Annotated in this window: 44 protein-coding genes and 2 tRNA genes (1 of these 46 running past the window's edge); 28 read left to right on the forward strand and 18 right to left on the reverse strand. The window is 53.7% G+C overall.

Features of this window, described 5'->3' with window-relative positions:
- Nucleotides 1-36: 36 nt before the first annotated feature.
- The 5 genes from ACN0UH_RS11275 to ACN0UH_RS11295 all read right to left on the reverse strand — a co-directional run bounded on the left by ACN0UH_RS11275 (nt 37) and on the right by ACN0UH_RS11295 (nt 3482).
- Nucleotides 37-112 (reverse strand) — tRNA-Gly (locus ACN0UH_RS11275).
- Between the two features lie 67 nt (nt 113-179).
- Entirely contained in the window at nt 180-740 is a 561-nt protein-coding gene (pgsA, locus tag ACN0UH_RS11280) for a CDP-diacylglycerol--glycerol-3-phosphate 3-phosphatidyltransferase (RefSeq protein WP_417662135.1), read from the reverse strand.
- Between the two features lie 30 nt (nt 741-770).
- Nucleotides 771-2609: an excinuclease ABC subunit UvrC gene (gene uvrC / locus ACN0UH_RS11285; protein ID WP_417662136.1), complete on the reverse strand. Its 1839-nt coding sequence runs from the start codon at nt 2607-2609 to the stop codon at nt 771-773.
- Nucleotides 2596-3240 carry a UvrY/SirA/GacA family response regulator transcription factor gene (gene uvrY / locus ACN0UH_RS11290; RefSeq protein WP_417662137.1) on the reverse strand — a complete coding sequence of 215 codons (645 nt, stop codon included), beginning with the start codon at nt 3238-3240 and terminating at the stop codon, nt 2596-2598. The genes uvrC and uvrY overlap by 14 nt, the downstream gene beginning before the upstream one ends.
- Before the next feature lie 154 nt (nt 3241-3394).
- Nucleotides 3395-3482 (reverse strand) — tRNA-Ser (locus ACN0UH_RS11295).
- A 194-nt stretch (nt 3483-3676) separates the two neighbouring features.
- On the opposite strand from ACN0UH_RS11295, the gene ACN0UH_RS11300 reads away from it, so the two are divergent.
- The 7 genes from ACN0UH_RS11300 (at nt 3677) to ACN0UH_RS11330 (ending at nt 7930) form a co-directional block, all read left to right on the forward strand.
- On the forward strand, nt 3677-4345 hold the full coding sequence (locus ACN0UH_RS11300) for a Bax inhibitor-1/YccA family protein (RefSeq protein WP_417662138.1): 669 nt from the start codon (nt 3677-3679) through the stop codon (nt 4343-4345).
- A 113-nt stretch (nt 4346-4458) separates the two neighbouring features.
- On the forward strand, nt 4459-4851 hold the full coding sequence (gene tusD, locus ACN0UH_RS11305; protein WP_417662139.1) for a sulfurtransferase complex subunit TusD: 393 nt from the start codon (nt 4459-4461) through the stop codon (nt 4849-4851).
- A gap of 1 nt (nt 4852) precedes the next feature.
- Nucleotides 4853-5209: a sulfurtransferase complex subunit TusC gene (gene tusC, locus ACN0UH_RS11310; RefSeq protein ID WP_417662140.1), complete on the forward strand. Its 357-nt coding sequence runs from the start codon at nt 4853-4855 to the stop codon at nt 5207-5209.
- Nucleotides 5209-5508, forward strand: coding sequence for a sulfurtransferase complex subunit TusB (tusB, locus tag ACN0UH_RS11315; RefSeq protein ID WP_417662141.1), 300 nt, complete (start codon nt 5209-5211; stop codon nt 5506-5508). Before tusC ends, tusB begins: the two co-directional genes overlap by 1 nt.
- Entirely contained in the window at nt 5505-5840 is a 336-nt protein-coding gene (locus ACN0UH_RS11320; protein WP_417662142.1) for a TusE/DsrC/DsvC family sulfur relay protein, read from the forward strand. The genes tusB and ACN0UH_RS11320 overlap by 4 nt, the downstream gene beginning before the upstream one ends.
- On the forward strand, nt 5837-6835 hold the full coding sequence (locus ACN0UH_RS11325) for a glycosyl transferase family protein (RefSeq protein WP_417662143.1): 999 nt from the start codon (nt 5837-5839) through the stop codon (nt 6833-6835). The genes ACN0UH_RS11320 and ACN0UH_RS11325 overlap by 4 nt, the downstream gene beginning before the upstream one ends.
- Nucleotides 6836-6946: 111 nt before the next feature.
- Nucleotides 6947-7930, forward strand: a complete 984-nt coding sequence (locus ACN0UH_RS11330; protein WP_417662144.1) for a glutathione S-transferase family protein — start codon at nt 6947-6949, stop codon at nt 7928-7930.
- 22 nt (nt 7931-7952) lie between these two features.
- On the opposite strand, the gene cysG is transcribed toward ACN0UH_RS11330, so the two are convergent.
- The 6 genes from cysG to ftsK all read right to left on the reverse strand — a co-directional run bounded on the left by cysG (nt 7953) and on the right by ftsK (nt 15703).
- Complete coding sequence (gene cysG / locus ACN0UH_RS11335) at nt 7953-9362, reverse strand: siroheme synthase CysG (protein ID WP_417662145.1); 1410 nt, start codon at nt 9360-9362, stop codon at nt 7953-7955.
- A gap of 94 nt (nt 9363-9456) precedes the next feature.
- Nucleotides 9457-10737, reverse strand: coding sequence for a serine--tRNA ligase (serS, locus tag ACN0UH_RS11340; RefSeq protein ID WP_087516813.1), 1281 nt, complete (start codon nt 10735-10737; stop codon nt 9457-9459).
- Between the two features lie 166 nt (nt 10738-10903).
- The gene (gene crcB, locus ACN0UH_RS11345) at nt 10904-11278 is read right to left on the reverse strand and encodes a fluoride efflux transporter CrcB (protein ID WP_417662146.1); all 375 of its coding nucleotides are present in this window, start codon (nt 11276-11278) and stop codon (nt 10904-10906) included.
- On the reverse strand, nt 11278-12600 hold the full coding sequence (locus ACN0UH_RS11350) for a replication-associated recombination protein A (protein ID WP_087516811.1): 1323 nt from the start codon (nt 12598-12600) through the stop codon (nt 11278-11280). The genes crcB and ACN0UH_RS11350 overlap by 1 nt, the downstream gene beginning before the upstream one ends.
- Before the next feature lie 18 nt (nt 12601-12618).
- Nucleotides 12619-13245, reverse strand: a complete 627-nt coding sequence (lolA, locus tag ACN0UH_RS11355; RefSeq protein WP_417662147.1) for an outer membrane lipoprotein chaperone LolA — start codon at nt 13243-13245, stop codon at nt 12619-12621.
- Nucleotides 13246-13330: 85 nt separating this feature from the next.
- Nucleotides 13331-15703 carry a DNA translocase FtsK gene (gene ftsK, locus ACN0UH_RS11360; protein ID WP_417662292.1) on the reverse strand — a complete coding sequence of 791 codons (2373 nt, stop codon included), beginning with the start codon at nt 15701-15703 and terminating at the stop codon, nt 13331-13333.
- A 275-nt stretch (nt 15704-15978) separates the two neighbouring features.
- Between ftsK and trxB the strand changes: the two genes are divergently transcribed.
- From trxB to infA, 4 genes are all read left to right on the forward strand, one after another.
- Complete coding sequence (gene trxB, locus ACN0UH_RS11365) at nt 15979-16929, forward strand: thioredoxin-disulfide reductase (RefSeq protein ID WP_087516809.1); 951 nt, start codon at nt 15979-15981, stop codon at nt 16927-16929.
- 93 nt (nt 16930-17022) lie between these two features.
- Nucleotides 17023-17712 carry a leucyl/phenylalanyl-tRNA--protein transferase gene (gene aat, locus ACN0UH_RS11370; RefSeq protein WP_417662148.1) on the forward strand — a complete coding sequence of 230 codons (690 nt, stop codon included), beginning with the start codon at nt 17023-17025 and terminating at the stop codon, nt 17710-17712.
- Between the two features lie 54 nt (nt 17713-17766).
- Nucleotides 17767-18474, forward strand: coding sequence for an arginyltransferase (locus ACN0UH_RS11375; RefSeq protein ID WP_417662149.1), 708 nt, complete (start codon nt 17767-17769; stop codon nt 18472-18474).
- Nucleotides 18475-18796: 322 nt separating this feature from the next.
- Complete coding sequence (infA, locus tag ACN0UH_RS11380; RefSeq protein ID WP_002553999.1) at nt 18797-19015, forward strand: translation initiation factor IF-1; 219 nt, start codon at nt 18797-18799, stop codon at nt 19013-19015.
- 249 nt (nt 19016-19264) lie between these two features.
- Here the strand turns inward: infA and clpA are convergent, their stop codons facing one another.
- Together clpA and clpS are read right to left on the reverse strand one after the other, a co-directional pair.
- Nucleotides 19265-21535 (reverse strand): ATP-dependent Clp protease ATP-binding subunit ClpA, encoded by a 2271-nt coding sequence (gene clpA / locus ACN0UH_RS11385; protein WP_417662150.1) that lies wholly within the window; start codon nt 21533-21535, stop codon nt 19265-19267.
- A 29-nt stretch (nt 21536-21564) separates the two neighbouring features.
- Nucleotides 21565-21927 carry an ATP-dependent Clp protease adapter ClpS gene (gene clpS, locus ACN0UH_RS11390; RefSeq protein ID WP_417662151.1) on the reverse strand — a complete coding sequence of 121 codons (363 nt, stop codon included), beginning with the start codon at nt 21925-21927 and terminating at the stop codon, nt 21565-21567.
- 243 nt (nt 21928-22170) lie between these two features.
- Between clpS and cspD the strand changes: the two genes are divergently transcribed.
- Entirely contained in the window at nt 22171-22434 is a 264-nt protein-coding gene (gene cspD / locus ACN0UH_RS11395; RefSeq protein WP_417662152.1) for a cold shock domain-containing protein CspD, read from the forward strand.
- A 61-nt stretch (nt 22435-22495) separates the two neighbouring features.
- Here the strand turns inward: cspD and icd are convergent, their stop codons facing one another.
- The 5 genes from icd to ACN0UH_RS11420 form a co-directional block, all read right to left on the reverse strand.
- Entirely contained in the window at nt 22496-23752 is a 1257-nt protein-coding gene (gene icd, locus ACN0UH_RS11400; protein WP_417662293.1) for an NADP-dependent isocitrate dehydrogenase, read from the reverse strand.
- A 241-nt stretch (nt 23753-23993) separates the two neighbouring features.
- Nucleotides 23994-25145: an HlyD family type I secretion periplasmic adaptor subunit gene (locus ACN0UH_RS11405; RefSeq protein ID WP_417662294.1), complete on the reverse strand. Its 1152-nt coding sequence runs from the start codon at nt 25143-25145 to the stop codon at nt 23994-23996.
- A 58-nt stretch (nt 25146-25203) separates the two neighbouring features.
- Complete coding sequence (locus tag ACN0UH_RS11410; RefSeq protein WP_417662153.1) at nt 25204-27318, reverse strand: type I secretion system permease/ATPase; 2115 nt, start codon at nt 27316-27318, stop codon at nt 25204-25206.
- Between the two features lie 224 nt (nt 27319-27542).
- Entirely contained in the window at nt 27543-36311 is an 8769-nt protein-coding gene (locus ACN0UH_RS11415) for an Ig-like domain-containing protein (protein ID WP_417662154.1), read from the reverse strand.
- A gap of 49 nt (nt 36312-36360) precedes the next feature.
- A complete protein-coding gene (locus tag ACN0UH_RS11420) occupies nt 36361-37683 on the reverse strand; it encodes a TolC family outer membrane protein (protein WP_417662155.1) in 1323 nt (440 codons plus the stop codon).
- Between the two features lie 1219 nt (nt 37684-38902).
- Here ACN0UH_RS11420 and ACN0UH_RS11425 point away from each other — a divergent pair.
- From ACN0UH_RS11425 to nuoG, 16 genes are all read left to right on the forward strand, one after another.
- Nucleotides 38903-41128, forward strand: coding sequence for an NADP-dependent isocitrate dehydrogenase (locus ACN0UH_RS11425; RefSeq protein WP_417662156.1), 2226 nt, complete (start codon nt 38903-38905; stop codon nt 41126-41128).
- 88 nt (nt 41129-41216) lie between these two features.
- Nucleotides 41217-41657, forward strand: a complete 441-nt coding sequence (locus ACN0UH_RS11430) for an NUDIX hydrolase (protein WP_417662157.1) — start codon at nt 41217-41219, stop codon at nt 41655-41657.
- A gap of 90 nt (nt 41658-41747) precedes the next feature.
- Nucleotides 41748-42881 carry a tRNA 2-thiouridine(34) synthase MnmA gene (gene mnmA, locus ACN0UH_RS11435; protein WP_417662158.1) on the forward strand — a complete coding sequence of 378 codons (1134 nt, stop codon included), beginning with the start codon at nt 41748-41750 and terminating at the stop codon, nt 42879-42881.
- A complete protein-coding gene (gene hflD / locus ACN0UH_RS11440; protein ID WP_417662159.1) occupies nt 42878-43498 on the forward strand; it encodes a high frequency lysogenization protein HflD in 621 nt (206 codons plus the stop codon). The genes mnmA and hflD overlap by 4 nt, the downstream gene beginning before the upstream one ends.
- Nucleotides 43499-43682: 184 nt before the next feature.
- Complete coding sequence (gene purB, locus ACN0UH_RS11445) at nt 43683-45053, forward strand: adenylosuccinate lyase (protein WP_417662160.1); 1371 nt, start codon at nt 43683-43685, stop codon at nt 45051-45053.
- A gap of 77 nt (nt 45054-45130) precedes the next feature.
- Entirely contained in the window at nt 45131-46297 is a 1167-nt protein-coding gene (locus ACN0UH_RS11450) for a JmjC domain-containing protein (protein ID WP_417662161.1), read from the forward strand.
- Complete coding sequence (locus tag ACN0UH_RS11455; RefSeq protein ID WP_087516794.1) at nt 46290-46715, forward strand: GNAT family N-acetyltransferase; 426 nt, start codon at nt 46290-46292, stop codon at nt 46713-46715. The genes ACN0UH_RS11450 and ACN0UH_RS11455 overlap by 8 nt, the downstream gene beginning before the upstream one ends.
- A 74-nt stretch (nt 46716-46789) precedes the next feature.
- Nucleotides 46790-47428, forward strand: coding sequence for a histone acetyltransferase HPA2 (locus tag ACN0UH_RS11460; RefSeq protein WP_417662162.1), 639 nt, complete (start codon nt 46790-46792; stop codon nt 47426-47428).
- Complete coding sequence (locus ACN0UH_RS11465; RefSeq protein WP_417662163.1) at nt 47425-48237, forward strand: secretin N-terminal domain-containing protein; 813 nt, start codon at nt 47425-47427, stop codon at nt 48235-48237. Before ACN0UH_RS11460 ends, ACN0UH_RS11465 begins: the two co-directional genes overlap by 4 nt.
- A 496-nt stretch (nt 48238-48733) precedes the next feature.
- Nucleotides 48734-50329 carry an isocitrate lyase gene (locus ACN0UH_RS11470; RefSeq protein ID WP_417662164.1) on the forward strand — a complete coding sequence of 532 codons (1596 nt, stop codon included), beginning with the start codon at nt 48734-48736 and terminating at the stop codon, nt 50327-50329.
- 302 nt (nt 50330-50631) lie between these two features.
- A complete protein-coding gene (locus ACN0UH_RS11475; protein ID WP_417662165.1) occupies nt 50632-51045 on the forward strand; it encodes an NADH-quinone oxidoreductase subunit A in 414 nt (137 codons plus the stop codon).
- A gap of 10 nt (nt 51046-51055) precedes the next feature.
- The gene (locus tag ACN0UH_RS11480; protein ID WP_339512036.1) at nt 51056-51733 is read left to right on the forward strand and encodes an NADH-quinone oxidoreductase subunit B; all 678 of its coding nucleotides are present in this window, start codon (nt 51056-51058) and stop codon (nt 51731-51733) included.
- 59 nt (nt 51734-51792) lie between these two features.
- Nucleotides 51793-53574: an NADH-quinone oxidoreductase subunit C/D gene (gene nuoC, locus ACN0UH_RS11485; RefSeq protein ID WP_417662166.1), complete on the forward strand. Its 1782-nt coding sequence runs from the start codon at nt 51793-51795 to the stop codon at nt 53572-53574.
- 2 nt (nt 53575-53576) lie between these two features.
- Nucleotides 53577-54071 carry an NADH-quinone oxidoreductase subunit NuoE gene (nuoE, locus tag ACN0UH_RS11490; RefSeq protein ID WP_417662167.1) on the forward strand — a complete coding sequence of 165 codons (495 nt, stop codon included), beginning with the start codon at nt 53577-53579 and terminating at the stop codon, nt 54069-54071.
- On the forward strand, nt 54068-55441 hold the full coding sequence (gene nuoF / locus ACN0UH_RS11495; RefSeq protein WP_417662168.1) for an NADH-quinone oxidoreductase subunit NuoF: 1374 nt from the start codon (nt 54068-54070) through the stop codon (nt 55439-55441). The genes nuoE and nuoF overlap by 4 nt, the downstream gene beginning before the upstream one ends.
- 94 nt (nt 55442-55535) lie before the next feature.
- A protein-coding gene (nuoG, locus tag ACN0UH_RS11500; protein WP_417662169.1) for an NADH-quinone oxidoreductase subunit NuoG crosses the window boundary here: on the forward strand, nt 55536-57671 show its 5' portion. Its footprint extends 594 nt past the window's final position; 2136 of the gene's 2730 nt are visible here — the first part of the coding sequence; the start codon lies at nt 55536-55538; its stop codon lies off the right edge, out of view.

The following is a 57671-nucleotide window of genomic DNA, read 5'->3' on the forward strand; positions in this document are numbered from 1 at the left end:
AACTAAACGGGCCGCTATAAACGGCCCGTTAAAAACTGGAGCGGGAAACGAGACTCGAACTCGCGACCCCGACCTTGGCAAGGTCGTGCTCTACCAACTGAGCTATTCCCGCTTGTCGTGTTGACGGGCGCCATTCTATATGTTCCGCGCCCAACGTCAACCCCTTGATTCAAAAAAGTTTATTTCTTTTCGGTCGAGGGGCTGAGATGCGGCCATGCGGCCATTAAGTAGTGCACCATCGACCATAATGTGAGAATCGCCGCAACGATTAACAAGCCATAACCAAAAGCCACCCAAGCAGTCATCAGCGGTGGATTGGCCAGTAAAATCACCAATGCAACCATTTGCGCAGCCGTTTTCCATTTGCCCAAATTTGACACTGCCACATGGGCCCTTGCGCCGATCTCGGCCATCCACTCGCGCAACGCGGAGACGACAATCTCACGACAGATAATCACTGCCGCGGCCAAAGTCAGCCACAAATTGTGGTGCTCAGCGACCAGCAGCACCAATGCCACCGCGACTATTAGCTTATCGGCAACCGGGTCAAGAAAAGCTCCGAACGGAGTGCTCTGCTGCCACAGGCGCGCCAGGTAGCCGTCCAGCCAATCAGTTACCGCCGCCACAGTGAAAACCAGGCTTGCAGCCCAATAACTCCATGAGAACGGCAGATAGAACAACAACACAAAAACAGGGATTAGCAGTACACGAAGTACCGTAAGCAGATTGGGGATATTCATCAGCACGACTGTTCAAAGTGAGCCAGCATTCTACTCGCTGTGCAACGCCGCATAAATGAGCTCTGCAAGCTTTTTGCTAATGCCGGGGGATTTAGCGATTTCTTCAATACTCGCACGCGACAACTCTTGCAGGCCACCGAAATGATTCAACAGTTCGCGCCGGCGCTTTGGCCCAACTCCGGCAACCCCCTCCAATGTTGAGGTACGTCGGGTTTTGCCGCGACGCGCACGGTGACCCGTGATTGCAAAACGGTGAGATTCGTCACGGACTTGCTGAATCAGGTGCAGCGCTGGCGAGTTACCCGGCAAGGTAAATTCATGTGTAGCATCATTGAGATACAGGGTTTCCAAGCCAGGCTTACGCGTTGTGCCTTTGGCCACACCAAGGAGGATCAACTCCGGTACTGCCAGTTCCTCTAGCACTTCGCGAGCCATTGCCAACTGACCTTTACCGCCATCGACCAACAGAACGTCAGGCAACTTGCCCTCACCCTCTTTGATCTTGCTGAAACGCCGTGTCAGCGCCTGATGCATTGCTGCATAGTCATCACCACCGGTAATGCCTTCAATGTTGTAGCGCCGGTAATCCGACTTGAGCGGACCCTCGGGACCAAACACCACGCACGAGGCAACTGTCGCCTCCCCGCTCGAGTGGCTGATGTCAAAGCACTCAAGCCGTTGTGGAATCTCATCTAGCTTGAGCGCTTCAGCCAAGGCTTCAAAGCGCGCCGCGACATGCTGACGATTTGCCAGTCGCGCACTCAACGCTTGCTCGGCATTGGTCACAGCCAGCTGTTGCCAGCGCGCACGGGTCGCACGCACGCGATAGCTGATTGCAAGTTCGCGCCCGCGAGACGCTTCGATCGCAGCAATTAACGTCGGATAGTCTTCATTGTTGACGTTGACAATCAACTCGGTCGGCAGGTCGCGCTCGTGACTGCCCAGGTAATACTGCGACAGAAACGCCAACATCACTGCCGTGCTGTCTTCTTCAATGGCGACCTGCGGGAAGAAGTTCTTGCTGCCCAACACCCGCCCACCGCGCACCGTAATCAGATGAACACAGGCTCCGCCGGGCGTAACAATGCTAGCGACCACATCGACATCACCTGTACCGCCTTCCATGCTTTGCTGGTCTTGCACGCGGCGTAGCAACGATATTTGATCGCGCACCTCTGCTGCACGCTCAAAATTCAGCTCACTTGACGCCTTTTGCATCGCCAATGACAACTCATCTGTCAGGGCATTGCTGCGCCCTTCAAGAAACATTACCGAGTGGCGTACATCTTCAGCGTACTCGTCAGGCTCAACCAGGCCGACACAAGGTCCTTTGCAACGTTTGATTTGATACTGCAAGCATGGCCGCGTACGGTTTTTGAAGTAACTATCCTCGCACTGGCGCACCAAAAAGGTTTTCTGCAACAACCCCAGACTTTCACGAATTGCACCCGCGCTTGGGTACGGGCCAAAGTAACGCCCTTTAAGCTTCTTGGCGCCGCGATGAATGCTTAAGCGCGGAAACTGGCCGTCCGAGAGAAAGACATAAGGATAGGATTTATCGTCACGTAGGAGAATGTTGTAAGGCGGCCGCCACTCCTTGATAAGCGTCTGCTCGAGCAACAATGCTTCGGTTTCGTTGGCGGTGATCGTGGTTTCGACTTGCGCAATTTTTGACACCAGCGCAGCCGTTTTAGGTGCTAAACCAGTTTTGCGGAAGTAGCTTGACAGCCGTTTTTTGAGGTTCTTGGCCTTACCGACATAAAGCAGCTTGCCATCGGCATCGGACATCCGGTAAACCCCGGGACGCCCGCTGCACGTGGCTAGAAAAGCGCTGGAATCAAACGCTTTGGAATTGCTACTGGGATGCATCGACCATGCCGTGGCGAACAGCCAGCAAAGCCAGTTCAACGTCGCTGGTAATCGCTAACTTTTCAAAAATGCGATATCGATAGGTGTTGACCGTCTTCGGCGACAAGCACAGCTTGTCCGAGATGATCTGCACTTTCTGGCAGCCGGCAATCATTAACGCAACCTGGATTTCGCGCTCTGAAAGCAAATCGAACGGCGAATTGCTGCTTTGTGGCTGAAACGACTTCAACGCAAGCTGCTGAGCAATTTGTGGGCTGATATAGCGTTGTCCGGCAAATACCATGCGAATGGCCTGAACCATTTCATCCAGCGCAGCGCCCTTAGTCAGGTAGCCAGAAGCCCCTGCTTGCAGTAAACGAGTTGGAAATGGGTCTTCTTCACAGGCGGTAACGGCAACCACCTTGACGTCAGGATTACTGCGAATCAGCTTGCGCGTCGCTTCCAGACCGCCAATACCCGGCATCTTGACGTCCATAAGAATGACGTCAGGTTTGAGTTCGCGGGTTTTGATAATTGACTCTTCACCACTTTCAGCTTGACCGACTACTGTAAGACCGTCGATATCAGCCAACATTCTGCTGATTCCGGTACGAACCAAGTCATGATCATCAACCACTAGCACTCGAATCAATGGAACACCTCGCTAAACTTGCCGCATGATACAGCGGTCCATTTGATTGTTTTAAGCGGCTGCCCTGCCTATTAAGCGTGTGCGCTATCACTAGCGTGGTGAATCGCTGTCAAAGAGCAAGCGCCATGTTGGCGCTTGCTCTCTCACAAAAAGATGGCGGAAGCGTAGAGATTCGAACTCTAGGACAGTTTCCCATCGACGGTTTTCAAGACCGTTGCCTTAAACCACTCGGCCACGCTTCCAGTATTGCATATGCAGTTCTGTTTAAGATCAACACATTAACTCATGTTAATGCACTTCTCCCTGACTGCGGGCGGCAATCTTACCCGAACGAAACACGCTGTCAAACTCTCTGAAGCGTTTTTTTTCAACACAGTGCTAATATCGGTGTCAGTATCGCTTATAGAACCAATGGTTTTTTATTAGGAGTGAGGCCATGCAACAGCAAAATTACGCAATCGACGGCTCGCAGGTCGAGCAACAGGAAGTAAGCCGTGTATTACGCAATACCTACGGTTTGCTGGCAATCACCCTGGCTTTCAGTGGTCTGGTTGCTTTTCTGGCTCAGCGCGCTAACGTCGCTTATCCAAACATTTTTGTTGTACTGATAGGCTTCTACGGCCTGTTTTTCCTTACGGCAAAACTGCGTAACTCGCCTTGGGGTTTGGTTTCGACCTTGGCCCTGACCGGTTTCATGGGTTACACCCTGGGTCCAATCCTCAACCGCTATATGGGCATGGCCAACGGCGCAGAAGTTGTCAGCTCGGCATTTGCCATGACTGCCTTGGTGTTTTTTGGCTTATCCGCCTATGTACTGACAACGCGCAAAGACATGAGCTTCCTTAGTGGCTTCATCACTGCTGGTTTCTTTGTCCTGCTCGGCGCGATGGTTGCTAGCTTCTTCTTCCAGATTAGTGGGCTGCAACTGGCAATCAGCGCCGGTTTCGTGCTGTTCTCATCTGTTTGCATCCTGTTCCAAACCAGCGCCATCATTCATGGAGGTGAGCGCAACTACATCATGGCAACCATCAGCCTGTATGTATCGATCTACAACCTATTCATCAGCTTGTTGCAGATCTTCGGTATCATGGGCAGCGACGACTAATTCGTTCGCCTTTGCAAAAAGCCCGCTTTTATGCGGGCTTTTTCGTTTCTATGGCGAGCATCTTGACGCGCCACGCTTTATCATTCGTGCAGATTTAACTGACTGGCCCTGCTATGAAATTCGCCATCGCATTATTTTCAGCGCCGCATCAACCCTCCTCTCGTCGCGCCTTACGCTTTGCCCAAGCGGTAATTGCAGAAGGCCATGAGATAGTTCGGCTGTTTTTCTACCAGGACGGTGTATACAACGCATCTAGTGCAGTAATCAGCGGCCAGGATGAAGTTGATATAGCGCGAGAGTGGCGTGAATTCGTGACACAACAGCAACTCGATGCTGTGGTGTGCATTGCAGCTGCTTTGCGCCGTGGCGCGCTGAATGACGAGGAAGCGCAGCGTTACTCACGCTCAGCGGCGCTGATTCAAGCACCATGGCAACTGTCCGGACTGGGCCAGCTCCATGAAGCCGCGCAAGTGGCAGACCGCTTAATCTGCTTTGGGGGCGACTGAAGTGAAGTCATTATTGATCATCAATCGTCAGGCGCCCTGGTCTGGGCCTGGTGCCCGTGAGGTACTGGATATTGCCTTGGCTGGCGGCGCCTTCGACCTGCCTATTGCTATGCTGTTTCTTGATGACGGCGCATTGCAACTCAAACCGCAACAGCAACCCACGATCCTGCAACAGAAAGACCTGAGCGCTAACTTGCAGGCACTGCCGATGTTTGGTGTCGAGTCGCTCTACGTATCGGCGCGCAGCTTGACTGAGCGCGGCATGTCGCCAGACTCAATCGCAATGCCAGCCGTGGTTTTGACTGACTCTGAACTTCGCGCACTTATTCAGCGCTACGATCAAGTGGTTACAATCTGATGTCGACCTTACACGTACTCTCAGACTCACCTTTCACTGATGCCAGCCTCAGCAGCTGTTTGCGCCTGCTAGGTGAAACCGATGGTCTGCTGCTCTGTGGCGATGCTGTATACGCCCTGCTTGCCGATACCGCACAACTGCAAGCACTTGAATTGATACCTGACACAATCAAGCTGTATGCGATTGAAGAAGATGTCGTGGCGCGCTCGATCAGTGCTCCTGCACGGGCCCAAGTTATTGACTACCCGGAATTTGTTCGCCTCAGCATGAAGTTCGCCAAGGTCAATAGCTGGGTATGACGGAGTTGACGGTTGAAGGCCGCAGCATTGCCTTGGATAAGGACGGTTACCTATGCGAGCTGAGCGATTGGTCTGAGGAGGTTGCGAGCGCCTTGGCGCAACGTGAAGCCTTAACCCTGACTGATGAGCACTGGCAGATACTCAAATTGCTACGTGAGTTCTACGCCGAGTTTCAGCTGTCGCCGGCCAATCGCCCACTGATCAAATACGTGGCACTCAAACTCGGCCCTGAAAAAGGCAACAGCCTGCACCTCAATCGATTATTTAATGGCACCCCAGCCAAACTTGCCGCCAAGCTGGCGGGCTTGCCTAAGCCGACGAATTGTTTATGAATTTACAAACTCCTGCAGAACACCCTTTCGCCCAATTCGTGCGCATTCTAGGCAAAGGCAAACGCGGCGCCCGCAACCTTACCCGCAGCGAAGCCTATGACGCGATGGGCATGCTGCTTGACGACAAGGTTGAAGACACTCAGCTTGGCGCCTTTTTAATGCTGCTCAGGCACAAAGAAGAAAGCGCTGAAGAGATGGCAGGCTTTGCCCAGGCCGTCCGTGAACGCCTCAATGCACCACAAATAGCCGTAGATATCGACTGGCCCAGCTACGCCGGGAAAAAACGTCATCTGCCTTGGTACTTGCTAGCCGCTAAAGCACTTGCAGCCAATGGTGTGCGCATCATCATGCACGGTGGTGGCGCTCACACCGCGGGCCGCTTGTACAGCGAACAACTGTTGGCCCAGCTCGACATTCCACTGTGCCGCTCATGGGCTGAAGTTGATCATGCACTCGAGCAGCGTTCACTAGGCTTTATTCCCCTTGGCGATTGGTCGCCACAACTGCAAAAGATGATCGACCTGCGCAACACCCTTGGCTTGCGCTCGCCCATCCACTCGCTCACGCGGATTATTAATCCCTTGAATGCACGCTGCTGCCTGCAGAGTATTTTTCACCCGGGTTATCAAGCCGTGCACCGCGAGGCTAGCCAGTTACTGGGCGACTGCGCCATCGTGATCAAGGGTGAAGGCGGTGAAATCGAAATCAATCCAGATGCCACCAGCCATCTTTATGGCACCGTCGACGGGCAGAACTGGGATGAGGACTGGCCCGCCCTATCGGCTCAACGCCATGTCAAACCAGAAAGCCTTGAACCTGAACATCTAGTGAACTTTTGGCGCGGTGAAGTCGCCGACAGTTACGCGCAGATGGCGGTTATCAGCACCATGGCCCTGGTCTTGCGCGGGCTTGGCGCAACTCGCGAGCAAGCCTTTGAGCGTGCCGAAACCTATTGGGAAGCCCGAAACACATCGAACCAACCGATCGTAACCTAAGATTTTTTGCGGCTTTTAATCGATTTACTCACGCTAGACTGTGACCATCAATCACAAAGGCAAGTAAGGCACACATGTGCTCTGTCTTGCTTGCAGCGAAGGACACAGATCATGGGTTTATTAGTCGATGGCAAGTGGCAAGACCAATGGTATGACACCAAAGGTGATGGTCACTTCAAACGCGAAAGCGCACAGCGACGCAATTGGATTACCGCCAGCGGCGACAGCGGCTTCAAGGCTGAAGCGGGACGTTATCACCTGTATGTCTGTTTAGCCTGCCCTTGGGCGCATAGAACCTTGATATTCCGCCAACTCAAAGGCCTTGAGTCGTTGATTGACGTGTCCGTGGTCAGTTGGTTGATGCGTGAAAACGGCTGGACCTTTGATAAAGCCACCGGTTCGAGCGGCGATAAGCTCGACGGCCTTGAGTTCCTGCATCAGCGATATACCCGTGACGACCCGCAATACAGCGGCCGAGTGACAGTGCCGGTACTTTGGGACAAGCAAACGCAACGAATTGTCAGTAACGAATCTGCGGAAATCATTCGCATGTTCAACAGCGCATTCAACCACCTGACCGACAACAAGCTCGACCTCTACCCGCAAGCTTTGCGAGGCGAAATCGACGTGCTTAATGAGCGCATCTATCCAGCGGTGAACAACGGTGTCTATCGCGCGGGCTTTGCCACCACTCAAGACGCTTACGAAGAAGCCTTCGATCAGCTGTTTGCTGAGCTTGGCGCACTCGACACGCTGCTTGAGAACCAGCGCTATCTGACGGGCGAATACTTGACCGAAGCCGACTGGTGTTTATTCACCACGATTATTCGTTTCGACTCGGTGTACCACGGGCACTTTAAGTGCAACTTCAAGCGCATAGAGGATTATCCGAACCTATCGAACTGGCTGCGCGAGCTGTATCAATGGCAAAACGTTGCGCAAACGGTCGATTTCGAGCATATCAAGCATCATTACTACGCCAGCCACAGCACCATCAACCCAACCGGCATAGTCCCCAAAGGTCCGGCGCTTGACCTGCAACGCCCGCATGACCGAGCGCGCCTCAGGGGCAACGGTATCTACGGCGGAGATTAAAACCAGTCGATTGAAGTACTGCTCAGACTTTCTTCTGAGCAGTTTTAACTTCAGCACCCTCAAACCAGGCCAGCTTCTCGCGCAGTTGCACCACTTCACCGACGATAACCAGCGTTGGGGCGCGGACCGCATGCTCGGCAACCAACTGCGGCAAGTCAGCTAAAGTGCCGGTATAGACCCGCTGATTCTGCGTTGTGCCCTGCTCGATCAGCGCTGCTGGCGTGCTTGCTGCACGACCATGGGCGATTAGTTGCTGGCAAATCACCGGCAGACCGACCAAACCCATGTAAAACACTAGCGTCTGGCTCGAAGCGGTTAACTCAGTCCAGGGCAGATCGCTACTACCATCTTTCAAATGACCGGTGACGAAGCGCACGGATTGAGCATGGTCACGATGGGTCAATGGAATCCCGGCATAGGCCGCGCAGCCACTCGCCGCAGTGATACCCGGTACAACTTGAAAAGGAATGCCATTGGCCGCGAGCTGCTCGATCTCCTCGCCACCGCGGCCAAAGATAAACGGATCACCACCTTTCAGGCGCAATACTCGTTTGCCCTGTTTGGCTAAATCGACCAAGCGCTGGTTTATCTGCTCTTGGGGAACCGCGTGGTCAGAGCGCTGCTTGCCAACATAGATACGCTCAGCATCGCGCCGACACAGCTCGATAATGGCTGGTGCGACCAAGCGATCATAGAGCACTACGTCAGCTTGCTGCATCAAGCGCAAGGCGCGGAAAGTGAGCAAGTCCGGATCACCTGGCCCGGCACCGACCAAATACACTTCACCGAGCATTTGCGGCGCTGCTCCAGCGACCTTCTCGGCAAGCAGGCGCTCGCCTTCATGCAGCTTGCCTGCAAATACGCTCTCGGCAACCTGCCCCTGAAACACGTCTTCCCAAAACACTCGACGCTGTTGGACATTGGGGAACAGGCTTTTTACCTGAGCGCGAAATTTTTTCGCCAAACCGGCCAGTTGGCCGTAAGTCGATGGAATCCAGGTTTCGATCTTTGCACGAATCAGGCGCGCTAACACTGGAGCATCGCCGCCACTGGTGATTGCCACGATCAAGGGCGAGCGGTCAACAATGGCCGGAAATATCACACTGCACAATGCCGGCGCGTCCACCACATTTACCGGAATGCCAAGTGCTTGAGCTTGGGCCGATATTTGCGCGTTGAGCGGTTCATCATCCGTTGCGGCAATGATCAGGGTTATGCCTTCAAGATCTTCTGCCTGATAACCGCGCAGCAACAACTCGCCACCGCCCGCCTCGACCATTTCGCTAAGCTCGGCGCGAATATCTGGAGCGACTACTCGCAACCGTGCACCGGCATCAGCCAACAAACGCGCTTTACGCACAGCGACTTCACCACCGCCAACGACCAAAACCAAGCGGTCCTTGAGTTTGTGGAACAAAGGCAGAAAATCCATGGTGGCCTCTACAGACAACAAATCTAAAGCGGATGCCAGAGCAGCATCCGCAATCGGTGTAGCCAGCTAGCGGTTAACCGCTAGCCGGTACGAATCAGCCGATGACGTCGATACCGCCCATGTAAGGCTTGAGCACTTCTGGCACTTTGATGCTGCCGTCGGCTTGTTGGTAGTTCTCAAGCACTGCAACCAATGTACGACCGACCGCCAGACCAGAGCCATTGAGCGTGTGAACCAGCTCAGGCTTGCCTGTTTCCGGATTGCGGTAACGGGCCTGCATGCGCCGCGCCTGGAAGTCGCCACAGTTGGAGCAAGAAGATATCTCACGGTATTTATCCTGGCTCGGCACCCAGACTTCCAGGTCATAGGTTTTGATCGCGCTAAAGCCCATATCGCCGGTGCACAGCGACAGCACGCGGTATGGAAGCTCAAGCAACTGCAACACTTTTTCCGCGTTTGCAGTAAGGCCTTCGAGCGCTTGCTCAGAGGTGCTCGGCTCAACCACTTGAACCATTTCAACTTTATCGAACTGGTGTTGACGGATCATACCGCGTGTATCGCGACCTGAGGCGCCCGCTTCGCTGCGGAAACATGGTGTATGCGCGACAAATTTGATCGGCAGCAATTTAGCGTCAAGGATTTCACCGGCAACAATGTTGGTCAGGGACACTTCAGCCGTCGGGATCAGGTAGAAGTCAGCTTCGCCTTCGCGGCTGATCTTAAATAGATCTTCTTCGAACTTGGGCAGTTGGCCGGTGCCCTGCAACGCGGGAGCTTGAACCAGATAAGGCGTGTAGGCCTCTTCGTAGCCGTGCTCGGCGGTATGCAGATTGATCATGAACTGCGCCAGAGCACGGTGCAGGCGCGCGATGGGGCCGCGTAGCAAGGCAAAACGGGCGCCGGATAACTTTGCCGCCGTTTCGAAATCCAGCCAGCCATGTTGCTCACCTAAAGCAACGTGATCCTGAACAGTGAAATCGAACGCTTTAGGTGTGCCCCAACGGCGCACTTCAACGTTGTCATCTTCGTCTGCACCAACAGGCACGGACTCATGCGGCAGGTTGGGCAGGTTGAGTAAAATGCTGTCCAGTTCTACTTGGATGGCATCCAGCTCGCGCTTGCCTTGCTCCAATTCGCTGCCCATACGATCAACTTCAGCCAGTAAAGGCACAATGTCTTCGCCGCGCTGCTTAGCCTGACCAATCGACTTTGAGCGAGCATTGCGCTCAGCTTGCAGTTGTTCGGTACGGGTTTGCAGGGTCTTGCGCTGCGCTTCAAGTTCTTCAAAGCGCGCTACATCTAGCTGAAAACCACGGGTAGCAAGGCGCTGAGCGACTTCTTGAAGTTCGGTGCGCACCAATTTGGCGTCGAGCATGCTGATATCTCAATACAAAAGTGTGAATTGCATGGCCTAAGCCATGAGACAGAATGGGTGAAGTTTAAGGGTTCAGGACGCCGAGTGCGAAGTATCTGCTGCAAAAAGTGGTCATCTGCATGACAGCGCTAACAAAAAAACCAGAGAATCGCTTAAATAAGCCCGCTTACATGCGCGCCAATGACAATCCGCCCCAAGCAGCCAGTAAGCCACCAATCAGGCTTGCCGCCAGATAACCCATAGCAACCGCCGCCTGACCACCTTCAATCAAGCGAATGGTTTCCAGGCTAAACGAGGAGAAGGTCGTCAGGCCTCCGAGCACACCCACGGTAATGCCGGTTCGCAATTCAAGCGGAATATCGGTGCGCAGTAGAAACAGCCCGCTCAGCAGACCAATCAAAAAGCAGCCGACAATATTGACGCTGAACGTGCCCATGTAAAAGTGTTGCGGCCAATGGCGCTGCACCCAATAGCTGGTCAAGAAGCGCAATGTACTGCCTAGCGCACCACCGGCTGCAACAGCTGCGACTATCTTGATCATCATTCTCTCCGCTTACGTGAGCTGGCCGCATCCTGCGCCGCTAAATGTTTGAGTTTGTCGCCGATTTTCAGCTCAAGGCCTCGCGGCACCGGCTGGTAATACTGGCGCGGCTCAAGTTGCTCAGGGAAGTAATCTTCGCCAGCCGCATAGGCATCGGGCTCATCATGGGCATAACGGTATTCATCGCCATAACCCAGTTGCTTCATCAATTTTGTTGGCGCATTACGCAAATGCAAAGGCACTTCCATCGAGCCGTTTTCGGCCACGTCACGCATGGCAGCTTTGAAGGCGCTGTATACCGCGTTGCTTTTTGGCGCGCAGGCCAAATAGACGATCGCTTGGGCGACCGCCAGCTCGCCTTCCGGGCTCCCCAATCGCTCCTGAACATCCCATGCAGACAAACACAGACTGAGTGCACGCGGATCAGCATTGCCAATGTCTTCGCTGGCCATGCGCACCACGCGCCGGGCGATGTACAGAGGATCACAACCGCCATCGATCATGCGTGCATACCAGTACAGCGCACCATCTGGGCTGGAGCCGCGCACTGACTTATGCAGTGCGGAAATCTGGTCATAAAACGCCTCGCCACCCTTGTCGAAGCGCCGACGGCTATCGCCCAGCAGGTCCTGCAACAACTCAGGGGTGATCACCCCGCCGTCATCAGCCAAGTCTGCGGCGTTTTCAAGAAAATTAAGCAGGCGTCGACCATCGCCATCAGCCGCAGCCATCAGGATTGCGAAGCTGTCGTCGGGTAAGCTCAGTTGCCGGTCAGCCAAGCCTTTGGGGTCATGCAATGCGCGATCAACCAACTTGCGCAATGCAGTTTCATCCAGGCTTTTGAGCACGTACACCCGCGCCCGCGAGAGCAATGCGTTGTTCAGCTCAAACGATGGGTTTTCAGTGGTTGCACCAATGAAAATCAGGGTGCCGTCTTCAACGTAAGGCAGAAACGCATCTTGCTGCGATTTGTTGAAGCGATGGACTTCGTCGACAAAAAGAATGGTTTGTCGACCATATTGCGCGGCGTGTTGCTGGGCGACTTCGACCGCCTGACGAATCTCTTTGACCCCTGAAAGCACCGCCGAGATGGTTTCAAAGTGCGCATCAGAAACCTGAGCCAGCAAGCGGGCCAAGGTGGTTTTGCCCACCCCGGGCGGCCCCCAGAAAATCATCGAGTGCAGTGCGCCCTGCTCCAGCGCCTCGCGCAGTGGCTTGCCACGGGCGAGCAAGTGTTCCTGACCGACATACTCATCCAGCGTCGCTGCACGCAGGCGAGCGGCCAGAGGTTGGGCAACAGGAGCCTTGCGAAACAAATCCATGGGCCGCGTTACAACCTCTTACTCTTGAATGACGTCTGCACCTTCAGGTACTTCAAAGGTGAATTCGCTTTCGTTGATTGGCTGATTCATCTTCACATTGAGGAACAAGATGTTGGTGCGCTGGCCAATGCTGTCAATCAACTGCATATCATTGAGCACGCCGCTACGAAACGACAGGCGCAGGTTATCAAACAGCGTGTCTTTGGATTTTGGCTTTAATGTGAAATCAACTACGTTGCCCGCCTCTTTGTAACTGATGGCGAAGCTTTCGCTGATTTTTGATACATCACCGGAAAGCAAAAGCGCTGGTGTGTGGGTCAAGCGCTGATCCATTTCCTGGATCGTCACTTGTTCGAGATCTGGATCGTACAACCAGACCTTTTTACCGTTTGAGACCAGCAACTGCTCCTGCGGTGCATCGGTGTGCCAGCGGAACAAACCAGGGCGCTTGAGGGCTAATTCACCGGCTGTTTCTTGTAGCTGGCTACCGCTGCCATCGAGGGTCAGTTGGGAGAACCGAGCCGTGATGGTCTGCGCTTGATTGAGCAGCTCAGTCAGGCGCTTGACCGCAGCGCTTTCATCAGCCACGGCATTGAGGCAGGTCAGACTCAGCACACTCAGTAACAACATGCGGAAAAGGCGCATGGGACTCCTTAAAATTCGGTTTAACCACAGTTTCGGTGTCTCTGAAAAGCTAGCGTGCAGGCTAACGTCTCAGAGACGCCTTAGATCAGTCGCGAACAGGGCTTGGCGCTATAACTTCACGAGAACCGTTGGTGCTCATTGAGGTTACGACACCGGCGTTTTCCATTGATTCGATCATCCGGGCAGCACGGTTGTAACCAATCTTAAGCTTGCGTTGTACGGCAGAGATTGACGCCCGACGGCTTTCGGTCACGAAACGTACGGCCTCGTCGTAAAGCGGATCATCCTCGCTATCATCACCGCCTTCACTGCTGCCCTCAAAACCACTGCCTGACTCTTCGACGCCGGCCAGAATTTCTTCGATGTAGTCCGGCGTGCCACGTAGCTTCCACGCTTCAACCACGCGGTGAACTTCATCATCAGACACAAATGCACCGTGGACACGAATCGGCAAGCCGGTGCCCGGCGGCAGATACAGCATGTCACCATGACCCAGCAATTGCTCGGCGCCGCCTTGGTCGAGAATGGTCCGCGAATCGATCTTGCTCGATACCTGGAACGCCATACGCGTTGGGATGTTGGCCTTGATCAAACCGGTGATCACATCAACCGATGGACGCTGCGTCGCAAGAATCAAGTGAATACCTGCAGCTCGGGCTTTCTGAGCGATACGAGCAATCAACTCTTCAACCTTCTTACCGACGATCATCATCATGTCGGCGAATTCATCGACCACAACCACGATGGTTGGCAGTGGCTTAAGAAGCGGCGCTTCATCTTGCATGCTTTCGCGGCGATATAACGGATCAGGGATCGGCGTGCCCGCCTCGATTGCATCTTTAACCTTGCGGTTAAAACCTGCGAGGTTACGCACGCCCATCTTCGACATCAGTTTGTAGCGGCGCTCCATTTCCGCAACGCTCCAGCGCAGCGAGTTGGCGGCCTCCTTCATGTCGGTTACCACCGGGCAAAGCAGGTGCGGAATGCCTTCGTAAATCGACAGCTCAAGCATTTTCGGGTCAATCATGATCAGGCGCGCCTCTTCAGGCGTCGACTTGAACAAAATCGACAGGATCATGGCGTTTACCCCGACCGATTTACCGGAGCCCGTGGTACCGGCAACCAGCAAGTGCGGCATCTTCGCCAAATCGGTAATCACTGGCTTGCCGCCGATATCGTGACCCAACGCAAGCGTAACTGGCGACTTGGCGTCGTCGTACTCCGGGGAAGATAAAACCTCGGAAAAACGCACCATCTGCCGATCTTCGTTAGGAATCTCAATGCCGACGGTGGTCTTGCCCGGAATGACTTCAACCACGCGAACGCTGATCACCGCCATCGAGCGGGCCAAGTCTTTGGCCAGATTGGAAATACGACTGACTTTGACCCCCGCGGCTGGCTGAATCTCGAAGCGAGTAATCACCGGCCCCGGATGAACCGACTCAACTATCACTTCAACGCCAAACTCTTTGAGCTTGATTTCAACCAATCGCGACATCGCTTCCAGCGACTCAGGCGAAAACTGCTTTTGTACCTTTTCCGCAGCGTCGAGCAATGAGATAGGCGGCAAAGTGCCTTCAATCGCGCTGTCGACAAACAAAGGCGCCTGCTTTTCTTTCTGTACACGCTTGCTCTGCTCAGGAACAGCAGGCACTGAAGGCGGTGTAATGATCGGCGCTGGGCGACCTTCGCGGGCGCTCATGTGTTTATTCAGCGAATCCTCACGCTCAATCATGCGCTCTTTAGCTTTGACCTGGTCGCGACGATCTCGGGCCACAGGTGCAGCCACTTCAGCCACGCGCTCATCCACCTCGCGCAACTGGATACGCAGTTGCTTACGCTCAGCTCGCGCACTCCACCAGCGATTGGCCAGGCTTTGGATAAGCTCAATCAAATCCAAGGTAATTTTGCCGGTCAGGTCCATAACCTTAAACCACGACAAATCGGTAAATATGGTCAGACCAAAGAGGAATAAAGCGATCAGCAGCAACGTGCTGCCCTGCACGTTTAGAGCATTCTCTGCCAACTGACCAACGCTTTCACCCAGCGCACCGCCGGATGAAGCAGGCATGCTGTTGCCCGCAGGGAAATGGATATAGGCCAATGCCGCACCAGAGAGCACCAAAAACACCAAGCCAATCAGGCGCCAAGAAAACAACCAGCCGCTCCACTGCCAAGGCTCGTGCCGCGCCCGAAATACCTGCAGGGCTTTAACCCCAAGCAACAGCGGAAACAGGTAAGCAAAATAACCAAGTGCCATAAACAAGATATCGGCCGACCAGGCACCCGCGCGACCCGCAGCATTTTGCACCTGCGAGACATTGCTGGTGTGGGTCCAGCCTGGGTCGTTCGGGTCGTAGGTGAGCAAGGCCATCCAGACGTACAGACACAGTGCACCGAGGGCAATAAGTGCCCCTTCCTTGAGTCGATACGGCAATTGCTGACGCCACATGGGCATTTGAGCTGTAGGGCTAGTTTTCTTCAAAACGCATCTGTTCCTGTGCTATTAGCCTGTAATCCGGCCAATGGCGTGTTATGGCTTATCTACCTATTGTACGGGTTTACCCGCGCTACGCCATGCTCCGTGCAGGTTTGCGCGTGGTTTTGTCGCAGACGATAGTCCTCGATACCCGCTAAAGCCTGCTTCGGTGTAGCATAGCCGCCAAGTTATTTTCGCGCAGTTCAATTTGAGCATGCATTCTCTTTGGTGACAAAGGCTTATGAGGTGTTTCTATGTCCGAAGTCAAGCATTCCCGTCTGATCATTCTAGGTTCCGGCCCTGCTGGCTACAGCGCTGCAGTCTACGCAGCAAGGGCCAATCTTAAGCCGGTTATCATTACCGGCATTCAGCCCGGCGGCCAATTGACCACCACCACTGAAGTCGATAACTGGCCCGGTGATGTTGAAGGGCTGACTGGTCCTGCGTTGATGGAGCGCATGCAAAAGCATGCTGAGCGCTTTGATACCGAGATAGTCTACGACCACATCCACACCGCTGAGTTGCAGCAGCGCCCATTCACCCTCAAAGGTGACAGCGGCACCTATACCTGTGACGCCTTGATTATCGCCACTGGCGCTAGCGCTCAGTACCTCGGCCTGCCATCCGAAGATGCATTCGCAGGTAAAGGTGTATCGGCCTGCGCAACGTGCGACGGCTTTTTCTACCGTAACCAGGTCGTGGCGGTAATCGGTGGCGGCAATACCGCCGTTGAGGAAGCGCTGTATCTGTCGAACATCGCCAAGGAAGTTCACTTGGTACACCGTCGCGACAAGCTACGCTCTGAGAAGATCCTGCAGGACAAGCTGTTCGACAAAGTCGCCAACGGCAACATGCGCATGCACTGGAATACCACGCTCGAAGAAGTACTTGGCGATGCAACCGGTGTCACCGGCGCGCGCCTGAAGAGCACCGAAACCGGCGAGGTCAATGACCTGCCACTCGCAGGCGTGTTTATTGCCATTGGTCACAAGCCAAACACCGACCTATTCAAAGGTCAGCTTGAGATGCATGACGGCTACCTGAAAATCAAAGGCGGCAGCGAAGGTAACGCCACCGCGACCGCCATTGAAGGCGTATTTGCCGCTGGCGATGTGGCTGACCACGTTTACCGCCAAGCCATTACCTCTGCTGGCGCTGGCTGCATGGCCGCATTGGATGCCGAGAAATTCCTCGACGACATTTGATACGCCTCTAACTGAACAGTTTTGACAGTATGCTTTACAGCTGTATTGGGGCGGTTGCATAAGCACCGCCCTGCCCTCTTCTAGGTCAATGCGATGCTGACTTGGTTACAACGCAATTCTCTGCAGTTTCCTGCGCTCGATAAAGCCCTGCAAGAACCCAATGGGTTACTCGCAGCGGGCGGTGATTTGAGCGCCGAGCGCCTGATCAAAGCCTACCGACACGGTTGTTTCCCTTGGTTCAGTGACGGCCAGCCAATTCTTTGGTGGTCGCCGGACCCACGCACGGTTCTTTTCCCTGACGAGCTGCATGTTTCACGTAGCTTGGGCAAAGTGTTGCGCCAAAACCGCTACAAGGTCACTTTCGACCAAGACTTCGCTGCAGTCATTACCGCTTGCTCTGAGCCCCGCGCTTACGCCGATGACACCTGGATCACCAGCGCCATGCGCGACGCGTACCTTGAGCTGCACAGGCGTGGCCTGGCCCACTCGGTTGAGGTTTGGCAGGGTCAACAATTAGTTGGCGGCCTGTATGGCTTAGCAATGGGCCAGCTCTTTTTTGGTGAGTCGATGTTTAGCCGTGCCGACAATGCATCGAAAGTTGGCTTCGTGATGTTGGTCGAGCGCCTCAAAGCTGCCGGCTTTGTAATGATTGACTGCCAGATGCCAACCCAGCACTTACACAGCTTTGGTGCCAGAGCGATTAGCCGCGAACAGTTTGCCAGCACCTTGAACCAACACCTTGATCAGCCCAGCACAATCGATTGGCAATCTTGTATCGGCTAGTCGAGTTAGCCTGTCTGGCATACACTGATTAAAGGCATTCCACGAGAGTCAAATATGACCGAGCTGGCCCGTCTGAAATTTTATGCGACCCAGCCCCATCCATGCAGTTATCTGCCCGATGAACAAGCAACAACACTGTTCCTCGACCCTAGCCAGCCAATGGATGGCCAGGTTTATGCAGAACTATCGGAAATGGGCTTTCGGCGCAGCGGCGACCATCTTTACCGTCCACACTGCCAAGGTTGTACGGCGTGCGTACCTGCGCGCATTCCTGCGGCAAGCTTTGCGCCTAATCGCCAGCAGCGACGAATCATCAAGCGCAACAGCGACATCCAAGTAAGCGGTGTACGCCCAACCTTTACCGAAGAGTATTACGCGCTTTACTCGCGCTATATCGAGCAACGCCATGCCGACGGCGACATGTATCCACCAAGCCGCGAGCAGTTCTCGACATTTCTGGTGCGCGACCTGGCCTTTTGTCGCTTTTTCGAGTTTCGCCTTAACGGCCGACTGGTTGCGCTCGCGGTTACCGACGTATTGCCCAATGGCCTATCTGCGGTCTACACCTTTTACGAACCCAGCGAAGAGCGCCGTAGCCTCGGCCGCTTTGCGATTCTCTGGCAGTTAGCCGAGACAGCCAGGCTTGGCCTGCATGCGGTGTATTTGGGGTACTGGATAAAAAACTGCAGAAAAATGAATTACAAAACCCAATACCGACCGATTGAGCTATTTATCAACCAGCGCTGGCTGAGCCTTGTATAAGGCCCGGACTAGCACTAAACCAAATAAGCTACCTAACCAAGGTGCTTAACAAATGGCTGGCGAAAAACTTGCTTGCACTGGCAAAAAGATACTCTCATCACAGTCCAGGCGCACCAAGCACACAGGCGAACGATCGCAATCATCTGTACTTGCTCATGCTTAAACAGCCTTTTCGCGCACTTTTGCCTTTTATTCCTGCCACTCACCAGCTTATTTCAGCGGATCACTTGGCGTAAGCACCTGTTTTCGGGCACAATGCACGCCGCTTTTGCCTGGCGCCAGTTGCACCGGGCCATTCATTGGATACCGAGGGCTTTACTGCATGTCGAAAGAAGACAGCTTCGAAATGGAAGGCACTGTCGTCGACACCCTGCCCAACACCATGTTTCGTGTGGAGTTGGAAAATGGGCACGTCGTAACTGCGCACATCTCCGGAAAGATGCGCAAAAACTACATTCGTATTTTGACCGGCGATAAGGTGCGCGTTGAGCTAACGCCTTACGACCTTAGCAAAGGTCGCATCACCTACCGCGCTCGTTAATACCATCGAGCCGCTATGCGCAAACAGCGTTAAACCTACTTAGACGGCCTATTTGCCTCGGTAAATACAACCTCTTTGGCTTTAACACTGAACATATGGCGCCATGCGGTTAAGTGCATTTGCTCAAATAGCAAATACAAAAAATGCCCGGTTATCAGCCGGGCATTTTTGTTGTCGCGATTTCATCTTCAACCATCGAAGTGTGACCTGAGCCAATACACAAAGATGTATCCGCTCAGGTCATAACGGTTAAGCCATCTCGGCCGTGGTTTCAAACTCGAAGGTCAACTCGCCACCTTCGATGTCAACATGCACCACGCCGCCATGTTCTGACAGTTCGCCGAACAAAATTTCCTCCGCCAGCGGACGCTTGATTTTGTCTTGAATCAGGCGCGCCATCGGTCGAGCGCCCATGGTAGCGTCATAACCCGTAACAGCCAGCCATGTCCGAGCAGCCTCGCTGACCTCAAGCATGACGCGCTTGTCCTCAAGCTGTGCTTGCAGCTCGGTGAGGAACTTGTCGACGATGCTCTTGATCACTTCAGTGTTCAGGCGACCGAACTGAATGATTGTGTCCAGACGGTTACGGAACTCCGGAGTAAAGCTCTTCTTAATGACTTCCATCGCATCACTGGAGTGATCCTGATGGGTAAAGCCAATCGAGGCTCGCGCAGCCGTTTCAGCACCAGCGTTGGTCGTCATGATCAAGATGACGTTACGGAAATCGGCTTTGCGACCGTTGTTATCGGTCAATGTGCCGTGATCCATAACCTGCAACAGCAAGTTAAACACTTCAGGATGCGCTTTCTCGATTTCATCGAGCAGCAACACGCAGTGTGGTGTTTTAGTGATGGCTTCAGTCAACAGACCGCCCTGATCAAAACCGACATAACCCGGCGGCGCACCGATCAAACGCGAAACGGTATGACGCTCCATGTATTCGGACATATCGAAGCGAATCAGCTCGATACCCAGCGACTTCGACAGCTGACGTGCTGCCTCAGTCTTACCAACGCCTGTCGGACCTGCAAACAGGAAAGAGCCGACTGGCTTGTCTGGCGCTTTCAGCCCCGCCCGCGAAAGCTTGATCGCCGTAGACAACGAGTCGATAGCCGCTTCCTGGCCGAACACCGTCAACTTCAAATCGCGCTCAAGGTTACGCAACAGTTCCTTGTCAGAGCTGCTGACGTGCTTAGGCGGGATTCGAGCGATTTTAGCAACGATATCCTCAACCTCGGCCACATCAATCCGCTTAACCCGCGTTTCGATTGGCTGTAGACGCTGATAGGCACCCGCCTCATCAATCACATCAATGGCTTTATCCGGCATGTGGCGATCATTGATATAACGAGAAGCCAGCTCAGCCGCCGCACGCAGCGCCTCATCACTGTACTCAATGTTGTGATGCTGCTCGAAACGCGCGCGCAGGCCACGCAAGATACTGATGGTGTCATCTACCGATGGCTCGACCACATCAACTTTCTGGAAGCGTCTGGCAAGCGCCCGGTCCTTCTCAAAGATGCCACGGAACTCTTGGAAGGTGGTTGAACCAATGCAACGGATCTCGCCCGATGAAAGCATTGGCTTAAGCAGGTTAGAGGCGTCCATGACGCCGCCAGAGGCCGCACCAGCGCCAATAATGGTATGGATCTCATCAATGAACAGAATCGCGTGTGGACGCTTACGCAGCTCGTTAAGCAAGGCTTTCAGGCGCTTCTCGAAGTCGCCGCGGTATTTGGTACCCGCCAACAACGCGCCGAGATCCAGCGAATAGACAATGCTATCAGCCAACAAATCCGGCACCTGGTTATCGACAATGCGCTTGGCCAAGCCTTCGGCGATCGCAGTTTTACCCACGCCCGCTTCACCCACCAACAACGGATTGTTTTTACGCCGCCGCGCAAGAATCTGTGCAACGCGCTCAACCTCAGCCTCGCGACCGACCAGCGGATCAATGCGTCCTTGGCGTGCTAGCTCATTGAGATTACTGGCGAAAGAATCCAGCGGATTGCCAGAAATCGAAGACTCGCCGCCCTCTTCATCGCCCATCTCTTGCTCGCCATCCGGCTGGCCGCCGTGGCCAGGCACTTTGGAAATGCCGTGTGCAATGAAGTTGACAACGTCAATGCGCGCAACGCTTTGCTGCTTGAGCAGAAATACAGCTTGGCTTTCTTGCTCGCTGAAAATCGCCACGAGCACGTTAGCGCCGGTGACTTCGCGCTTGCCAGAGCTTTGTACGTGGAAAACCGCACGCTGCAACACACGCTGGAAACCCAAAGTTGGCTGGGTTTCACGCTCTTCGTCGTGCACCGGGATCAGTGGCGTGGTGGAGTCAATAAACTCCAGTAAATCATGCCGAAGTTTATCCAGGTTTGCGCCACAAGCACGCAGCACGCTGGACGCTGCCTCGTTGTCTAGCAGGGCCAGTAGCAAGTGCTCTACTGTCATGAACTCATGACGCTTTGTGCGAGCCTCCTTGAATGCCAAGTTGAGGGTAACTTCGAGCTCTCGATTTAACATAGCTTCACCTCATGCCCAAGCGAACGGTACTAACCGTCCTTCTCGATCTCACAGAGTAGTGGATGCTGGCTTTCTTTTGCGTACTGATTTACCAGCATTGCCTTGGTTTCGGCAACATCGCGGGTAAACACTCCGCATACGGCCCGTCCCTCTGTATGGACGGTCAGCATAATTTTGGTTGCCAGCTCGCGATTCAGGCTGAAAAAAGTCTCCAGTACCTCTACCACGAAATCCATTGGCGTGTAGTCATCATTAAACAAGACAACTTTGTACATTGGTGGCGCCTGCAAAGCGGGCTTTGATTCCTGCACGGCTATGCCTGCGGAATCGTCCTCATGTGGTGCAGGTTGATCCTGATTGAATGTTAGTCGAATCTGGCTACTTGCATGCATGGTTGTAAAAGTTCGTTGAAGGGCGAATGGATAACCCCCAGTCCAAAGTATGGGGAACGTCACTATTTCTGTACTGCCTCACCTTGACTAACGGCAAATCAGTGTTACAAACAATAAATACCCGGACTGGGTGTAAGGGGTTTCGCGCTATACCCCTTAAACGAGTGGAACGAATAAGCGGGCGGCGCGTGATCAAAGTGGATGATACCCCAGAGACGGGGTCCTTTGCAGAGGGATATCAGCATGCTAAGCGGTAAGGTCAAGTGGTTCAACAATGCTAAGGGTTATGGTTTTATCGTGGCTGACGGCGGCGATGAAGACCTGTTCGCCCATTATTCGGCGATTCAGATGGACGGCTACAAAACGCTGAAGGCCGGTCAACCTGTGAGCTTCGATATTATTCAAGGCCCCAAAGGACTCCATGCCGTCAACATCAATAACGTCACGGCCAGTACCGAGACGCCAGCGACCATCAACCAACCCCAAGACACTCCAGTGGAAGTCTGACGCGAAGCGCGTGAGACAATAAAAGAAGCCGGTATGTAACCGGCTTCTTTTTGCCCGTCGACTACATGTGCGCAATCATTTGGTCGCCAAATTCAGAGCAAGACATCAGCTTGGAGCCTTCCATCAACCGCTCGAAATCATAGGTTACCGTTTTAGCCTCAATTGCGCCTTCAGTACCTTTGATCAGCAGGTCAGCCGCTTCAACCCAACCCATATGCCGCAGCATCATTTCAGCCGATAGAATCAGTGAGCCCGGATTAACTTTATCCTGCCCTGCATACTTGGGCGCAGTACCGTGAGTTGCCTCGAACATAGCGATGGTGTCGGAAAGGTTCGCGCCTGGCGCAATACCGATGCCTCCCACCTCTGCCGCCAGAGCGTCAGACAAATAGTCGCCATTGAGGTTGAGCGTGGCGATTACATCGTACTCAGCGGGGCGCAGTAAAATCTGCTGCAACATCGCATCAGCAATCACATCTTTGACCACAATATTCTTGCCGGACTTTGTGCTCTTGAACTGCATCCATGGGCCGCCATCAAGGAGTTCAGCGCCAAATTCATCGCGAGCAACTTCGTAGCCCCACTCTTTGAAAGCGCCTTCGGTGAACTTCATGATGTTGCCTTTGTGCACAATGGTCACTGAACTCCGATCGTTATCCACCGCATACTGCAGAGCCTTGCGTACCAAGCGCTTGGTGCCTTCCTTTGAGACAGGTTTGACACCTATGCCGCAGTTTTCGGTAAAGCGGATTTTTTTCACTCCCATTTCTTCAGTCAGAAACTTGATGACCTTTTCCGCTTCTGGCGAGCCAGCCTTCCATTCAACCCCGGCGTAGATATCCTCGGAGTTCTCGCGAAAGATCACCATATCTACATCGCCCGGCTTCTTCACTGGGCTCGGAACACCGGTGAACCAGCGCACTGGACGTTGGCAGACATACAGATCAAGCTCTTGGCGCAGCGCGACGTTAAGTGAGCGAATACCGCCCCCTACTGGCGTGGTCAGCGGGCCCTTGATCGAGACAACATAGTCACGTACAGCTTCCAGGGTTTCTTTCGGCAGCCAGGTGTCTTGGTCGTAGACTTGAGTTGCCTTTTCACCAGCAAAAACTTCCATCCAGGAAATCTTGCGCTTACCGTCGTATGCTTTTTCGACAGCAGCATCTACTACTTTGATCATGACGGGGCTGATATCGACGCCGATGCCATCACCCTCAATGTAAGGAATAACCGGATTATTCGGGACGTTAAGCGACATATCTGCATTAACGGTAATTTTGTCACCGACTGCCGGTATCTGGATCTTTTGGTAACCCATGCTGAACTCCTTTTGTGAACGAACCGTTTGCTTGCCTTTCAGCGTAGCGCAGTAAATCTGGGCGATCATTAACCCTCGTTAATTCTCTGACCCACCTTACAGGTTTTGGTGCGCTCGCGGGCATGGATGCATGGTTACGAACTTGTAACTGAAACCTGCAAACCTTCTGGGCACATCTCTAGGTGAGTCGAGCATCCACGCAAACCAATCCTCGACGACCTTTCTGCTAATACGGTAACGATCAACGCTCGCGCAGCGCTTCCCTGGCTTTATTGAAGGGCTTGATCAAGTAGTTGAGAACGGTTTTTTCCCCAGTAGCAATGTCCACGGTTGCAATCATTCCCGGGAAAATCGGGAATTTTTGATGGGCTTTGTTTTCTAGCGTTGCAGAGTCAGTCTTGATATAGACACGGTAATAGAACTCATCGCGTTTAACCTCATCCTGAATAGTATCGGGCGAGATGATGGTCACCTCTCCCTTCAACGCACCATAGATGGAATAGTCGTAAGCCGTAATCTTGACTAGCGCCTTCTGTTTAGGGTGGATAAAGGCGATATCACGCGGCGAAATTCGCGCCTCAACCAAGATAGTGTCATCCAAGGGCACGATAGTCATCAACTTACCATTGGGAGGAATCACACCGCCGGTGGTGGTAACTTCTACATCCTTGACAATGCCTCGCACGGGGGCGGTAAGGGTCGAGCGACTCAAAGAGTCCTGCCGACCGCGAATGACCGAGCGCAGTGATTCAACATCCGCACTGGCTCTGGCCAACTCCTCTCGTGCCTTTACTAAATACTGGCTGCGGGTGTCAGTTAACTTGTTTTGCAGTTCGCTGATTTGCCTGCGCAAACGCAGCACATCCACAGCACTGGCAGCCCCTCTGGCCACATAAGGCTCAGTCATACGCAGTTCACCTCTTACCAACTCAAGCTCACGATTAAGTCCAGTAAGGGTGGTTTCAAGGCTATTGCGCCGCGATCTATAGAGTTGGCGCTCAGACATTGTCAGTTGCGGTTGATCATCAAGCTCTGTTGGAAAGGTTAACGGCATGCCGTCCACTTCCGCCCGCAGGCGCGAGGCAGTTGCCAGCGCTGCAATATATTGCGAACGGCTTTCCTGCACCGCCGATTCTGATTTGATGATATCCAGTTGGGCCAATGTCTGGCCTTGCTCTACGGTGTCCCCCGCTCTCACATAGAGTTTTTTGAGAATCCCGCCTTCTAGCGATTGAATAGTCTGTTCATGCGCAGAGGGAACAATCTTGCCAATGCCGGTGGTGACTTCCTCCAACTTGAAATACCAAGCCCAGGCCAAGAAGCTGCCTAACAGCAGCAGGACAACCACGATGATAAGGCTTGAACTCGGTAATGCTGGCTCCCGATGTCGCATTGTTATCGTGGGTTTTAATGCCGACTGTGTATTCATTGCGCCCCGCCTCGATGAATGTTCAAGGCTTTGCCACCTTGTTGAGAATTTCGCTTTTTTCACCATCCATCACGACTTTTCCGCTATCGACAATAATCACGCGGTCGACCAACTCAAGAAGCGCAGGCCGGTGCGTCGCAAGAACTAACGTGCGTGGCCCGAGCCAACCCTTTAGGTGTGCAATCACTTCTCGCTCGGTCACATCGTCCATCGCCGCTGTCGGCTCATCGAGCAAGACGATATTTGGTTGGGTAATCAGCATACGAGCCAGCATCAATGCCTGGCGCTGCCCGCCAGAGAGGCCATATCCGCCTTCAAGGATCATGTAATCGAGGGCCTTGGTCTGCTTCTGAACGAACGTCAGTGCTCCGCTCATAAGCAGCGCACGATAGATCTCCTCATCGGTGGCTAGCGGACGGCCCATGGTCAGGTTTTCGCGAATTGATCCAAAAAAAAGCCGGGAGTTTTGATGCAGAAACCCCATGTCTCGACGCAAGTCAGCAGTGTCTAAAGAAGTAATCGCAATATCATCTAGTAGCAGTTGGCCTTGCGAGGGAAAACGCATGCCAGACAGCAACTGCAACAAGGTAGACTTGCCTGCACCATTGCGCCCCAGAACGGCCACCTTCTCACCTTCCTTGATACTCAGCGCAGCAATGCTGATATCCGAAGTTTTTCCTTCTGGGTCGTAAAGGAACTCCACACTTTTCAGTTGGTAGGCCCCGCGCAGGGATGCCTTGTGTACCGCTTTGCCCCGCTCCGGCTGATCAATTGGCCTGCTCATCAACTCATTCAGGCCTTTACGTGCCACTTTGGCTTGCTGCCAGCGGGAAAGCACCCCGGTAATCTGCGAGAGAGGTGCGATGGTGCGCGATGACAGAAGTGTCATGGCAACCAGTGAACCCGTGGTTAAATCGCCCTGGATGACCATGTAGCAGCCCATCAACAACACTGAGGCATAAACCAGGGTCGAAACTTGCTGAGTCCAGGTCATGAGCATGGCGGTCAAAAACCGTTGGCGCATGCTGATGCTCGCGGCGACCTCGTTGTTATGATTCCATTGATTTTGAAACCGCTGCTCAGCACGCAGCAGCTTAATATCCTCGATGCTTTCCACAACCTCCACCAAAGTGGCGTTACGGATAGCCGATTCGCGCATCCCATCATTGGAGAGCTTCGAGAAAGGCCTCTGCACCAGCAAGCCGGGAATGACCAGCATTGGAACGGCTGCCAGCACCACAAAAACCAATGGGCCGCCGATCATCCAAAGAATAAATACGAACAGGAAAAAGAAAGGTAAATCTGCCACCGCGCCGATAGTCGTCGAAGTGATCAGTTCGCGAACCTGCTCCAGCTCACGAATCTGTGAAATGAACGAACCCGTTGATTTAGACCTGGCACTGTTCTGAACGCGAAGCGCATGACCTAACACTCGATCGGATATTTTAAGATCTGCACGCTTGCCTATCGAGTCCGAGATATAAGTGCGCACCATCCGTAAGGTGAATTCGAAGATGACGGCCAGGATCACACCACTAAACAGTACCCACAAGGTTGGATATGACTGTGCCGGAATAACCCGGTCATATACCTGCAGCGAGAATATGATGCTAGCGAGCGCCAATACATTAACCGCCAATGAAGCCGCAATGATCTCGCCATAGCGACGCCAATCACGCAGCGCTATTTCCCAAAACCAGTTTTTCTTGAACGGCTTGATGTATTCATCAACCCGAATATCCGGAATGGCTGTGAGCGGACGCAATATCACCAAGCGCTCGACTTGCTCAGTCAGCTCACTGACGCTCATGGTCAGCGCGAGACCACCTTCATTGCTGAACTGCACTGAGACCTGTCCAGCACTATCCATGCGCTCGAGCACAGCGACGTCACCATTACGCAGCAACACGATAAACGGCATACGCCAAGGATCAAGAAACCTTTCTGAAAACTCAGCTATGCATGACTCAAGCCCAAGCTGGCGCCCCATGTCTTCAAGCAACAGGTCCAGTACGGTGTCCTTGTCCCAACTCAGGGCGACCCGCACGTTCTCTTCGGAATAATCCAGCCGATAATGCTTCGCCACCATCAGCATCGCTGACAGCCATGACTCATGACTTGACGTTAAGTGACTCATTAAAAAATAGCCTATTTAGCAATCGCGATAACTCATAAGGCGAATAGGAATAAACACCTCAGTCGTTCACTGCTGAGTAGCGGATTGATTTGTTCGATCTGCTCCGCATGGCCACGTATCGTTCGCAGCAGAACAGGTGATGATCGCTTTTGAAGAATTGGGTCAGGGCGACCCGATATCGAAGTATAGAAAAGGGGCACATTGCGCCCCTTTCAACTCTTCGGTTATGAAACCAGCAACTGGTGATTGGCCAGCAGCGTTGCCAGATCGACTTGCACGCCGCTTAGGGAAGCGATTGTAGTCGGATCAAATGCGCCACCAAGCCCGTCATGGTCGAACTGGATATCGGTACTTGCACCGTTCTGTAGCATATTGAGGTAGTCCTCAATGTTTCCTGCGGAAGCGTCCAGTGTTGCCACCCCATCGACATAACTTGCACTGCCCGTGCCTGTATAGCCTGCGCTGTGCAGCAGCTCACTGATATCGATACGATCGGTGTCGTTGGTCCCTTCCCAGGTACCAATAGTAAAGCCCGTGACGACATCAGTACCGTTCCCGCCCGTGGCTTCAACTGCACTGAGCAGGTTGTAGATCAAAGTGTCGTGTCCGCCGTTACCGATATTGATCAGGTCATTGCCATCACGCCCCTCAAACTGGTTGTCGCCTGCGCTACCAGTGAAGGTATCGTCAAAGCTGGAGCCCGAGACACCTTCGATATCCACCAGTTTTGCTGTATTGAAACCAGTGTCCTGGGCTGCTGTGGAGCTTAAATCGATCGTGACACCGCTGGTTGCCAGTTTGTAGTCGACTACATCCATGCCACCATTCGCCGCAATCCAAGTCCCGTGATCTGAACTGTAGCTCCAGCCACCCGCGCCGTTATAGGTGTCAGAGCCCGCGGTTGCAGTAAATGTGTCGTTGTAACCACTACCAACAAACACACCATTATTGCTGGCACTATCCGACTCCGCCGATAGCACGTAGTTGTGTGTGGCATCACCTGTGGTCAAGCCACCCCAACCACTGTTCACCGTTTCAGTCACGTCCGAGCGCAGGCCATCAACAATGCGGATCAAGTTGACAGAGTAGGTCTCAGTCGCGCTCAAACCATAGAAGTTGAGCAATGCAGAGCTGTCGTTTACTCCAACACCTGACTGCGCATTGAGAACCTGTGTGGCAACCAAAGCACCACTGCTGTCAAAGAGCTGTACCGTGTTGCCGTAGAACGCATTAATTCCGTTCTGATCGACGATCCGCAGGTGCATCGAAGTACCCTCGGCGACAGCATTGGTGTTCTTCACCACAAACGAATGACCATTGCTGGTAAAGCCAATCAAGTCGACAGCTCCATCCCAGTCATAATCCATTGCGGCGGCGCCGGTAAGGCGTGAACCGTAGTTGTAGTTCAGGTTGGCATTGGTCCAGCTCAAGCCGTTACCGTTATTGAGTATCATCTGAATGGTATCGCCGTTGTTGTAGCCCCCCATCTTGGCGATATCAGTGGTGCCGTTATGATCCCAGTCAACAGCCAGGGCAATACGCGAACGAATGTCTGGACCGGCGTTGATTTCAACGAGGTTGTCGAGGGTTCCGTTGCTGTTGATTAGAACAGCTGATTTGTTTGCGCCAGCATAGTGTTGATTGAGGTACAGATCTAAGGTGCCGTCACCGTTGAAATCGGCCCAAGTCATGCTGGTGCCGACATTGTCGGAACCACCGCCATCATTGAATACATTGTTCACGACCTGGCCGATTGCCATGGTGCCATCGCCGTTATTGGTGATAACACCTAACGTATAGGGGCTACTGCCACCGCCACCACTTACCTGGCCCGTAATATCAATCGCACCATCGTTATTGATATCTACGCCAGACACACTTGCACCAAAGGTGTAAGCAGGAAACAGGTTACGGGTCGAAGTGTCCTGGCTAAAGGTGCCGTCTTGGTTATTGATAAACCAACCTGCCGAATTGCCATCTAAATTACTGTCGCCCAGCGCCAGATCTAGGTAGCCATTACCCGTGCGGTCGTATGCAACCGTGCCGCCAAAATAGCTATCAAGAGCACCATATTCGATCGTTTTACTGGTATAGCTACCGTTATCGTTCTGCCAGTACTGAAACGGCTGAACGTAGTTGCTTTGCGAGGCGAATATATCCATATCGCCATCTCGATCCAAGTCGAAATAACTGTAGTTCACCGTGTTGCCAGTACCACTTGCTTTCGTCAGTACGTCAGTGCTGTAGCTGTTCAAATCACTACTGTTGTATACGGCTGTATTTGAAACGATGCTCCATAGGCCGTTTTCTCCAATGCTGTAACTTAGCCCTTCTTGGTTGCTTGTTCTGGCCGCAGGGGCATCGCCTGCCCATTGCGTACTGATAGCCGGCTCGGCGATTACAACCTGTGCCCCGCTGAAGGTCTCGCTGCTGAGGTTGCCGTTACCACCTTCGTTAACCACTTCGGCAATCACGTCATAGGTGTTGAGCCCCATGCTGTCGCCGCTAGGGATCTGCACGTACCAAGTATGATTTGCCATATCAACAACAACCCGGCCGTCACCATAACTAGTACTGGACGAGTAGGTTATGCCATTAATCGTGATATACAGCACCTGATCGGCAGTCATGTCCGCTGCCACCGTGCCTCGCAAAACCGGAGTAGTATCCGAGGTGATCTGCGACTCGAACGTGACACTGCTTGGAACGCTTGTATCCACATTCAACGTATAGTCAGCCGATGTGGTCGTGTTACCTGCGGCATCAGTGACCACCGCCGAGTAGTCGTATGAATTTGCATTTTCCAGGCCGGTGAGCGCATAGGTCCAAGTGGTTCCACTAACCGTTGCAATGCCCAGATAAATACCGTTCTGGAAAATCTTCAGAACTTCACCACCTTGCAACGCAGCAGTGAGCGTACCTTGCAAGACTGGCGCGGTGTCGTCAGTGATGTTGTAAGTGGTCTGAGTGCCTTGGCGCCCCCCTTGATCATCGTCGTAACCGGTAATAGTTGCCTGTTCCAACGGAGCAATTGTGTCCAACACAACCGTTTGGCTAGCCGTTTGACCAATGTTGCCAGCTTGATCGATAACCCGTAATTGGTAACCGTAGTTTCCATCGGTCAGTACACGCGAGTCGATGTAAGCCCATTGAGTGCCGGTGACATCCGTCAGGGTGATCCAAGTCGCACCAGCATCAATGCTGATTTGTGCGTACTCATCGCCTTCAAGCGCCTTACCTAAGGTGCCGGACAATGTGAGACTAGTGTCGCGGGTGATGAAGTCCGTCAAGGACAAGCCTGTGTCGTCACTAATACCGTCAATACTGATCGAAGTAGTCGGCGCCACACGATCAACCGTAACAGCTTGCTGCTCGACTGGACCTGAGTTGCCGGCAAGGTCAACGACACGAACCTGATAGGTGTAAACACCATCAGATAGCGAGCGGCCGTCTGTGTAGTTCCAAGCCACGCCACTCGTCACCAAAGCGGTCCATGTTGCACCTCCGTCCAAGCTAATCTGCGCGAACTCATCAGCATTGAGTGCAGCACTCAAGGTGCCATTCACTACCAGCTTGTTATCGCTGGTGATGTAGTCCGTCGCAGACACACCGGTATCGTCAGTAATGCTGTCAATATGAATTGCGGTAAGCGGCGCTGCAGTGTCGACAAGAACAGTTTGGGTATAGGTTGAACCGATGTTTCCGGCCACATCGATCACACGCACCGTGTATTCGTATGAGCCATCGACCAAGGCTCGATCATCGACATGACTCCAAGTCGTGCCCGCAATGCTCAAGGTTGTCCAAGTCGCGCCGTTGTCCAAGCTAATTTGTGCCAGCTCATCAACCGCCAAGGGGCTGGACAAGGTGCCGTTGACCGTCAGGCTAGTGTCGCTAGTGATGTAATCGGCGTACAAACCACTGTCATCGCTGATACTGGTGATAGCGATGGTTGATGCAGGCGCATTGGTATCGATAGTTACCAGTTGACTAGCAGTAGATCCGATATTCCCTAGGGAATCGATCAGACGAACCGCGTAGTTGTGCTTGCCATCAGCCAGCGTTCTGCTGTCGACGTAGGTCCATGCCGTCCCCGAAACATCGAGGTTCGTCCAAGTCGCTCCGCCGTCGAGGCTGATTTGCATCAGCTCGCCTGCTCCTAACTCGGCCCCCAGCGTACCTTGGACCGCCAAGGCGGTGTCATTAGTAATGAAATCGCTGTTGGATGAACCGCTGTCGACAGTGATGCTGTCGATAGTCAGCGTCATCAATGGGCCGCTGAGATCAACGGTGAAAGAGTGATCGCTGGAGCCGGTATTACCGACATTGTCTGTCGCTGTCGCGGTAATACTGTAAACACCCGAGTCTGCAAGGGCAGCCAAATCAGCCGTGCCGAGCACCAAACTCCACGAGTGATCCCCTTGGACTGTGGCACTGTACTCCTTGCCGTTGAGCGTCACGGTCACGACACGACCGACGTCGACCGATGCTGTACCCGAGATAGTCTGAGGGGCGCCTTGCTCAAGCTTGCTGAGGATATCGTCCGCAGTGAAGCTATTGATGGATACAGTGGGTGCATCCGCCTGCAGATATACAGAACTGTTTGTCGCCCCGCTATTGCCGGCTATATCGGCCACAGAAGCAGTGATGGCGTAATCACCATCAGGCGTTTCGAGGAAGTCACGGGCATCAACATTTACGCTCCAGACGCCACCGTCGGCTACCACGGAATGATAGGAGCGTCCGTTAAATGTGACCTCTACAACTTGGCCAGGCTCGGCATCAGCGGTACCACTGATAATCTGTCCGGCCTTCTGCTCTGTACCGTCAATGACATTGTCACTCGCGACCGTATCAATAGTGACCACAGGCGCGCTGATATCCAGCGTCACATTGCTCTGTTCAGTGACCCCGCCGACAGTTGCGGTTACCGGCACCGTACCGTCTGCAACACCATTCCAGATGCTGCCCGGCAGAGTCAGCGACCAATTCAGACTGTCATCAATAGTGGCGCTGTAGCTCTGACCATTGATATCAATGCTGATTGTTTGACCGGCGGCAACCCCTGTTACCTGGCCTGTCAGGGTTTGAGTTGCAGCCGCTTCTGCACTATTGATGGTGTTGTCTGCAGTTAGCGGGTCAATTGTAATAGTGGGGATCGCGCCATCAACGGTGATATTACGCATAGCGTCGCCAACGTTACCAATGGCATCGGTACCCTGTGCAGTAATGACCATGTCACCCTTGCCAAACGATGCAACGTCAGCTTCAGGTAGCGTGACACTCCACGCACCAGCGTCATCCACGCTGGTGATGTAGTCGCGGCCATTAACGCTAACCTGTATATCCGTGCCTTCAACCAAACCGCTGGAAGTGCCACTAATATCCAGCGACAGCCCCTTCTCGGCGGCGCTTATCACATCATCGACAGAGACAACATCGATCATCACAATCGGTGGAGCCAATACAACGCTAGCCCCATGGCTGGCGGTACCTGTATTACCCGCTGCATCGCTGGCGCTGGCATCAATGTTGATGCTCCCGGCTGCCAATGCCGCAACGTCGGCTTTTGCAACGGAAAGTCCCCAGCTACCATCCGTATTTACAGTAGTGGTATAGCTCTTGCCATTTAGGCTAACGGTGATTACCTCACCACCCTCTAAACCGCTGGATGCGCCTGTAACTTCCAGCGCTTGACCGTGCTCGCTTGAATTAATGACATCATCATCTGCAATGCTATTGATGGTCACAACTGGCGCAGTTAAGTCCACGACAACATCGTGACTGGCATATGCGTTGTTGCCCTCGACACTGGAAACACTAGCATTAAAAGTTATGTTGCCATCAGCAGTACCTGCCCACGCAGAACTGGGGACGCTAACCGCCCAAGACAAATCATCATTAACCGTTGCCGTGTAATCCGTGCCGTTGACTGACAGCGTAACCTCCTGCCCCGCCTCGACATTGAGTACGCTGCCACTGACGATGACATTGGCCGCTGTCTCAGCAGCGTTTATTCGATCGTCGCCAGCAACAGTGTTGATGTTAATCAGCGCATTGAGCGTACCTATCACCAGAGTGGTATCGGTGTTGGCCTGGTTACCAATGTCGTCTACAGCAGATACTGATAGCTTATATTGACCATCGCGCACGCCATCAAAATCACCCGGCTGGACCTCGATACTCCAATTGCCGTCAGCCGTGACAGTGGCCTGATAGTCCTTGCCGTTGAGTGCTACAGTGACAACGGTACCCGAGTCCAACCCCGTAGAAGAACCGCCAATTTCGACTGGTGCGCCCTTTTCAGCGCTATTGATGACATTGTCATTAGCAACGGTATCAACCGTCAGCGTTGGCAACAGGGTAATTACCTCGACGCCGTGACTTGCCAAGGCGCTGTTACCAGCTGCATCTGCAACGCTGGCGTCAATGCTGTAATGGCCATCAGGCAGAGTTGCAATATCAGCCGCTGCAACGGAAAGGCTCCACGTACCATCCGCCTCGACAGCAGTGGTGTAATCATTACCATTGACGCTAATGGTCAAGACCTCCCCGCCATCTAGGCCGCTTGCATGCCCGGTAACCAACACTGCATCAGCTTTCTCATTAGCATTGATGATGTCGTCGCCAGCAACAGTATTGATGGTGATAACCGGCGCAGTCGTATCGACTGTCAACTCGCGAGTCTGCTGCACGCTGTTACCGGCTTTGTCGGTGGTAGTTGCGGTGATCAGTAGAGCGCCGTCAGGTGCTGAAGAGAAATTCGCGGAGGGAATGGTGACACTCCAAGCGCCACCCTCACCAACAACAGTCTGATAACTCTGACCGTTCAGACTAACGGTCAGGGCTTGACCTATTTGCGCAGAGGTAACGCCGCTGACCAGAAGGTCCTGATTGACCTCCAACGCGTTCAACAAATCATCGTGCGCAGAATCCAGTCCGCTGCTACTGACAGTAGGGTCGATAACCAGTATCGGTGATGTCACATCAACCTGAACGATCTGCCCGCTATGCGCGACACTACCGTTGGTATTGGTAACCTGAACTTCTAGATTGCGATAACCATCGGTGAGGCCCGCCAGATCAGTTGCAGGTACAACAACGGCCCATCCACCGTCACCAGCAACAGTCGCTTGATACTGATGACCCGCAAAATTGATAACCACAACTTGGCCAGCTTCAACGTTTGCAGTGGCACCTGAAAGCAGCAAGTCAGAGCCTTGCTCGACACTGTTGATGATATTGTCCAACGCCACAGGATTGATACTGACTGCAGTGTCCGCCAAATCAACCATGACCTGATGGTCGATTGCAACTGGGTTGCCCGAAGCGTCAGCGCTGCTGACATGTATCGTCAGCGAGCCTTGCGCGTATGTCGAAACGTCACTGGCCTGCAAACCAACCTGCCAGCTCCCGTCCGCATCGATAGCCGTCACGTAGCTCTTACCATCGATGATCGCAGTTACAGTCTGGCCGGGCGCGAGCCCTGTGCTTGTACCGAAAATTGTCAGGTCTTGGGCATGTTCGATTGCGTTGATAATGTTGTCGCCTGAAACAGTAGCAACACGCAAGCCAGGTAGACCTGCAGCAATCGAAATATCACGGCTTGCCTCGCCTGTGTTACCTGCAGCATCGCTAATGCTGGCAGAGATTGTCAGCGCACCATCGCCAATGGCATTCCACATAGCACTCGGAATATCGACAGACCACGTGTTATCACTAGCCAGCAAGACATGATACAGCGTGCCCCCAACATTGACCGTAACCGTCTCACCTGCTGCGCCCCCAATTACTGAGCCGCTGATGGTTTGCGTAGTCGACACCTCCGAAGCATTCAGCACATCGTCCAGAGCCACAGCATTAATGCTGACAACTGGAGCCGAAGTGTCTACAGAAAACCCTTTTGAGGCCGTGTGAACATTCCCAGCAGGGTCAGTCGCACTTACCTGAGCGGTGTAAAAACCATCATGCAGGCCTGCAACCACCTCACTCGGCAGCTCAAGACTCCAACTCCCACCATCGATAATTTGCGTGGTGTAACTCTCGCCCGCAATTATGACAACGACGTCCGTTCCGGTCTCGAGGCCTGTGGCGCTGCCACTCACAGTGATAGCCGCACCCGCTTCGCTTTCGTCGACCTGATTATCGCCGGTTATAGGTTCAATCGTCAGTTCGACAGCGTTGCCTACGATATCAAGGCTGATCGTCCCAGCACTCAGGCTGCTGTCACCACTCTGCTGCACGACCTCATAGATGTGCTGACCCAGCGCTTGATCAGGAACAGTGACTGTCCAAGTACCATCAGCCCCAACTTGGGTGCTGGCAATAACGACACCTTCTACATTTAGTATCTGGATGCTTGCCCCGACCTGGCCGCTACCACTAAAGGTCGGACTAACGTCATCGGTCTTGCTGTCGTTGACTAGCAACGTCTGTAGCTGGCCTTGGTTGTCGGTTGCAATAAAGGAAGGTGATACGGTTTCAGATGGCAGGGTGTTGTCAATAGTTTCAACCCTGGTATGCCCACCCCCGTCATCGTTATTCAATCCTGCCCCCACCAAAGCACCACCAAGCCCTGCCCCGATTAGACCTAGCAACCCATAGCCACTGAAGTCGTCGCTCCCGTAGAGCAGTGGATCAATCTTATCAAGCATCTCGACTTGAGCTTGTAACGGTACAACCTGATCAGGGGCAATTTCAGGCATATCCGCAAAACTAATGTGGCTCAGCGCAGAGTTATCATCTTGAAAAACAAGCTCGCTATGATGTTCAGTTTCATCGACTTGAAAATATCCATCACAACGAATGACGCTGCCGTCCTTCATATAAATCAACAGGTCATTTCCGGTTCTTTCATAACGATCAACTTCGGAAACGGAAGCATGCACTAACACAACACTGGGTTCATTCAGGGTTATGGCCAGACTGCCATCGGCAATCATGTTGATTTTATTGCTGGTAGCGCGATCAGTCACTTCAATAGACGTTTTCATTTCAATTATTCACCTATGCAATTAACTCACAACATCTAAATATCTAGAGTTAAATATTTGGAAGACTTTCCGTTTCTTCAACTGCGTGTATATCCAACACATCAACAAGACCGTCAATGGTTGACGCATATTCCACAGCGGCATCCCAGCCATCAAACTCAGCATTCAGCAATGCCAGGTGAGATTGATACAAATCTTGCTCAACGGTTATTAGATCATTAACACTTCGACGGCTTAGCTTGTATTCATCCAAATAAACGCTACGTGCCTGCTTGGCAATATTTACCTGACGAGTACTGACTATATGATTACTTCGTGAGCCTTCATAATTTGAAAGCGCCGTTGAAGCATTGGTCATCACATCAAATTTAACTTTATTGATGCTTTGTTCAGCCGATTCCTTGGCGCCAACTGCTTGTGCAACACGTGCAGACACCGCTCCACCGGTATACAGAGGAACATCCAAATTCAAATAAACTTGGTTATCCCAATAAGGATCATTTTTATTTTCATAGCGAGTGCGACCCGCTTGAAGCTTAATGGTAGGTAAATACCCTGCTTTGTTTTTCTCAATAACCTTAGATGCCGCCTCAGACTCAGCCATGGCTTTTTTAACCGCAGCTATAGCTGAATAATCAATTGTTGCCACATGCATGCTTTGCTCATTAAGTGCCAGCGGCGGATCTGAATAATTTTTTGACCGAACGCCCGTCAGCACCTCAAGTTGCGCAACAGCCGTTTCACGTTGAGTGTAAAACTGTTCAACCTGTGATTGCATACTGGCAATACGAGATTGCGCCTGCAGGTAATCCGAGCTTGAGCTGAGCCCGCTTTGGGCGCGAACCTTGGCGATACGCTCAACAGTGCGAAGCGATCTGACACCTTCTTCAGCAGCACGTTTCAATGCACCATAACGCTTGATCAGCAAATAGGTTTTTGCAGTTTTCTTGGCAACATCGCTCATTGTTTGCTGTAACGCGTAGATGTAGCTTTGCTTAATATTTCTCTGCTGCAGAATATTATTCTGCGTTTTTCCGAAGTCATAGACCAACTGAGTCAATGTAACCCCGTAGGTTTTATCCGTATAATTTTCATCTTCATTAGGTAACCGGCCATTCGCCCCACCGAATCCAGACTGCAATCCTATCTGCGGTTGCCAAGCACTCTCTGCCTCATCAATCAACGCCTGACCGATACCAACCTGCGAGATCATCTGGGCAATCGATGGGTCATGACTGAATGCGTGTATGACACTATCACGCAATGTCATTAATTTAATGTCAGTAAACACAGGGGCACCGTATGAAGCTGATTCAGCGGCAACAGCTGATAACGAAGAGACTCCACACACGCCAGCCAAAATAGCAAACATAAAACGGCTCAAACAACAGTAATACATCGTCACTTCCTTACACTTACACATGAGCTGAAAATCCAATTCTTAACGCATATCCGTATCACTCTTGGGTAGCGCATAAAAAAACAACCAGATACAAACAAGCTCTATTTACCCTCGCGCAGGTAACAAAACTCAACATGCCATAGGGATAAAATATCGCGACATTAGTGCAAGCCAGCCAGAACTTAATGACTAACCAGTCACATTCAAGATAGACATGTAGACGCAAATCGGTATGTAGGAAATATCCTGCATACACAGCGAAAACTCCTAGGGCCCGCACATATGCCTTTAAATAGATTTATACAAACCTATAGATAGGCACTAGCATCTGAGAGGCAAGTTTTCACTTATGGTTTATTTTATGCTTGAATGTTTTGCGCAAGCTAACAAGCCGGCACTAACATTAAATAAACAGCGCGTCAAACTAAGGCTGGCTGCATCATCAAAAAACACCGATATCTGTAACGTTTTGATGGGTATTTGATTGTCTTGCTTATGGGCCACGCAAATGGTCAGATATTCAGAGGTTTCTTAGGGAACCTCTGAAAAAGGTAGCGAGCGACGGGAGTACAAGACGAAAAGATGCGAAAAAGCGCAGTTTAGCTGTCCTAAATGAGCATTTTGAGCAGCTTTTTAACGCAGTAATACCTAGCGCAGTAGTTTTTCAGAGGTTTCTTAGCTGCTTCCGTCCGCCCCACCGACCCGCACCCAATGCTGACGCACTAATGACACAAATTAGATAGCGGAACCATCTGCAACGACAACACTGGCCATCGCAGCCCCAACATTGGCAGTGAATCCACTCAAGGCCTGCTACCAAAACAAGCATAGGTGCACACCAAGCTCCTCGAACTGTGTCAAACGTGATAATCCTACTGGACTGTGCGCCTACCGCCCGCACTCAGACCTTGGTCTACAGTTTGAAGTTCTTAGTTTGCGTTGCACGGTGCTATAATGCTCAGCCGTGACCTTACAGTCATAGAAGAGTGCCCATGTCCGTAACAGGACGCCCGCCTCTCGAAACGTCAGTCACTATCATCCTAGCGCTGGCGAATAACACTCTACTGGTACAACCAACCTTGCGTGGTAACAACTCGAATTCCGACTCATGACAAGCCGTTGAGTGGAAGTGCCTACACGGTGCATCTCGAGATCATGTCCGCGCCTAGCAAAGAAGAGAGTTTTCTTGATGTCAAACCGCTCGAAGATCATCTATACCTTCACCGACGAAGCTCCAGCTCTCGCTACCTATTCGCTACTTCCTATCGTCAAAGCCTTTGCCGCTTCTGCTGACATTGATGTCGAAACCCGTGATATCTCTCTTGCTGGCCGTATTCTTGCTGCCTTTGCTGATCAGCTCGGCGCCGATCAACAAATTGAAGACGACTTAGCCAAACTCGCTGTACTGGCCACTGCGCCAGAAGCCAATATCATCAAGCTGCCAAACATCAGCGCTTCGGTGCCGCAGCTCAAAGGTGCTATCGCCGAGCTGCAAGCTCAGGGCTACAAAGTTCCTGACTACCCGGAAGATGCTCAAACCGAGCAAGACAAAGACGCCTTAGCCCGTTACAGCAAGGTTCTCGGCAGTGCAGTAAACCCTGTTTTGCGTGAAGGCAACTCAGACCGCCGCGCTCCGGCAGCCGTTAAGGCCTACGCTCGCAAGCACCCCCATTCGATGGGCAAGTGGAGCATGGCTTCACAGTCTCACGCTGACTACATGCGCGACGGCGACTTCTTCTCCAGCGAACAGTCCTTCACCCAGGATAAAGCTGGCGATGTACGCATCGAGTTCGTGGGCAAGGATGGCAAAGTCGAACTGAAAAAAGTTGTCAGCCTGCAAGAGGGTGAAATCCTCGACGGCATGCGCATGAGCGCACGCAAGCTGCGCGATTTCTTCGAGCAAACCCTGCAAGACTGTAAAGAAACCGGCGTTATGTGGTCCCTGCACGTCAAGGCCACCATGATGAAGATTTCCCACCCGATCGTCTTCGGCCACGCCGTTAGCGTTTACTACAAGCAAGCTTTCGAAAAGCACGCCAAACTATTTGACGAGCTGGGCGTTAACCCGAACAACGGCCTGAACAGCGTCTACGAGAAAATCAAATCACTGCCAGCTTCGCTGCAGGAAGAAATTCTCCACGACCTGCACGAGTGCTACAGCGACCGCCCAGAAATGGCCATGGTTGACTCGGTTAAAGGCATCACCAACCTGCACATCCCAAGCGACGTTATCGTCGACGCCTCGATGCCAGCGATGATCCGCAGCTCGGGTCAGATGTGGGGCAAGGACGGCAAGCTAAAAGACACCAAAGCCGTTATGCCTGAGAGCACCTATGCGCGCATCTATCAGGAAATGATCAATTTCTGCAAAACCAACGGCGCGTTCGACCCAACGACCATGGGTTCGGTGCCAAACGTTGGCCTGATGGCGCAGAAAGCTGAAGAATACGGTTCCCACGACAAGACTTTCGAAATGGAAGCCGACGGCATCATGCGTGTCGTGCTGGCCGATGGCACTGTCAAAATTCAGCACGAAGTTGAAGCCGGTGACATCTGGCGCGCCTGCCAGACCAAAGATGCGCCGATCCGTGACTGGGTCAAACTGGCGGTTACCCGTGCACGCGCTTCAAATACTCCAGCTATTTTCTGGCTCGACCCAGAGCGTGCGCACGATGAGCAGCTCAAGCTGAAAGTAAATGCTTACCTCAAAGATCACGATACCAGCGGCCTGGAATTGCTGATTCTTGATTACAACCAGGCGATCCGCGTCAGCATGGAACGCATGATTCGTGGCCTCGACACCATCTCGGTAACCGGCAACGTACTGCGTGACTACCTGACCGACTTGTTCCCGATTATGGAACTGGGCACTTCGGCGAAAATGCTTTCCATCGTCCCTCTGATGGCTGGCGGCGGCATGTACGAAACGGGTGCTGGCGGTTCTGCACCCAAGCACGTACAGCAGCTGGTTGAAGAAAACCACCTGCGCTGGGATTCGCTGGGCGAGTTCCTTGCGCTAGCCGTTTCTCTGGAAGAAACCGGGATCAAGAGCAATAATCAGAAAGCCAAGATTCTTGGCACCACGCTGGATATTGCAACCGGTAAATTGCTCGACAACGGCAAATCGCCTTCGCGTCGCACTGGCGAGCTGGACAACCGTGGCAGCCACTTCTATCTGGCGCTGTACTGGGCACAAGCTCTAGCGGCACAGACTGAAAACACTGAGCTGGCCGCCCATTTCGCACCATTAGCCAAAACCCTGACTGAGCAAGAGGCAGCCATCGTTGCTGAACTCAATGAGGTGCAAGGCAAGCCGGTTGATATCGCAGGCTACTACCGCTCCAACCCGGAACTGACCAGCAAGGTCATGCGTCCGAGCGCAACACTCAATGCAGCGATTGATCCTTTGATCTAAGCCTGCTGCGAGTTACACGCAATTCCACAACCCCCGGCCACGTGCCGGGGGTTGTGTTTTAAGGCAGATAACCAACAAGGTATTGAACATGAGCTGGCAACCGCATATCACTGTCGCCACAGTTGTCGAAGACAACGGCCGCTTCCTGCTGGTCGAAGAACACGCCGAAGGCCGCCAGGTATTTAATCAGCCCGCTGGTCATCTTGAAGCCAACGAAACCCTTAACCAGGCAGCGCTGCGCGAAACGCTTGAGGAAACAGGCTGGGAAGTCGAGCTGACGGCCGTAACCGGAATTTACCTGTACACCGCGCCGAGCAATGGCGTGACCTATCAACGCGTGTGCTTTGCCGCAAAACCCATCACCCATCACCCCGAACTACCGCTGGATGACGGAATCATTGGCCCACAGTGGCTGACTCGCGACGAACTGGCTGCACAGCCCGAGCGCTGGCGCAGCGAATTAGTCCTGCGCTGCATTGACGATTACATCGCTGGCGAGCGATTTTCCCTGACCCTGCTGCGCGACTAACCGAAACCTCAACCGTCGCCGCCAGCGTCGCATCCTGCTAGAATCGCGTCCTTTTGAGCTTCAGCGCACTTCCTCATGCCAGATATCGCCATGCAAACGACCCAAGCTTACAACCCTGCCACAACCCGCGTAATCGTCGGTATGTCCGGCGGCGTTGACTCGTCTGTGTCCGCTCTGCTCCTGCTCGAACAGGGCTATCAGGTCGAAGGTCTGTTCATGAAGAACTGGGACGAAGACGATGGCACTGAATATTGCACGGCCATGGACGATCTGGCCGACGCGCAAGCCGTTTGCGACAAAATCGGTATCAAGCTGCACACCGCTAACTTTGCCGCTGAATACTGGGACAATGTATTCGAGCATTTTCTAGCTGAATACAAGGCGGGCCGCACGCCTAACCCGGATATCCTGTGTAATCGCGAGATCAAGTTCAAAGCCTTTCTCGATTACGCTCTGATGCTGGGTGCCGATCTTATTGCCACCGGCCACTATGTGCGCCGTCGCGATACTGATGGCCGCACTGAACTGCTCAAAGGCCTCGACCCGAACAAAGATCAAAGCTACTTCCTGCACGCTGTCGGCGGCGAGCAGATCGCCAAGACCCTATTCCCAGTTGGCGAGCTTGAAAAACCACAGGTCCGTGAAATAGCTGAGAAATATCAGTTGGCGACGGCCAAGAAGAAAGACTCAACCGGCATCTGCTTTATTGGTGAACGGCGCTTTAGCGATTTCCTCAAGCAATACTTGCCTGCCCAGCCTGGCGATATCGAAACCACCGAGGGCGAAGTCATCGGGCGTCATCACGGCCTTATGTACCACACCATTGGTCAGCGCCAAGGTTTAGGCATTGGCGGCTTGAAAGACGCCAGTGAAGAACCTTGGTACGTGCTGCAAAAAGACCTGGAACGCAATGTACTGATGGTTGGCCAGGGTAATGATCACCCATGGTTATTCTCCAGCTCCCTGCTCGCCTCGGATATTTACTGGGTGAATCCGATCAACCTGAGTGAGCCACGGAAGTTAACTGCCAAGGTTCGCTACCGCCAAGGCGACCAGCACTGCACACTGGAAAAAACCACCAACGGCTATCGAGCGACCTTCGCCATGCCGCAACGCGCAGTCACCCCAGGCCAATCTGTGGTGTTTTATGACGGTGAAATCTGCCTTGGTGGTGGCGTCATTGAAATCGCAGAACCCTGGAGCAGCAAGGATATGCGTCGATGAACCAGACTCAAGAGCAACTTGTCGCCCTCGGCGCAGTGTTTGAAGCAGCGGTGCAGGTCGACAAACTCGCCCGCACCGGCCAGTGCAGCGAAGCGGTTACAGCCTGCCTGATCGGTAGCCTGCTGGTGCGCAATCCAGATAAGACGCTTGATGTGTACGGCGGCGATGATCTCAACCTGCGCGACGGCTATCGGGCATTGATCAGCTCTCTGGAGCGCGATCCTGCCAGCCTGCAGCGTGAACCGTTGCGTTACGCGCTGGCCCTGCTCAATCTTGAGCGGCAGTTTTCCAAACGAGAGGACCTGCTGCAGATCATGGGCAGTCGTCTCGACCAGATTCAGCAGCAAGTTGAGCACTTCGGTGTGACCCACGAAAATGTCATGGCCAACTGCGGCTCGCTCTATCAGGACACAATCAGCACCTTCCGCCAGCGCATTCAAGTGCAAGGCGACATGCGCCATTTGCAGCAAAGCGACAACGCCGCAAAAATCCGCGCCCTGCTACTGACGGGCATTCGCGCAGCGCGGCTTTGGCGTCAGCTTGGCGGTCATCGCTGGCAATTGGTGTTTGGTCGCAAAAAATTACTCACCGAGTTATATGCCATGCTGCGCGGATGAGATAAACGCTGCAGCCTGTTGATTTAAAAACGATTCAATAATTTCGCAGCAATCAGCTGCAATCATGTGCATGCATTACGAAGACACTCACCGCTGAACGGCCAACGTCGAATGCGGAAATTCGCTTGTTTTCATGTATGATATGCGCCCTTTTCAATGCCCGACTGTCCGAGAACGCCTTCTTATGCAGCTTTCCTCGCTCACCGCGGTTTCCCCCGTTGATGGCCGCTACGCCGGTAAAACCAGCGCTCTGCGCCCTATTTTCAGTGAATACGGCCTGATCCGTTTTCGTGTAATGGTTGAAGTACGCTGGCTCCAGCGCCTCGCTGCGCACCCTGGCGTGCCTGAAGTAGCGCCGTTTTCAGCACAAGCCCAAGCCATTCTCAATGAACTGGCTGAGAACTTTGCTGAAGAGCACGCTCAACGGGTTAAAGAGATCGAACGCACCACCAACCACGACGTCAAAGCCGTCGAGTACCTGCTCAAAGAGCAAGCTGCAAAGCTGCCTGAGCTGGACAAGGTCAGTGAGTTCATCCACTTTGCATGCACCTCTGAAGACATCAACAACCTTTCGCACGCTCTGATGCTGCGCGAAGGTCGCGACACCGTATTGCTGCCACTGATGCGCCAGGTAGCCGGTGCCATCCGCGAGCTGGCGATCAGCTTTGCCGACGTACCAATGCTGTCGCGCACTCACGGCCAACCGGCATCGCCAACCACGTTAGGCAAAGAACTGGCCAACGTGGTTTACCGCCTTGAACGCCAGATCAGCCAAATCGCGGCCGTACCGCTGCTGGGTAAGATCAACGGCGCCGTGGGCAACTACAATGCTCACCTGTCGGCCTACGCCGATATCGACTGGGAAGCTAACGCCCGCGAGTTTATTGAAGGCGATCTAGGCCTGCAGTGGAACCCGTACACCACGCAGATCGAGCCGCATGACTACATTGCAGAACTGTTTGACGCGACCGCTCGCTTCAACACCATTCTGATCGACTTTGACCGTGACATCTGGGGCTACATTTCGCTCGGCTACTTCAAGCAGAAAACTATCGCTGGCGAAATTGGCTCCTCGACCATGCCGCACAAGGTCAACCCAATCGACTTCGAAAACTCCGAAGGCAACCTTGGCATCGCCAACGCCCTGCTTCAACACTTGGCGAGCAAATTGCCAGTTTCGCGATGGCAGCGTGACCTGACCGACTCAACCGTGTTGCGCAATCTCGGTGTTGGCTTTGCTCATAGCGTTATCGCTTATGAAGCAAGCCTCAAAGGAATCAGCAAGTTAGAGCTGAATGCTCAACGAATTGCTGCAGATCTAGATGCCTGTTGGGAAGTCTTGGCTGAGCCTATTCAGACTGTTATGCGCCGCTACGCCATTGAAAACCCGTACGAGAAGCTCAAAGAGTTGACGCGCGGCAAAGGCATCACGCCCGCAGCCCTGATGGACTTCATCGACGGGCTCGACATGCCAACCGAAGCCAAGGCTGAGCTGAAGCAGCTCACCCCGGCCAACTACATTGGTAACGCGGTCGCGCAGGCTAAGCGCATCTAAGCAACTCAGCCGTTTAAACGCCCGGCAGTGCCGGGCGTTTTTATTTAAGGCTAAATATTAATTTCAAAGGCTTAGCGATGAATCCTGATAATCCACTGCAGCTGCTGGGCGGCTTAACCCCTCGTGAGTTTCTCCGCGATTACTGGCAGAAGAAGCCGTTACTCGTACGCCAGGCAATACCTGACTTTGAAAGCCCGATCTCGCCGGATGAACTGGCTGGCTTGGCCCTCGAAGAAGAAGTCGAGTCGCGCCTGGTGATCGAGCACGGCGAGCGTCCATGGGAGCTACGCCGCGGCCCGTTTGCAGAAGATGCCTTCAGCCAATTGCCGGAAAAGGACTGGACCTTGTTGGTTCAAGCAGTTGATCAGTTCGTTCCGGATGTCGCTGATCTGATGGAAGCCTTCAAGTTTCTGCCGAAATGGCGGATCGACGACGTCATGGTCAGCTTTGCTGCACCGGGCGGTGGCGTTGGCCCGCACTTTGATAACTACGACGTATTTTTGCTTCAGGGTTATGGCAAGCGCCGCTGGCAAGTTGGCCAGATGTGCGACTCCAGCAGCCCGCTACTCGAACACTCGGATCTAAAGATCCTTGCTGAATTTGCACACACTGAAGAATGGGTTCTCGAACCGGGCGACATGCTGTATCTGCCGCCACTTCTGGCCCACTGTGGTACCGCTGAGGATGATTGTATGACGTATTCCGTAGGCTTCCGCGCGCCTAGCGCCGCTGAAGTACTGACCCACTTTACTGATTTTTTGAGTCAGTTCCTGCCGGATGAAGAGCGCTACAGCGATGCTGATGCGCAGCCGACCAGCGACCCGCATCAAATTCAACACGATTCGCTAGACCGCCTCAAGGCGCTTCTCAACCAGCACATGGGCGACGAACGTCTGCTGATGACCTGGTTTGGTCAGTTCATGACTGAGCCACGCTACCCGGAACTGGTCAGCGGCATCGAAATCGACGAAGAACAGTTTCTCGATCAGATAGAAGCTGGCGCCATTATTGTGCGCAACCCAAGCGCGCGCATGGCCTGGTCTGAAGTCGGCGATGGCTTGGTCCTGTTTGCCAGCGGTCATAGCCGCATGCTACCTGCCAGCTTACGCGAAATGCTCAAACTGATCTGCTCGGCGGATGCCCTGCACATCGAAAACCTCGGCCAATGGCTGGCGGATGACGAAGGTCGCCTCTTGGTTCTGGAGTTGATCAAGCAAGGCAGCCTGGAGTTTGCAGATGAATAAAATCACTGTTCGGCTAGCCGACTGGCAGAGGGATAACGCTGATATTCGGCGAATCCGCGAAGCGGTGTTTATTGCCGAACAGTCCGTCGTGCCGGAACTTGAGTGGGACTCGGAGGATGCCGAAGCCGCTCATTTTCTGGCCTGCGAAGGTGATTACCCAATCGGCACCGCGCGCCTGCTGGATGACGGCCACATTGGCCGCGTCTCAGTCCTCAAAGACTGGCGCGGACTAAAGGTTGGCGACGCATTGATGGAAGCAGCCATTGCTGAGGCCGAAAAACGTGGACTACGCCGACAAATGCTCAGCGCCCAGGTGCACGCCAGCGCGTTTTATGAAAGGCTAGGCTTTAATATTATTAGCGAAGAATACCTCGAAGCCGGTATTCCTCACGTAGATATGGTGCGCGACAGCGACTGATAGGCCACCCAAAACCTGCATAAACAGCAGCGGTTGCCTTATAGCCGCCGCCTAAACAGGTTTTCGAGGTCAACATGGTCAATGAAACAGCCCCGCGCGAACCACTCGATGAAAAGGCTCTTGAGCTGCCAGACATCGAATTTGAGTCGCCGGGGCTTTTTTCTGTGCACAACCCAGAGTTGGTTACCAGCACAAGTCAAAGCTCCGAGCCTGCGCCCTTCAGACTCGGTGAGCACACCCCGCTTGAGCGCTTCAATAATCAAGAGCAGGCCTGCGCCCACGCACTTGCACTGCTGCAACAGGCCAAACGCAGCCTGTGTATCTACAGTCAGGATCTTGAGCCATGGCTTTATCACCACAATAGCGTGCAACAAGCCTGCACCGCGTTTCTGCTGGCCAATCCCAAGAATCAGCTGCGGATTTTGGTCAAAGACCTGAGCTTTGCCATCAAAGACGGCAGCCGGCTGATTAGCCTGTCTCGGCGTATATCAAGCAACTTGCTGATTCGCAAGCTAAACCCTAACTACCCAATTGAAGATATTGGCTACCTCTTGGCTGACGACCGCGGCATGCTGTTGCGCCCCGAAGCCGACCAGTTTGCCGGTTATGCAAGCTATCAGGATGCCGGCCGAGTACGCCTGCGCCAAGCGCACTTCAATCAAGCCTGGGAAACCAGCATCACCGATCCTGACCTGCGGAGCTTTTTATTATGACTGCGCGTCCTTTGCTGTTGGCCGCCGCCCTGCTCTGCCTTAGCCGAACCCTGCTGGCTGACACTCAAGTAATCGACCTGAATTTCCGCACCGCCGATGAAATATTGCCGGTGGTACAGTCAACCCTTGGCAATGAAGGCAAAGTCACTCCGTACGGCAATAAGCTGATCGTTAACGCCTCCAGTGAAAAGATCGCTGAAGTTCGCAGCCTGCTCGATCAACTCGACACCAAGCCGCGACGCCTGTTGATCAGCGTCGATACCAGCGATTCAAATGTGCAAACTGATCGCGGCTACAGCACCAATGGCACTATCAGCGCGGGCAATGGCGAGGTGGTAGTCGGTCGTGGCGAGATCAATGGCCGCGACCAGGTGCGGATCATCAACCGCAGCACCAACAGTCGTGGCGGCGGCGTGCAACAGGTGCAAACCAATGAAGGCTATCCAGCACTTATTCAGGTCGGCCAGAGCGTGCCGTTGACCTCGACTGGCACCGGCCCTTACGGCCAGGTGTACAACAACACCGAATACCGCAATGTCACTCGCGGCTTCTACGTGACAGCCAGCCTGACTGGCGACCAAGTACATATTTCCCTGAGCAGCAACCGCGATCGAGTCAGCCAGAATCGCCCTGATGTGATCGACGTACAAAGCACTGATACCCGCGTCAGCGGCCCCATTGGCCAATGGATTACGGTAGGCGGAGTCAATGAGCAAAACCAAAGCAACAACAGCGACTTTTTACAGCGTCGCTCGACCCAGGGACGCGAAGATATGACCTTGCGGGTTAAGGTCGATGTAGTCGACTAATGCCCGGCCAGTACTGACTTACCGGTCATCCAGAGAATTATGTAGTAGTGATAAAAAAGCACTACAAAACGTTTGACGAACGCTTTGCAGCGATGCATTATGGCCTCGCTCCCGCTAATCAGGGGCTCTGGAAAGAGCCTCCGGGTTGATCTCAGGCTTACCGCTCGAGTCGCCCGTGTTGTAAAAGCCCACAAGGCAGATCGACGAGATTGCGACTGGAACGAAGTTGTCCTGAGGGACGGGGAAGCGCTTTCAACCAGCATGACCGAAACAGACACTGCATCGCCCAAGACATCCACGAGTCAAACGGCGAAAAATGACCCGCTCATGAGCAGATACTGATGTCATAAAACTGGTCGACATCCCCGCCTGATCCAACTCCGTCTAAGTCACTTTCTCTTTATCTGTTGTGAGCCCCCGCAACCAGTATCTGTTAACTACAGTTGCTGAGTGGGAAAGCGGTGCTCAACCAAACACATACTTTGAAGGATTGACCATGTCAGCTTATCAAAACGACATCAAAGCCGTTGCGGCCCTTAAAGAAGCCGCCGGCAACAGCTGGAGCGCTATCAACCCTGAGTCCGTCGCTCGTATGCGCGCTCAGAACCGCTTCAAAACCGGTCTTGATATCGCCAAGTACACTGCCGCCATCATGCGCAAAGACATGGCTGAGTACGATGCTGACAGCTCGGTCTACACGCAGTCGCTGGGTTGCTGGCATGGTTTTATCGGTCAGCAGAAGCTGATTTCGATCAAAAAGCACCTGAAAACCACTAACAAGCGCTACCTCTACCTGTCAGGCTGGATGGTTGCTGCACTGCGTTCCGACTTCGGCCCACTGCCTGATCAGTCGATGCACGAAAAAACTGCAGTTTCCGGCCTGATCGAAGAGTTGTACACCTTCCTGCGCCAAGCTGACGCCCGCGAACTGGATCTGCTGTTTGTTGATCTGGACAACGCTCGCGAAGCTGGCGACAAAGCCAAAGCAGCTGAAATCCAGGACAAGATCGACAACTACGAAACTCACGTAGTGCCAATCATTGCTGACATCGACGCTGGTTTCGGCAACCCAGAAGCCACCTACCTGCTGGCTAAGCGCATGATTGAAGCAGGTGCCTGCTGCATCCAGATCGAAAACCAGGTTTCCGATGAGAAGCAGTGCGGCCACCAAGACGGCAAAGTAACTGTTCCCCACGAAGACTTCCTGGCCAAGATCAACGCAGTTCGTTACGCGTTCCTTGAACTGGGTGTTGACGATGGCGTGATCGTTGCCCGTACCGATTCCCTGGGTGCTGGCCTGACCAAACAAATCGCCGTAACCAAGACTCCGGGCGATCTGGGCGACCAGTACAACTCGTTCCTGGATTGTGAAGAAGTTTCGGCTGCTGATCTGGGCAACGGTGACGTTGTAATCAATCGTGGCGGCAAGTTGCTGCGTCCTAAGCGTCTGCCGAGCAACCTGTTCCAATTCCGTAAGGGCACAGGCGAAGACCGTTGCGTACTGGACTGCATCACGTCCCTGCAGAACGGCGCCGACATGCTCTGGATCGAAACCGAGAAGCCACACGTTGGCCAGATCGCTGCCATGGTTAACCGCATCCGTGACGTGATCCCGAACGCCAAGCTGGTTTACAACAACAGCCCATCGTTCAACTGGACACTGAACTTCCGCCAGCAAGTATTTGATGCATTCGTAGAACAAGGCAAAGACGTGTCGGCATACGACCGCGCCAAGCTGATGAGCATCGAGTACGACAACACCGAGCTTGCTCAGGTTGCTGACGAGAAGATCCGCACCTTCCAGCGTGACGGTTCTGCTCAGGCCGGTATCTTCCACCACCTGATCACTCTGCCGACTTACCATACTGCTGCGCTGTCTACCGACAACCTGGCAAAAGGTTACTTCGCAGACCAAGGCATGCTGGCCTACGTCAAAGGCGTTCAGCGTGAAGAACTGCGTCAGGGCATCGCCTGCGTTAAGCACCAGAACATGGCTGGCTCCGATATCGGTGACAACCATAAAGAGTACTTCGCTGGCGAAGCAGCTCTGAAAGCAGGCGGTAAAGACAACACCATGAACCAGTTCGGCTAAGTCGAATCGGTTCTCTCCTCTCGCAGTCCAATGCGTGAGGACACTAAAGCCCGGCATCTCTGCCGGGCTTTTTTATTGGTACATGAATGTAGAAATCACACAAACCTGATCGATTGGTCAGGTTATTTGAATCTGTACGCAGTTCGACTTAATATGACGCGTATAAATAAACCTGCGCTGCACATTTTGGATACACTTTCGCGTAAATAGTCATACGCGTCTAGTATTGAATAGGCCGATGTGGCAACATTCATTCCGAAGAAAAATGTAACTAAAGTCTTCGTATACGAGGTACGAGTCGCATGTCAGACCCAGTCGCTAGTCTTTCCCAAAACTGGGCGTTTGCAGTATTCATCCTCGGTGCCTTTGCCCTCATCGCATTTATGCTTGGCCTCTCCAGCTTGCTCGGTAGCAAAGCCTGGGGTCGCAGCAAAAACGAACCCTTTGAATCAGGCATGCTGCCAACCGGCACTGCACGCCTGCGCCTGTCGGCAAAGTTTTATTTGGTCGCGATGCTCTTCGTGATCTTCGACGTTGAAGCCCTCTATCTATTTGCTTGGTCAGTCTCCGTACGCGAAAGCGGTTGGGCGGGACTTATCGAAGCCGCAATATTTATAGCAATTCTGTTGGCAGGTCTTGTCTACCTATGGCGAATCGGTGCGCTCGATTGGGCACCGCAAAGCCGTCGCGATCGACAGGCGAAGCTAAAACAATGAGGCTTTGGCGATGCAATACAACCTTACACGGATCGATCCGGATGCTCCTAACGAGCAATATCCGGTCGGCGAGCGGGAGACCGTAAGCGATCCACTGCTGGACGATCAGGTCCACAAAAACATCTACATGGGCAAACTCGAAGACGTCTTGAGTGGCGCAGTCAATTGGGGTCGCAAGAACTCCCTTTGGCCTTATAACTTCGGGTTGTCCTGCTGCTATGTAGAAATGACCACGGCCTTCACGGCACCGCACGATGTTGCTCGTTTTGGTGCGGAAGTTATCCGTGCGTCTCCGCGCCAGGCTGACTTCATGGTCATCGCCGGCACCTGCTTCATCAAGATGGCGCCGGTCATTCAACGCCTGTACGAACAGATGCTTGAGCCTAAATGGGTCATTTCCATGGGTTCATGCGCTAACTCAGGCGGCATGTACGATATCTATTCGGTGGTTCAGGGCGTCGACAAGTTCTTACCTGTCGACGTGTACATCCCTGGCTGCCCACCTCGTCCAGAAGCCTTTCTTCAAGGCCTGATGCTCCTTCAGGAGTCAATTGGCCAAGAGCGTCGCCCGTTATCTTGGGTCGTCGGTGATCAGGGCGTTTATCGCGCTGATATGCCTTCGCAAAAAGAACAGCGCCGCGCCGAGCGAATTGCTGTGACCAACCTGCGCAGCCCAGACGACGTATAAGCCAGGCTCACTCAAGAAGCCTGCTTACCGATGCCGTACCCTGATTAGTGACTGAGACCATGACTGCTAATAGCGTTCTGTCCATCGCGCCCTATACGCCAGATGACCACAGTGTCATTGGCGAGCTGAGCGCAAAATTTGGCGCTGAGGCCTTCACCGTACAAACCACCCGCACCGGCATGCCAGTGCTGTGGGTTGCCCGTGAACAGCTGACCAATATCCTTACGTACTTGCGTAATGTACCGCGTCCATACGTCATGCTGTATGACCTGCACGGCGTCGATGAGCGTCTGCGCACCCAGCGTCGCGGTTTGCCAGACGCCGATTTCACTGTGTTCTATCACCTGATGTCGATAGAACGTAACAACGACGTAATGATCAAGGTCGCGCTGTCCGAAGGCGATCTTAATCTGCCAAGCATCACCGGAATCTGGCCGAACGCCAACTGGTATGAACGTGAAGTGTGGGACCTGTACGGCATTCATTTCACAGGCCATCCGCACCTGACACGCATCATGATGCCGCCCACTTGGGAAGGCCACCCTCTGCGCAAAGACTATCCGGCGCGGGCCACTGAGTTCGATCCATTCAGCCTGACATTGGCCAAGCAGCAGCACGAAGAAGAAGCAGCACGTTTTCGCCCTGAAGACTGGGGCATGCAACGCGGCGGCTCGCATGAGGACTTTATGTTCCTCAATCTGGGGCCTAACCACCCGTCCGCCCACGGTGCGTTCCGTATTATTTTGCAGCTCGACGGTGAAGAAATCGTCGACTGTGTTCCCGAGATTGGCTACCACCATCGTGGCGCCGAGAAGATGGCCGAACGCCAAAGCTGGCACAGTTTCATCCCGTACACCGACCGTATCGATTACCTCGGCGGCGTGATGAACAACCTGCCTTACGTACTTTCGGTGGAAAAGCTTGCGGGGATCAAAGTCCCGGATCGGGTTGATTTTATCCGCGTAATGATGGCTGAGTTCTTCCGCATCACCAGCCATTTGCTGTTCCTCGGCACCTATATTCAAGACGTGGGGGCAATGACCCCGGTGTTCTTCACCTTCACCGACCGCCAGCGGGCCTATAAGGTTATTGAAGCCATCACCGGTTTCCGCCTGCACCCGGCCTGGTATCGCATCGGCGGTGTTGCCCACGACTTGCCGCGCGGCTGGGACAAGCTGGTCAAGGAATTTGTCGACTGGCTGCCAAAACGCCTCGACGAATACGAGAAAGCCGCATTACAGAACAGCATTCTGCGCGGTCGAACCATTGGAGTCGCCCAGTACAACACCAAGGAAGCCCTGGAATGGGGCGTCACCGGTGCTGGCCTGCGCTCGACCGGCTTGGATTTCGACCTGCGCAAAGCGCGCCCCTACTCTGGCTATGAACACTTCGAGTTTGAAGTGCCGCTTGCCAACAACGGCGATGCTTACGATCGCTGCATGGTTCGCGTAGAAGAAATGCGCCAGAGCATTCGGATCATCGATCAATGCCTGCGCAATATGCCGGAAGGCCCGTACAAGGCTGATCACCCGCTGACCACACCACCACCGAAAGAGCGCACGCTGCGTGATATCGAAACCTTGATTACCCACTTCCTGCAAGTGTCGTGGGGGCCGGTCATGCCCGCCAATGAGTCATTCCAGATGATTGAGGCAACCAAGGGTATCAACAGCTATTACCTGACCAGTGATGGCGGCACCATGAGTTATCGCACGCGTATCCGTACGCCGAGTTTCCCGCACCTGCAGCAGATCCCGCCTGTGATTCGCGGCAGCATGGTTGCAGACTTGATTGCCTATCTGGGCAGTATCGATTTCGTTATGGCTGACGTGGACCGTTGATTATGAATACCCTTATTCAGACTGACCGTTTTGCCCTTAGCGATGCCGAGCGCTCAGCAATCGAACATGAAATGCATCATTATGAAGACTCGCGCGCGGCCTCCATCGAAGCGCTGAAGATCGTTCAGAAACACCGCGGTTGGGTGCCTGATGGCGCCAGCGAAGCCATTGGCCAGGTGCTGGGCATCCCCGCCAGCGACGTCGAAGGTGTTGCTACGTTCTATAGCCAGATCTTCCGCCAGCCTGTAGGCCGCCACATCATCCGCGTGTGCGACAGCATGACCTGCTTTGTCGGCGGCCATGAAAATGTCCTTGCCAGCATCAAGGATCAGCTTGGCATCGAGCCTGGGCAAACCACGACTGACGGCCGCTTCACCCTGCTCCCGGTTTGCTGTCTGGGCAACTGTGACAAAGCGCCTGCAGTGATGGTTGATGACGACACCTTTGGTAATGTCCAGCCCGACTGCGTTGCCAACATGCTGGAGGCTTACTCATGAGCGCTCTACTTAGCCGCAGCACCGAAGTGCTGACATCGATTGGCCCGGCCAACCTGATCAAGCGCAGCGAAGAAACCCATCCGCTGACCTGGCGCCTGCGAGATGACGGCCAGCCGGTCTGGCTTGAAGAATATCAGGCCAAAAATGGTTACAGCGCCGCCCGCAAAGCGCTGAGCGAAATGGCTCAAGCGGATATTGTGCAACAGGTCAAGGATGCCGGTCTCAAAGGACGCGGCGGTGCAGGCTTCCCAACCGGCGTCAAATGGGGGCTGATGCCCGCGGATGAGTCGCTGAACATTCGCTACCTGCTGTGCAACGCCGATGAGATGGAGCCCAACACCTGGAAAGACCGGATGCTGATGGAGCAACTGCCCCATCTGTTAGTTGAAGGCATGCTCATCAGCGCTCGCGCGCTCAAGGCTTATCGCGGCTATATCTTCTTGCGTGGTGAATACGTAGACGCCGCGACCAATCTCAATCGAGCGATTGAAGAAGCTAAAGCAGCTGGTTTGTTGGGTAAAAACATTTTCGGCAGCGGCTTCGATTTTGAGCTGATCGTGCACACCGGTGCCGGTCGTTATATCTGCGGCGAAGAAACTGCACTGATCAACTCGCTGGAAGGCCGCCGGGCAAACCCGCGCGCCAAACCGCCCTTCCCTGCAGCTGTCGGGGTTTGGGGCAAGCCGACCTGCGTCAACAACGTTGAAACCTTGTGCAACGTGCCATCAATTATCGACCACGGTGTTGACTGGTACAAAAGCCTCGCCCGCCCCGGCTCGGATGACATGGGCACCAAGCTCATGGGCTTTTCCGGCAAGGTCAAGAATCCCGGTCTGTGGGAGCTGCCATTCGGCGTACCCGCGCGCGAGCTGTTTGAAGATTACGCTGGCGGCATGCGCGATGGCTTCACCTTGAAAGCCTGGCAACCAGGCGGCGCTGGCACCGGTTTCTTGCTCCCGGAGCACCTGGATGCGCCGATGTATGCAGCGGGCATCGCCAAGGTTGGTACACGGATGGGCACGGGCCTGGCGCTGGCGGTTGATGACTCCGTCAACATGGTCTCGCTGCTGCGCAATATGGAAGAGTTTTTCTCCCGTGAGTCATGCGGCTGGTGTACGCCTTGCCGTGATGGTTTGCCTTGGAGCGTGAAAATTCTGCGCGCACTGGAGCGCGGCCAAGGCACCCGTGAAGACATCGAAACCTTATTGGGTTTGGTCAACTTCCTCGGCCCGGGCAAGACTTTCTGTGCACACGCGCCGGGCGCGGTTGAGCCGTTAGGCAGCGCAATCAAATATTTCCGGGAAGAGTTCGAGGCAGGTGTTTCCAGCTCAGCAGTTCCGGCAGCGACGGGGCAATTCGTCCCCGCGTAACGATTTCAGGCTCTGGCGGCCAGCTCAACTGGCCATGGAGCAAACCGTTTTCCATTAGCCAAGCCCGCTCCGGCGGGGAAGAAGAAACTCAACCATGGCCACTATCCACGTAGACGGCAACGATTTTGAAGTCGATGGAGCGGACAACCTGCTACAGGCTTGTCTGTCTCTGGGGCTCGACATTCCCTATTTTTGCTGGCACCCCGCTCTTGGTAGCGTCGGTGCGTGCCGCCAGTGTGCGGTCAAGCAATACAGCGATGAGAACGACAAGCGCGGCCGTCTGGTCATGTCCTGCATGACACCTGCGACCGACAACAGCTGGATTTCCATCGACGATGAAGAAGCCAAGCAATTTCGCGCCAGCGTTGTTGAATGGTTGATGACCAACCACCCGCATGACTGTCCGGTGTGCGAGGAAGGCGGTCATTGCCATCTGCAAGACATGACTGTGATGACCGGTCACAACGCCCGGCGCTATCGTTTCAGCAAACGCACACACCAGAATCAGGAACTCGGCCCTTTCATCGCTCACGAGATGAACCGCTGCATCGCCTGCTATCGTTGCGTTCGCTATTACAAGGACTACGCCGGCGGCACCGACCTCGGCGTGTACGGCGCCCATGACAACGTCTACTTCGGTCGCGTTGAAGACGGCACGCTTGAAAGTGAGTTCTCCGGCAACCTCACCGAGGTCTGCCCGACTGGCGTATTCACCGACAAAACCCACTCCGAGCGCTACAGCCGTAAATGGGATATGCAGTTCTCACCGAGCATCTGCCACGGCTGTGCCAGCGGCTGCAACACCAGCCCGGGTGAGCGTTATGGTGAAATCCGCCGCATCGAAAACCGCTTCAACGGCTCGGTAAACCAGTATTTCCTCTGCGACCGTGGTCGCTTCGGCTACGGCTATGTCAACCGTAAAGACCGCCCGCGCCAGCCGATGATGATGCTCAGCAAAATGAAGATGGGCATCGATTCTGCGCTAGATCAAGGCGCTGCATTGCTCAAGGGCAAGCGAGTTGTCGGTATCGGCTCCCCGCGCGCCAGCCTTGAGAGCAACTACGCGCTACGCGAATTGGTCGGCCGTGAGAATTTCTACTCAGGCATAGCAGCCGCCGAACAGACCCATATCGCCATGGTCCTCGACATCATGCAAAACGGGCCGCTGCCGGTGGCCAACCTGCGTGATGTAGAAAGCCACGATGCGGTGTTCGTATTGGGTGAAGACCTCACCCAAACCGCAGCACGCCTGGCGCTTGCTTTGCGCCAGTCGGTCAAGGGCAAAGCCACTGAAATTGCCGCCTCAATGAAAATTCAGGATTGGCACATGGCAGCGGTGCAAAACGTCGCTCAAGACGCAATGAATCCACTGTTTATAGCCAGCGTAACCGCGACGCGCCTCGACGATATCGCCGAACAATGCGTGCACGCCGCTCCCGATGACCTGGCCCGTATTGGCTTTGCCGTCGCCCATGCCATCGATCCAAGCGCACCCGCCGTGACGGGCCTTGAGGCTGAAGCCGCCGAATTGGTGCAACAGATTGCCGATGCCTTGCTCAACGCCAAGCGTCCGCTATTGGTTGCAGGTACATCGCTGGGCAATAAAGCGTTGCTTGAGGCCGCAGCGAATATTGCCAGTGCGCTGAAAAATCGTGAGAAAAACGCCTCGCTCAGCATGGTCGTTGCGGAAGCCAACAGCCTCGGCCTGGCGCTGCTGATGGGTGACGACTTCGCAACCCAGTCGGTAGATGCCGCGCTCAACGCCCTGACTTCAGGTGAAGCTGACGCTCTAGTGGTGCTGGAGAATGATCTCTATCGCCGCGCTGATGCCGCTGCCGTCGATGCTGCCCTTGCAGCCGCTAAAACCATCATCGTTGCCGACCATCAGCACACACCAACGGTTGCCAAGGCGCATCTGGTGCTGTCTGCGGCCAGCTTCGCCGAAGCCGATGGCACGCTGGTTAGCAGCGAAGGACGCGCGCAGCGCTTCTTCCAGGTTTTCGAACCGAGCTATTACGACGACAAGATTCTGGTCCGCGAAAGCTGGCGCTGGCTCCACGCCCTGCTCGCCACGCGTCAAGACCAGCCAGTCGATTGGACCCAGCTTGACCAAGTAACGGCGGCCTGCGCGGCAAGTAGCCCACAACTGGCTGCTATTACCGAGGCAGCGCCAAACGCCTCGTTCCGCATCAAAGGTCTGAAACTGGCTCGCGAACCGCTTCGCTACAGC

This window comes from Pseudomonas sp., from assembly GCF_048265905.1.
GTDB lineage: Bacteria > Pseudomonadota > Gammaproteobacteria > Pseudomonadales > Pseudomonadaceae > Aquipseudomonas.

Coding starts and splice junctions, on each gene's coding strand:
- serS (WP_087516813.1), bottom strand. CDS start 10,737: ATGCTCGACGCCAAATTGGTGCGCACCGAACTTCAAGAAGTCGCTCAG.
- crcB (WP_417662146.1), bottom strand. CDS start 11,278: ATGATCAAGATAGTCGCAGCTGTTGCAGCCGGTGGTGCGCTAGGCAGT.
- ACN0UH_RS11455 (WP_087516794.1), top strand. CDS start 46,290: ATGAATAAAATCACTGTTCGGCTAGCCGACTGGCAGAGGGATAACGCT.
- ACN0UH_RS11325 (WP_417662143.1), top strand. CDS start 5,837: ATGAATTTACAAACTCCTGCAGAACACCCTTTCGCCCAATTCGTGCGC.
- trxB (WP_087516809.1), top strand. CDS start 15,979: ATGTCCGAAGTCAAGCATTCCCGTCTGATCATTCTAGGTTCCGGCCCT.
- cspD (WP_417662152.1), top strand. CDS start 22,171: ATGCTAAGCGGTAAGGTCAAGTGGTTCAACAATGCTAAGGGTTATGGT.
- ACN0UH_RS11375 (WP_417662149.1), top strand. CDS start 17,767: ATGACCGAGCTGGCCCGTCTGAAATTTTATGCGACCCAGCCCCATCCA.
- tusD (WP_417662139.1), top strand. CDS start 4,459: ATGAAATTCGCCATCGCATTATTTTCAGCGCCGCATCAACCCTCCTCT.
- nuoF (WP_417662168.1), top strand. CDS start 54,068: ATGAGCGCTCTACTTAGCCGCAGCACCGAAGTGCTGACATCGATTGGC.
- ACN0UH_RS11405 (WP_417662294.1), bottom strand. CDS start 25,145: ATGCGACATCGGGAGCCAGCATTACCGAGTTCAAGCCTTATCATCGTG.
- ACN0UH_RS11320 (WP_417662142.1), top strand. CDS start 5,505: ATGACGGAGTTGACGGTTGAAGGCCGCAGCATTGCCTTGGATAAGGAC.
- aat (WP_417662148.1), top strand. CDS start 17,023: ATGCTGACTTGGTTACAACGCAATTCTCTGCAGTTTCCTGCGCTCGAT.
- ACN0UH_RS11415 (WP_417662154.1), bottom strand. CDS start 36,311: ATGAAAACGTCTATTGAAGTGACTGATCGCGCTACCAGCAATAAAATC.
- nuoC (WP_417662166.1), top strand. CDS start 51,793: ATGACTGCTAATAGCGTTCTGTCCATCGCGCCCTATACGCCAGATGAC.
- ACN0UH_RS11480 (WP_339512036.1), top strand. CDS start 51,056: ATGCAATACAACCTTACACGGATCGATCCGGATGCTCCTAACGAGCAA.
- ACN0UH_RS11465 (WP_417662163.1), top strand. CDS start 47,425: ATGACTGCGCGTCCTTTGCTGTTGGCCGCCGCCCTGCTCTGCCTTAGC.
- uvrC (WP_417662136.1), bottom strand. CDS start 2,609: ATGCATCCCAGTAGCAATTCCAAAGCGTTTGATTCCAGCGCTTTTCTA.
- lolA (WP_417662147.1), bottom strand. CDS start 13,245: ATGCGCCTTTTCCGCATGTTGTTACTGAGTGTGCTGAGTCTGACCTGC.
- clpA (WP_417662150.1), bottom strand. CDS start 21,535: ATGTTAAATCGAGAGCTCGAAGTTACCCTCAACTTGGCATTCAAGGAG.
- ACN0UH_RS11350 (WP_087516811.1), bottom strand. CDS start 12,600: ATGGATTTGTTTCGCAAGGCTCCTGTTGCCCAACCTCTGGCCGCTCGC.
- ACN0UH_RS11475 (WP_417662165.1), top strand. CDS start 50,632: ATGTCAGACCCAGTCGCTAGTCTTTCCCAAAACTGGGCGTTTGCAGTA.
- nuoE (WP_417662167.1), top strand. CDS start 53,577: ATGAATACCCTTATTCAGACTGACCGTTTTGCCCTTAGCGATGCCGAG.
- purB (WP_417662160.1), top strand. CDS start 43,683: ATGCAGCTTTCCTCGCTCACCGCGGTTTCCCCCGTTGATGGCCGCTAC.
- pgsA (WP_417662135.1), bottom strand. CDS start 740: ATGAATATCCCCAATCTGCTTACGGTACTTCGTGTACTGCTAATCCCT.
- ACN0UH_RS11300 (WP_417662138.1), top strand. CDS start 3,677: ATGCAACAGCAAAATTACGCAATCGACGGCTCGCAGGTCGAGCAACAG.
- mnmA (WP_417662158.1), top strand. CDS start 41,748: ATGCAAACGACCCAAGCTTACAACCCTGCCACAACCCGCGTAATCGTC.
- ACN0UH_RS11450 (WP_417662161.1), top strand. CDS start 45,131: ATGAATCCTGATAATCCACTGCAGCTGCTGGGCGGCTTAACCCCTCGT.
- ACN0UH_RS11430 (WP_417662157.1), top strand. CDS start 41,217: ATGAGCTGGCAACCGCATATCACTGTCGCCACAGTTGTCGAAGACAAC.
- ACN0UH_RS11410 (WP_417662153.1), bottom strand. CDS start 27,318: ATGAGTCACTTAACGTCAAGTCATGAGTCATGGCTGTCAGCGATGCTG.
- ACN0UH_RS11420 (WP_417662155.1), bottom strand. CDS start 37,683: ATGTTTGCTATTTTGGCTGGCGTGTGTGGAGTCTCTTCGTTATCAGCT.
- hflD (WP_417662159.1), top strand. CDS start 42,878: ATGAACCAGACTCAAGAGCAACTTGTCGCCCTCGGCGCAGTGTTTGAA.
- ACN0UH_RS11470 (WP_417662164.1), top strand. CDS start 48,734: ATGTCAGCTTATCAAAACGACATCAAAGCCGTTGCGGCCCTTAAAGAA.
- tusB (WP_417662141.1), top strand. CDS start 5,209: ATGTCGACCTTACACGTACTCTCAGACTCACCTTTCACTGATGCCAGC.
- clpS (WP_417662151.1), bottom strand. CDS start 21,927: ATGCATGCAAGTAGCCAGATTCGACTAACATTCAATCAGGATCAACCT.
- ACN0UH_RS11460 (WP_417662162.1), top strand. CDS start 46,790: ATGGTCAATGAAACAGCCCCGCGCGAACCACTCGATGAAAAGGCTCTT.
- ACN0UH_RS11425 (WP_417662156.1), top strand. CDS start 38,903: ATGTCAAACCGCTCGAAGATCATCTATACCTTCACCGACGAAGCTCCA.
- cysG (WP_417662145.1), bottom strand. CDS start 9,362: ATGGATTTTCTGCCTTTGTTCCACAAACTCAAGGACCGCTTGGTTTTG.
- infA (WP_002553999.1), top strand. CDS start 18,797: ATGTCGAAAGAAGACAGCTTCGAAATGGAAGGCACTGTCGTCGACACC.
- ACN0UH_RS11330 (WP_417662144.1), top strand. CDS start 6,947: ATGGGTTTATTAGTCGATGGCAAGTGGCAAGACCAATGGTATGACACC.
- ftsK (WP_417662292.1), bottom strand. CDS start 15,703: ATGCCCATGTGGCGTCAGCAATTGCCGTATCGACTCAAGGAAGGGGCA.
- icd (WP_417662293.1), bottom strand. CDS start 23,752: ATGGGTTACCAAAAGATCCAGATACCGGCAGTCGGTGACAAAATTACC.